Below are 56159 nucleotides of genomic sequence, written 5' to 3' on the forward strand. Positions count from 1 at the left end.
TCGGCACCTCGCTCACGCTCGGTGTGCCCGTAATCCGACAGTGATTTGGGGGGCCGCCGCCACGCGCCCTCCATGGCGCGGGGCGGCTAAACCGGCATCCCTGCCGGGTTACCCCCCAAATCCCTGTCGAATTTCGGCCAACGTGTTTGATGGGGCGCCTCAGATCAAAGGCAAGATCAAAAGCTCGATCAAGAGCTCGATCAAGAGCTCGATCAAGAGCGGCTCGCTTCGCATCGTGGTTGGCGTGGGTGGTTACACCGTTGTCTCGATATGTATGGCTATCGCCGGCAAGCCGGCCCCTTGCGGTGTTTTGCTGGATCAGCCCAACCGTGCAGCGGCGCGCGCGACGATCTCAGCGCGCACCCTGCGCGATTCGGCGGTGCGCTTGTTGGCTTCTTCCAGCACATGCGCGGGCGCGGAGTCCGGGCGGCCGGAATCGAAGGGGGGCGCGGGGGCGTATTCGATCTGCAATTGCACCAGCTGCGCCGCAGCCTCGCTGTACAACTCGGCCGCCAGGGTCAGGGCGAAGTCGATGCCGGCCGTGATACCGCCACCGGTGAGCAGGTTGCCGTCACGGACCACGCGCTCTTGCACAGGGATGGCGCCGAGCGGGGCGAGCAAGTCGTGGTAGGCCCAATGTGTCGTCGCCTTGCGGCCGCGCAGCAGGCCCGCTGCGCCCAGCACCAGCGAGCCGGTGCACACCGAGGTCACATAGCGCGCGGTCTGTGCCTGGGTCTTGAGGAAGTCCAGGGTCTGCGGGTCTTCCATCAACGCGCCCACGCCGGAACCGCCGGGCACGCAGATCACATCCAGGCGCGGGCAGTCGGTGTACGTCATGGTCGGGGTGAACACCAGCCCGGTGCCGGAACCGCCGGGCACGCAGATCACATCCAGGCGCGGGCAGTCGGTGTACGTCATGGTCGGGGTGAACACCAGCCCGGTGCTGGAAGTGACGGGTTCCAGATCTTTCCACACCAGGTGCAGTTTCACATCCGGCAGCGAACCCAGTACGTCGTAGGGACCCGTGAGGTCCAGTTGCTGGATGCCGGGGAACAACAGGAAGCCGATCTGCAAGGTCATGAATGTAGCTCCGTCAAAGGGGTGGACGGCTTCACTCTAGAGGCCTAGGCTTTGGCGGATACGCCATTGAGCCCACGAATCACGCCAATCATGCCTCGAATCGTCCATGTACTCGCTTTCGATAACGCCCAGGTGCTTGATGTCACCGGGCCGCTGCAGGTATTTGCCTCCACCAATGACCTGGCGCGCCAGCGCGGCGAACCTTTGCCTTATGCCGTCTCGGTGATCGCCGCGCAGGCGCAGCCGGTGATGACCTCGGCCGGCCTGGCGCTGGTAGCCGAGCCGCTGCCCGCTGTCGATGCGCCGTGCGACACCCTGGTGATCGCCGGCGGCTGGGGCGTGTACGGCGCCGCCGAAGACCCGGCGTTGGTGGATTGGGTGCGCGAGAAAGCCAGGCACACCCGGCGCATGACGTCAGTGTGTACCGGTGCGTTTTTGCTGGCCGCCAGCGGCATGCTCGACGGCTGCCGCGTGGCCACCCACTGGACGCGTTGCGAGGAGCTGGCGCGCAAGTTCCCCTCGCTGACGGTGGAGTCCAACCCGATTTTCATCCAGCAGGGCGCTGTATGGACGTCTGCCGGTGTCACCGCCGGCATCGATTTGTGCCTGGCGTTGGTGGAAGAAGACTTGGGCCGTGCCGTGGCCCTGGAAGTGGCGCGGCACCTGGTGGTGTTCCTCAAGCGTCCCGGCGGCCAGTCGCAATTCAGCGTGACCTTGTCGCTGCAAAAGGATGACAGCCGCTTTGCCGAACTCCACGCCTGGATGGCCGAAAACCTGACCCTGGATCTGAACATTTCCACCCTGGCCGCCCAAGCCGGCATGAGCGAGCGCAGCTTCGTGCGCCACTACCGGGCCGAAACCGGACAGACCCCGGCGCGTGCCGTCGAATTGATCCGCGTCGAAACTGCGCGCCGGCAATTGGCCGACAGCACCGCATCGATCAAGCGCATCGCCGTACAGTGCGGGTTTGGCAGTGAAGAGACCTTGCGGCGCAGTTTTCTGCGTGCGCTGGAGGTCACGCCCCAGGCCTACCGCGAGCGCTTTTCGCCAAGCAGCTCCAGTAGCGCGTCAAGCGTGGCCTGCGGCGCCTCCTGAGGAATGTTGTGGCCTACACCGTGCAACACCTGGCGCCGGTAAGACCCACTGAAATGCTCAATGTCATCATCCTCTTCGGGCGGCGGGCCCACGCCATCATCGGCGCCGCACAGCGAAATGCTCGGCACCGAAATCGCCGGTTGCAGGGCCAGTGCAGCTTCAATGGATTCCAGTGCCGGGTCGCCGGGCGCGTACATGAAACGATGGCGATACGAGTGAATCACCACCTCGACGAAATCCGCGTTATCGAACGACGGCGCCGTCTGGTCATACAGGCTTGGCCCCGCACCCCAGGACGGCGACCACAGGGACCACAACAGCTTGCAGAGTTCGCGACGGTTGGCGGTCAAACCGTCCACACCGCGCTGGGTGTGGAAGTAGAACTGGTACCACAAGCGATGCTCCGTCTCGGGCGCGCGTGGCTTGAGGGATTTGGCGATGTCCTGGATGTTGTAGCCATCCCCGGTCACCAACCCGCACACGCGCTCGGGCCACAGCGCCGCGACGATACACGCGGCACGCCCACCCCAGTCATAGCCGGCGAGGGTTGCCTGCGCGATACCCAGCGCGTCCATGAAATCCAGCAGGTCCTTGGCCAACGCCGCCTGCTGCCCGGAACGCATCACCTGCGCGTTGATGAACCGCGTAGGGCCATAACCGCGCAGATACGGCACCAACACCCGACACCCGCGCGCGGCAAGTACCGGCGCGATCTCGTCATAGCCGCGCGGGTCATAGGGGAAGCCATGCAGCAGGATCACAGGCGTACCGTCGGCAGGTCCGTGGGCTTCATAGGCCACGTCGAGCATCGAAGTGCGCACGTAATGCAGGGGGAGGGCGGTGGTCATGGTCGTCTCCTGTCAGGTGCTGTAACTCTAATGGAGGGGTGTGACGGGATGGCGCGCGATTAAAGGCCGTGGTGTGACTTGTCCAGGCCAAGATCAGCGCGGCTCAGGACATGCTTGAAGTGATGCCGCCACAGCTCCACCCCCAACTGCCCGGAACGATCCAATGACGAGCCCACCGTCAGATCGCTGATCAGCGTCGGCTGCAGCCCCGCATCAAACAATGCAAACCCCGCGGCCAGCACGCACGTATCGGTCTGGATGCCGCACACCAGTACACGTTCCGGCCCGAGGCTTTTGAGGTAGGCGACGGTTTCAGGTGTCGGCGCATAGCCGTGCTTGATGAAGATGCGATCCGCGGCAATCAGGCTCTGGTCGTCCGGCGCCGGTTGCCAGCCGAGTTGCCGGGCGAAGGGCGTGACGCTCTCGTCATGGCGCTCCACGGTGGCGACTGACGGCATGCGACCCAGCAGGGAAGCGATGCCGTCGACCAGCCACGCCGGCGGGTTGAAGGAGGGCTGCACATCGATGATCAGCAGTACCTGGCGCATGGCGTTCCTGTCCGTGGTCGAGTGGCTGCCCATTGTGCACAGGCCACTTCAGGGTTGCCAGGTGGTTTTCTCGCCGCTGAGCTTGCGGTCCAAGAACGTCGCCGCGCTGATCAACGCCAGGTGACTCAATGCCTGGGGCGTATTGCCGAGGTGGTGGGCCTGGCTGTCGAACTCTTCGGCGTACAAACCCAGGGGGTTGGCGTAGCGCAGCAGTTGTTCGAACTCCAGGTGGGCCTTTTCAACCTGGCCGGCGCGGGCCAGGCATTCGACGTACCAGAACGAGCAGGCCGCGAAGGCGCCTTCGGTGCCTTGCAGGCCGTCGATCTGGCTGTCGTCGTTGCGGTAGCGGTAGACCATGCCGTCGCGCACCAGGCTTTTCTGAATGGCTTCCAGGGTCGAGAGCCAGCGTGGATCGGTCGCCGCGACGAAGCGCACCAGTGGCATCAGCAGCATCGAGCCGTCGAGCGCCGTGCTGCCGGTATGCTGTACGAAATGCCCACGCTCTTCGTTCCAGAAATTGCTCCAGATGTCGGCGTAGATCGCTTGCCGAGTCTGGTCCCAGCGTGCGAACGGCGCTGGCAGCGAGCGCTTGGACGCAAGGCGGATGGCACGGTCCAGTGCCACCCAGCACATCAGCCGCGAATGCAGGAAATGATGCTGCTCGCCGCGCATTTCCCAAATGCCCACGTCCTGGGTATTCCAGATCTCGCAGACCTGGTCGGCCACGTCCACGGTGTGTTTCCAGCCTTCGTGGGAGATCGCTTCCCCGTACTTGTTGACCAGGTACACCGCGTCCATCAATTCGCCGTAGATGTCCAACTGGATCTGGTCGAAAGCCTCGTTGCCGATGCGCACCGGCTTGGCTCCGCCGTGGCCCTTGAAGTGGTCAAGCTCGGCTTCCGGCAACTCCTGGCGACCGTCGATGCCATACAGGATGTTGATCTTGGTCGACTGACTGCAGCAGTCGCTGACCCGGCCTTTGAGCCAGCGCATATAGGCATTGGCTTCCTCGACAAAGCCCAGGCGCATGAACGCGTAGACGGTGAACGAGGCATCGCGGATCCAGGTGTAGCGGTAGTCCCAGTTACGTTCGCCGCCGGGCGTTTCGGGCAGGCCGAAGGTCGCGGCAGCGATGATTGCGCCGTGTTTGCGCGAGGTCAGCAACTTGAGCGCCAGCGCCGAGCGGTTGACCATTTCGCGCCAACGCCCGCGGTAATTCGATTGCGCGATCCAGCCGCGCCAGAACTTCAAGGTATGGGCCAGCGCCAGGTCGGTGCAGCTGCTGTCCACGCGTGCATCCTCCTGCCCGCCGAGGACGAACTCGGCGCCTTCCTCTTGGTCCAGGGCAAAACTGGCCACGGCGGCGTCGTTCTCAAGCTGCAGCGGATGGCTGCCGGACAGGCGCAGGCCGGGTTGACCGCCGGCAGTGAAGACGACGGTGCCATTGTCCAAGGCTGCGTGGGTCGGCGTGCGCGCATAGTCGTGCCGCACCGCGCAGCGCAGGTGAATGTCAGCCTTGCCACTGACCACTCGAACCCGACGGATCAGCAGCGGCAAGTCATCGATTTCTTCGCTGATGACCAGCAGGTCAGTGATCTCCACCACAGCTTGGTCGCTGAGCCAACGGGTTTGCAGCACATTGGTGTCGGGCAGGTAGATTTGTTCGCGGCGCGCGTTGGGCAGGTCCGGGGTGAGTTGGAAAATGCCGGCGTCGGGGCTGTCCAGCAGCGAGCAGAAGATCGACGGGCTGTCGAATTCCGGCCAGCAGAAAAAGTCGATGCTGCCTTTGTCGTTCACCAAGGCGGCACTGCGCATATCGCCAATGATGCCGTGGGCATCGATGGCGCTCTGTTGTTCGTTCTTCAAATCAACCATTGCCACGGAACTCCGGATAAAGGCTCATGCCGCCGTCAATAAAAAGCGTGCTGCCTACCACATAGTCGGAGGCATCACTGGCCAGCCACACCACGGCGTTGGCCACGTCTTCCACATCGCCCACGCGACCGTAGGGAATCAGCTTGAGCAGTTCTTTTTCCGCCGCGCCTTCGGTGGCCGCACGGTTGATCGCCGTACGGATCGCACCTGGCGCAATGCCGTTGATGCGGATGCGCTGTTGGCTGACTTCCTGGGCGAGGGTGCGCATCAGCATCTCAACGCCGCCCTTGGACGCCGCGTAATTCACATGACCGGCCCAGGGGATCAATTGGTGCACTGAGCTCATGTGAATGATTTTGCCCGCCGCCCGCGACACGCCATCGCGCACGCCTTGCCGATTGAAGATACGCACGGCCGCGCGGGCACACAGGAACTGGCCGGTGAGGTTGACGCCGATCACCGCATTCCAGTCGTCGAGGCTCATGTCGACCAGGTTGGCGTCCTTTTGCATCCCGGAGTTGGCTACCAGGATGTCCAGGTGGCCGAAGGCATCCAGGGTCTTTGCAAACAGCGTTTCCACATCGGCCTCTTTGGAGACGTCGGCGCCGATGGCGATCGCGCGGCCACCCTCGGCGTTGATCTGCGCTGCCAAGGCTTCGGCCGGTGCGGCCTGGCTGTTGTAGTTCAGCACCACGGCCGCTCCGGCCTGCGCCAGGGCCTTGGCCGCGCCTGCGCCAATTCCCGAACTGGCGCCTGTCACCAGGGCCACTTGTTGCTCCAACGAAATACGCATTGCTCACCGACCTTAATTTCGTGAGTTCAAGTAGCTGACTGACGGCGCGCAAGGGAAGTTCAGACGTGTGAAATTAGCGACTACAACCATGGTGGAAAATGGAATAACAGAACTATAAAAAATAACCATAAGATACTAAAAAACCGCTCAAAAGCGTTTGACAGGCTTTTTCACCCCGTGTCTTATAGGCACACCTCAACCCGCTCCGTTGGTAGTTCGGAAGTCATCGCGGGGCCACCTATAAGAGATATCTATGTGCCGGTCGGCCGATATAGGGGAACTACCAGGTCAGGAAAAAGCCGCTGCCTTAGTTGGCGTGCCTCAGTTAGTTATCTTCGATTGCGACGGTGTACTCGTTGACAGTGAAGAAATAACCCTGTCTGTGTTGATCGCCATGCTTAATGCGCTTGCTCAGCGCGATACCGTTCTTGATGTCACCCGTTTTATTGAACACTTTCGCGGGCGCAAGATTGCTCATTGTCTGCGTGAAGCCGAACAGATATTAACGATCAGCCTGGATGCTGAGTTTGAACAACGCTTTCGCCAACAGGCATTGGAAGCGCTGACGCTCAACATGAAAGCCACGGAGGGAATAGTTGAAGTACTCGAAGAACTGAACGTTGCTTATTGCGTCGCCTCCAGTGCGCCACGCAATAAGATAGAACACTGCCTGCGTATTGCCGGGCTGTTGTCTTATTTCGAAGGGCGAATATTCAGTTGCTATGAAGTCGGGCGTTGGAAACCGGATCCCTTAGTGTTTCTGACGGCCTGTGACACGTACGGTGTTGATGTCAGTGATGCGCTGGTGGTTGAAGACAGCGTGACGGGTATTCAGGCGGCGGTCGCCGCCCATATAAGGGTGCTGGGTTTTGGCCCGACAGAGCGACATTCGCAATTGGCCGCTGCCGGGGCATTACCGATTGCGGATATGCGTGAATTACTGGCCCTTTTCAATTGATCTTATTACTCAGGGAGGAGGCATTGTGAACACACTAGGTTACCTGGAGCGGCTCAAGCGCAACGATCAATGTTCAGAAGTGTGGTGGGATTCATCGCCTGCCGTGTACCTGCCTTACAAACAGCACTTGCTGGAAAAGTACCCGGCGGCGGCGACTTATATAGAAGCATTGATGCCGGATGATTTCTCCCAGCCCTGGGGTTTGTGCAGCGCGACCACCAACCCGCGGCTGGTGACGGCCGTGATCCTCGAGAAACGCGAGTATTGGTCATCGCGCTTCAACCTGGCCAGCCTGTCGCCCAGTGAGTTGCGCAAGCAGCTGTACAACGAAGTGATTGCCGAAGGGGCTTCGATGCTCAAGCCGCTGTGGGTCCAGTCGGCGCAGGCCGAAGGCTGGATTTGCGCGCAGGTCGACCCGGTGGATGTGCGCTGCACCGAGCGCATGACCACCAGGGGCCTTGAACTGCAGCGCCTCGCACCGAACGTGATGGTCAAGGTACCCGGTAGCCTGGAGGGGCTGGCGACTGTCGAGCACCTGGTAGCCCAGGGCGCGTCGGTCAATATCACCTTCTGCTTCACGGTCGCCCAGTTCCAGGCCGGTATCCAGGCCATCGAGCGCGGCAGGGCAAGCGCGCGCAGCAATGGTATCGAGACGGGCCGCTGCAAGTACGTCATCACCTTCATGATCGGGCGCTTCGCCTGCCAGCCTGAACTCACGTTGCAGGCTGCGGAACGTGGCCTGGTGCTGAGCGCCGAGGAACTGCGCTGGGCCGAGTTGATGATCTACGAGCAGATCCAGGCGCTGGTAGCAGCGTCGGACGTGCCAGTCAAAACCTTGCTGTCCAGCATAAAAGTCGATGTGGACGAACGCGGCAACAAGCACTGCTGGCACTTGGAAAAGACCGGTCAGACCGCGACCTGCTACACGCTGACGCCGGATGTCGTGGAGTTTCTGATAGAGCGTGAAAGCCACGGCAAGCCGGTGATGCCGGCCACGGAGCCGCAGAAGCCGCCTGCCTCGACCTTTTCGAAGTTGGTCCGCATCCCGTATTTCTACGAAGCCTACTTTATCGACAGCATCGAACCGTACGATTTTGGCAACCATGAGGCATTCATCAACGCCTGCAATGAAGCCAACAGCGCGCACCGGCGCCTGGCGGATTACTGCGTTCGCCTCTGCCCGGTGACAAAGCCTTTCAAGCGCGCGCTCAACGCGCTGCTGGCGGCCGAATTCGGGGTGATCGCATGAACCGCATGATCGGGTTGTGGGCCCATCCACGTTCGCGTTCCACCGTACTGGAGCGCGTGTTTATCGAGCGGGGGGATTTCGAGGTCTTCCACGAGCCCTTTGCGCACATGGCGTTTTCAGAGAACTCGGCGATTCCTTCGGATGAGTGGGATCATCGTTTACCGACCACCTACCAGGGCATTAAGGAGCATTTGCTGAGTGCTCGCGAACGTACCCACGTGTTTCATAAAGACATGTGTTACCACTGCCTGGATGATTTGAAAGTTGACAGTGGGTTTCTCGCGCAACAGGACAATATCTTTCTTATTCGCGAACCGGCCAGCAGCATTATTTCCCATCACCGTATACACCCGGATATGCCCTTAGAGGCCATTGGGCATAAAGCGTTGTACGAGATATTTTGTGTGGTGACCAAACTCACCGGGAAAGTGCCCTATGTGATCAATGCGGACAGTCTTGCCGCCGACCCGGAACGAGTGATCCGCAAACTGTGTGATTACTTGGGTATTGAATTCCTGCCACACGCCATGACGTGGAAACGTGAATGTCCACAACAATGGAAAACCTGGCGTCGTTGGCACACGGCGGCGGAAAACAGTGAGCGCATTGTGTCGCCGGATATACAGCCTGTTGACTTGCAGGCATTCGACCACTACCCGAAGTTAAAGGCGATGTATGAATACCATCGAACCTTTTACGCGCGCATGAATGAATTTTGTCAATAAGGATTGTTGTATGAAGACGCTGATTGTGACCGGGGCGGCCAACGGAATTGGTCGGGCAACTGTTGAACTGGCCATACAACAGGGTTACTTCGTTATTGGTGCCGACAAGGACGCCGACGGTCTGAAAGTGCTGCAACGTATTTACAGCGACGCGGTATTTGAAGCACAGGTCGCCGACTTTTCCGATATGGCCGTTATCAAGACGTTTATTCCGAAACTGTATGAGCGCCATGCGACTATCTATGGCCTGGTCAATAACGCCGGTCTCTACCATGGCAAAAGTGTCTACGCCTACTCCGATGAGCAGATCGACGAGATCCTCAACGTCAACCTCAAGGCCCTGGTCTACCTCTCCAAGGACTTCGCGGAACGGGAGATGCGCCACGAAGCGCCGCGCAGCATCGTCAATATCGCCTCGGTGGCCGGTGAAGTGGGCAGCTGCGACGCGCTCTACGGTGCTACCAAGGCCGCGGTGATCGGCTTGACCAAGGCCAACGCCTGGAACTTCGCACCGTTTGTGCGGGTGAACGTGGTGTCCCCGGCACTGATCCATGAGACCGCGATCTACGACACCATCCCGCAATACCGACGCGCCGAGTACGCACGCCAGGAAATCCTCAAGGACCCGATCCTGCCCAGTGGGGTGGCCGAGGTCATCCTGCTGCTGGTTGGCGATGCCATGCGTCACATCACTGGCAGGGTGATTCCGGTCGACAACGGAGCCTACCCACGGTGAGCCAGTCGATGCGCAAGAAAAAACTGCTGCTGGTGGGCGCCGGCAACCTGTGCCTGCAGATCCTCAAGATCCTGGGGCCGAAAAACGCGTTCGAGTTCGTGGTGCTGGGCCGTAATGAAGACGCGACGGTTCGGTTGTGCAACCTGGTGACGCTGTCGTGCGCGCAACTGGGGCAATTCATTGCGATCAAGCCGGTGATTGCCGACCTGACGGATATCGGCCGGGTAGCGCAGTTGCTGCGTGAAGAGGCGCCGGACATGCTGGTCAATTGCGCGTCGCTGCAGTCATGGCGGGTCATTACCGGATTGCCCAGGCTGTCCTTCGAAAAGCTCGACCAGGCCCAGTTCGGCCCCTGGTTGCCCATGCACCTGACGTTGATGCATTGCCTGATGCAAGCGGTGAAAGCCTCTGGCATCAGCACCAAGACCGTCAACGCGGCGTTTCCCGATGCAGTCAACCCGATCCTGGAGCGTATCGGGCTGGCGCCGGACATCGGCGTGGGCAATGTGGCCAACCTGATTCCCGCCGTGCGGTTTTCCATCGCACGGTTGCTGGAGTGCGCGCCCGCCGATGTACAGGTGCAGCTCTATACCCAGCATTACTTCAGCCATTACGTGCCACGCGGTGGCCTGCCGCCGCGTGCCAGTTACCGCCTGCTGTACGAGGTGCGCGACCGGCCTGAGCTGGCACGCCTGCCGGACGAGGCGATTTTCTCGACGGTGAAGTCCGAGTTCCGCCGCCTGGGTGGGGTGGATGGGCAGTTCCTCACCGCGTGCTCCGCCGTCACGGTCATCGAGGGGCTGTTTTCACCCACGCCGGTGCTGGTGCATGCACCCGGCCCCCTGGGGCTTCCGGGCGGTTACCCGGTTTCGCTGCACGACGGTCAGATCACGGTGCAGTTTTCCGAGGCCTGCCCTCGGGATGAGGCGGTGCGCATCAACACTATTTGCCAGAGCCAGGATGGCATCGACGCAATCCACTGTGATGGCTCGGTCACTTACAACCCGCAGTGCATGGCGGTCATGCAGTCGATGCTGGGGTACGCCAAGAACACCATGGCCATCGAGCAATCCGCCGAGTTCGCCCACGAGTTGGCGAGCAAATACCTGTCCTTCAAGCATTCAACCTGGTAGGTGTGAGATGAATCAAATGTCCGGGCGCAAGCACCACGACGTCGCCAGTTATTCCACACAGTATTCGGCCGACTTTGTCGAACGTTGGGATGAATTGATCGATTGGGACAAACGCAAGGCGGGGGAGGACGGGTTCTTTGAAAACCTGCTGCGAAGCCGCGGCGTGCAGTCGGTGATCGACGTCTCGACGGGCAGTGGCTTCCATGCGGTGCAACTCAAGCAGGCGGGCTTCGATGTGGTCGCCACGGATGGCAGCAGCACCATGTTGACCAAGGCGCGAGCGAATTTTCGCAAGCATGGCCTGGACATCCAGTCCCATTATCGTGACTGGCACTCACTGGACCCCCAGGAGCTTGGCCAGTTCGATGCGGTGGTATGCCTGGGCAGTTCGCTGTGCCATGTGTTTGAAGCCCACGATCGATTGAGGGTGCTGGCGAAGTTCAGGGCATTGCTCAAGCCGGGCGGCCTGCTGATTGTGGATCAACGTAATTTCTTCGCTATTCGCGCGGGCAAGTACAAGGCCAGCGGGAATTATTATTACTGTGGCACGAATGCCTCAGTGAGTCTGGGGGAGGTCAATGAGCGCCTTTGCGAGTTCATCTACTCGTTTGATGACGCGGAGCAGTACAGGCTGAAGGTCTACCCGTTGCTACCGGGTGAGTTGGTCACTGAGATACTCGCGTCGGGGTTCAACGCGCCCGAGAGCTATGGTGATTTCCAGCGTGACTACGACATGATGCAGTGTGATTTCGTCATCCACACTGCGCGCGCCGTGTAAGGGGGGCTTGATGAGCACACTCGTACACAGCAATACCCGCCCGTTGGACAGCGTCGTGCTGGCGGTGGTCCTCACCGGGTTCGTGGCCAGCACCTATGGCTTCGGGGTCTACCTGTTCGCCAACCTGGTGGTGGACATGCGCCGCGACATCGGCTTTGACTACACCACGGTGGGGCTGATCACCGGTGGGGCGCAGATCGGCTTCCTGCTGTTTTCATCCGTGACGAGCTATATCAGCCGGTTTTTCGAGGGCTGGAAAATCAGCCTGGTGTCCACGGTGATGACCTCCCTGGCGCTGCTGGGCCTGAGTGTCAGTCACAGCATCTGGGTGTCGGGCGCGTTGTTGATCCTCCTCGGCGGCTGTTCCGCCTCGGTGTATATCCCATTGGCGGAGATCGTCGCCAAAGGCTTCAGCCCGGGCAACCGCTCGCGGGTCATGGGCTTGATCTCCAGCGGCACCAGCTATGGTGTGTTTATCAATGGCTTGTTGGTGTCGTTCCTGACCCTCAATGGTGGCTGGCGCTCGGTCTGGCTCACTGCGGGGGTGATATCGGTGGCCCTGTGCGGGGTGGCCTGGTTTCTGTTGCGCAACCTGTCGACCAACCGGGACACCGGGTTTGCCGGTGAGCGCGCCAGTGCGTCAGACACTCACCAACCCTGGCTCAGCCGTTCGTTGTACCTGACCTGGGCCATCGCTTTTCTCAACGGCATGGCGCTGCTGCCGTTCCAGACTTACCTGGCGCCTTTCCTTCGCGATGAACTCGGGGTGTCGATACGGGACGCCGGGTTTATCTGGACCACCCTCGGCGCCGTAGGCATGGCATCAGGCTTTCTGGTGGGGTGGATCGCCGACAAGGTCGGGGTGCGGGCGTCGTTGGCGATGTGTTTCCTGAGTGCGGGGCTGGCCGCCACCCTGGTGTTCAGTTTCAACAGCCTCCCGCTGTTTTACCTGGCGGCGTTTTTGTTTGCGCTGGCGTTCTACCCCATCTTCGGTCTGGTCCCCAGTTACATCGGGCAAATCGTGCCGGTCAGCCGGCTGACCCAGGCCTTCGGCATTGCCAACGTGTTGATCGGGTTGGGTGGGGTGTGCGGCAACTTCCTGGGCGGATTCTCCAAGGACCTGACCGGGTCGTTCTCGACAGTCTACTGGGTGGTTGCGCTGTTGCTGTTCGTGCAGTGCGCGATGGTGTTCATGTTGGGTAGACAGCCGGTTTCGGTGACGGAGGGTGAGCGGCCATGAGTCATTTTCCAGAGAGTCAAAACCAGCATCTGCACGCGTTTGCGTTCAGCCACGCGCGCTTCGAGCACTCGCGGCTCAAGCAAAAGCCCGCGGTGATCTGGATGACCGGAATCTCCGCGTCCGGCAAGTCGACCATTGCCGATGCGCTGGATATTGCCCTGCAGGAGCAGGGGCGCATCACTGCCATTATCGACGGTGACTCGGTGCGCGGCGGCCTGTGCCGGGACCTGGGGTTTACCGACAGCGACCGTGACGAGAACATCCGACGGGTCGCCGAGGTCGCGCGGTTGATGCTTGAAGCGGGGCTGATTGTGATCGTGGCGCTGATTTCACCTTCGTCAGCCAGCCGCCACTACGCGCGCTCGATCATCGGCAATGAGTTTTTTATCGAAGTGCATGTGGACGTGCCGTTGGAAACCGCCGAACACCGTGACCCGAAGGGCCTGTATAAAAAAGCCCGCGCGGGGTTGATCAAGCACTTCACCGGTATTGACTCCCACTATGATGTGCCGGTCTTTCCGGAAGTGCACTTGGATACCCAGGCGCTTTCGGTCGCGCAGTCTGTCGAGACGATCCTTGACTGGGTGACACGCCACGACGATCACACTTAGCCGTTGGTCTTTGCGCCGGGCCGTCAATGTCTGCAATTCGAGAAAACAAGGTAATCTGCGCCATCGCAGGGAGAACGCGTTTTTTCAGGAGCAGGCATGACACATTTTACGGGCACTGCAAAATCGATCCGTCTGATCAGTGGCGCCCGGGTATTGGACTTTATCAATACCACCAATGGCCGGCGTCCCGGCACTGCACTCAAGATCATTGAAGAGCGGCTCACCAGTTTTCAGTTCTTCTTCGAATGGGCCTTGCATGCGGCGTTGATCTCGGACCAGGAGTTCGAGGCCTGCAGGCCCATGGTGTTCGAGTCGTCGATGGCCTACCAACCTGACCTGGACACCATTATCGCGTTCAGGGAGTGCCTCTACGAGGTGTTCCATCCCTTGTCGCTGCAGCGCGCCGCTCCCGATGACGCCTTGCAGCAGATCAACCAGATGTTCCAGCAAGGCGTCGCCTGGCGAGTGCTGCAGTCTGTCGATGGCAAGCCTGCCTGGGCGTGGAAGCCTTGCACCACTGCGCAGGAGCTGACGGCCATGGTGCTGGGGCGCCTGGCTATCGACGCCACGCAGTTGCTGGTGTCCGGTGATCTTCACGCATTGCGCAGTTGCAGTTCCACTGACTGTGATTGGGTGTTCCTCGATATCTCCAAGAACAAACAGCGCAAATGGTGCCAGATGAGCGTGTGCGGCAGCCGGGAGAAACTCAGCCGTCTCAAGCAGGTGGCCAGTCCCCAGTAGGCTCGATGCCGTGCTGTGGACGACGGGTAGCAATTGCCCCGCTTAATAGGAAGCATTACTATTCACGCCCCGCCTCCCCAGTGCTCCCGCGATGATTCCTCCACCGCCCCGCAGAACAGGCTTTTTCGAACACTACGAAGAGTTGATCGGAACCTGGACGCGCCGCCTGAGGAACCGTCAGCAGGCCGAAGACCTGGCCCATGACACCTTTGTGCGCGTGCTGGAGTCAAAATCCTCCGAGGTTGAGCAACCGCGCGCCTACCTGCACCAAACGGCGCGCAATATCGCCGTGGACGCCTATCGACGCGAAGACCGCCGGGAAGCCTTCACGCTGGAAGCCTTTGATCAGCGTTCGCCCCACAGCGGCGACCCGGAGCAGTTCATGCACGCGATCCAGTTGGCGGACTCTATCGAGCGGGCCTTGGCCGAGCTGCCGCTCAACTGCCGCAAGATTTTCATCTGGCAGAAAATCGAAGGCCTGACCCAGCAGGAAATCGCCGAACGCCTGGGTCTGTCTAAAAACATGGTGGAAAAGTATATGATCCGCACCCTGCGGCATCTGCGCGACCGCCTGGACGCGATGGCGCCATGACCGCCCGCCATGAAACAGGATCTTCCATGATGGATAACCGTGCCCGAGACGAAGCTGCGCAATGGTTTGTGCGCCTGCAGGACGCCGACTTGAGCGTCGCCGAGCGCCAGCGCTTCGATGCATGGCGCAACGAACATGCCGACCACCAATATGAGTTCGACGTGCTGCAAGGCTTGTGGAGTGCCGCCGACTTGCTGCCCAAGGCGCGCCTGCAAGCGTTGGGCGAGGCGCCTGCAGAATGCCCCAGGCGCCGAACCGTTCTGCGTTACGCGGTGGCCGCCAGTGTGGTGGCCATTGCCCTGGGGTTGGGCCTGTTCAGTGGGCTCGATCATCCGAAGCCCTACAGTGCCGAGTTCAGTACCCGCTTGGGCGAGCATCGCCAAGTGGCATTGCCCGATGGTTCGGTGATGGACCTCAATAGCCGCAGTGTCGTCACGGTGCATTATGAAAAAGGCCGGCGCGGCGTGGAGCTCAAGCAGGGCGAAGCGATGTTCAGCGTCGAACATGACACCAGCAGGCCTTTTGTGGTGGTTGCCGGGGCAGGGCAGGTGACCGTGACCGGCACGCGCTTCGATGTGCGCCGCGATGAAGACCAGACCCGCGTGATGGTCGAAGCCGGTACGGTGCAGGTGCAAGGCCGTTCGCCAGACAAAGGGGTGACGCTGACTGCGGGCCTGGGTACGCACGTCGACACCCAGGGCCTGGTGGCGGCCGCCTACGGCGTGAACACCGAAGAGTTGACTGCCTGGCGGGCGGGCAAGCTGGTCTTCAACAACGCGTCGTTGAGCGAAGTGGCCCGGGAAGTCTCGCGTTACCGTGAACGACCGCTGCGGGTCAGTTCACCTGCCGTGGGCAATCTGCGCTTGACCAGCGTGTTCAAGGCCAGCGATACCGATGCCTTGCTCAAGGCCTTGCCGCACATCCTGCCGGTGGCCTTGCGCACCTTGCCGGACGGCAGCCAGGAAATTATTTCACGCTGACATTCAGGTTTTTTTCGAGTTCTTCGTCTTCTCCTGCAACTGCAACTGGTTTGCATTAACAGCCGCATACTCGTGCGATTACAGGACTGGGTTCGACGTGAAAAAACGTGCCGTGAACAACAATAAAATCTCCCGCTGGGCGCCGCTGGCCCTGGCGCTTGCGGTCAGTGCCGCGCTGCCTGCGGCCTACGCCGCCGATGCCATTCACATCCAGGCCCAGCCCCTGGGTTCGGCGCTGAGCCAATTGGGCCAGCAGACCTCCCTGCAGGTGTTTTTCAGCCCCGACCTGGTCGCGGGCAAGCAAGCGCCAGCGGTAGACGGCAACCTGTCGCCAGAACAAGCGCTGCGCCAGTTGCTGCAAGGCAGCGGCCTGGACTACCAGATCGATGCTGGCTCCGTCACCCTGCGCCCTCGGGACAGCGGCACCGGTGAAGCCGGTTCGCCCTTGGAGTTGGGCGCCACCGACATCAAGGTCGTCGGCGACTGGCTCGGCGATGCTAACGCCGAAGTGGTGCAGAACCACCCAGGGGCGCGCACGGTGATCCGCCGTGAAGCCATGGTGGAGCAGGGCGCAATGAACGTCGGTGATGTGCTGCGTCGTGTGCCGGGTGTGCAGGTACAGGAATCCAACGGTACTGGCGGCAGTGATATTTCCCTCAACGTTGGCGTACGTGGCCTGACGTCGCGCCTGTCGCCACGCTCCACCGTGTTGATCGATGGCGTGCCGGCTGCCTTCGCGCCTTACGGCCAGCCCCAGCTGTCGATGGCACCGATTTCCGCCGGCAACCTGGAGAGCATCGACGTCGTCCGTGGTGCCGGTTCCGTGCGTTATGGGCCGCAAAACGTCGGTGGCGTGATCAACTTCGTCACCCGTGCCATCCCCGAGCAATTCTCCGGTGAAGTTGGCACTACCCTGCAAACCTCCGCCCACGGTGGTTGGAAGCACGTCGATAACGCCTTTATTGGCGGCACCGCCGACAACGGCATCGGCGCCGCTTTGCTGTACTCCGGCGTCAATGGCAACGGGTACCGCAACAGCAACAATTCCAATGACATTGACGACGTGATCTTCAAGACCCACTGGGCGCCGACCGATCAAGACGACTTCTCGCTGAACTTCCACTATTACGACGCCAGTGCCGACATGCCGGGTGGCCTGACCCAGCAGCAGTTCGACGCCAACCCGTATCAATCGGTGAGGGATTGGGACAACTTCAGCGGGCGCCGCAAGGACGTATCGTTCAAGTACATCCGCCAGATCGATGACCGTACACAGGCCGAGGTGCTGACGTACTACTCCGACAGCTTTCGCGGCAGCAATATCGCCAACCGCGACCTGCGTACCCTCGGTTCTTACCCGCGCACCTACTACACCTTCGGGATCGAGCCACGGGTGTCCCATGTGTTCGATGTGGGCCCGAGCACCCAGGAAGTCAGCCTGGGCTATCGCTACCTCAAGGAAGGCATGCATGAGCAGGCCAGCAGCCTGAACCTGGTCAACAATGTACCGACGCCGGGCGGGCAGAATGACGGTCACGTTTACCAGGACCGTACCGGGGGCACCGAGGCCAACGCGTTCTATATCGATAACAAGGTCGATATCGGCAAGTGGACCATCACGCCAGGCATCCGTTTCGAAGATATCCGTACCGAATGGCACGACCGCCCTGTGATCGCGTTGAATGGCACCCGTACCCAGGAAAAACGCCGCGAAGTCCACAACAACGAACCGCTGCCCGCGTTGAGTGTGATGTACCACGTCTCGGACGCATGGAAACTGTTCGCCAACTACGAGACTTCGTTCGGCAGCCTGCAATACTTCCAATTGGGCCAGGGCGGCACCGGCGACCAGACGGCCAACGGCCTGAACCCGGAAAAGGCCAAGACCTATGAGGTCGGTACGCGCTACAACGACGCTGTCTGGGGCGGTGAGCTGACGTTCTTCTACATCGACTTCGCGGATGAACTGCAATACGTCAGCAATGACGTGGGCTGGACCAACCTGGGTGCAACCAAGCACACCGGTATCGAAGCCTCTGCCCATTACGATCTGTCGAACCTGGACCCGCGTCTGGACGGCCTGACCGCCAATGCCGGTTTCACCTACACCAAGGCCACCTCCGAGGGTGACGTGCCGTTCAAAGGCCGTGACCTGCCGCTGTACTCCCGTGAAGTGGCTACATTGGGCCTGCGTTACGACGTCAACCGCTGGACCCATAACCTGGACGTGTACGCCCAGTCTGGCCAGCGTGCGCCAGGTACAACGAGCACCTACATCACCCAGGGCACCGCCGATGGCCAATTTGGCGATATCCCCGGCTATGTATCGGTCAACGTGCGCAGCGGCTATGACTTCGGCGAGCAGTTGTCCAACCTGAAAGTGGGTGTGGGCGTGAAAAACGTCTTCGACCAACAGCACTACACCCGTTCCAGTGACAACAACTCCGGGCTTTACCTGGGTGAACCACGGACGTTCTTCGTACAGGCCAGCGTCGGTTTCTGATCCTGCCTTCACTCGAATAGTTACCGCTCTTCCTGACCCAGTCGGGCGGTAACTCCTGCCAAACCGATGGTTTTTGCTCGTTAATTCAGAAGTTCTTCCTACGTGGGCTCTGGACGTTTTCTGCTGTCTCAGGAACCGGTTCCCACCGTTCTGCCACACAGGGTATGCCTGCCTTCGCTGATGTCCTTGACGACCTGTTGGCCGTCGGGGTGGTTGGGACAGTGAGCTCAGGCGCCTGAATACACCGAACTGGAGAACTAAATGTCGGTATCAGCATTCAATCAGAGCGTCGCGCCTTCTCCCGAAAGTGCCGCGCTCGCTGGGGCGAAGTCCAACACTGAGCGGTCGAGGACCTCCTCAACGGCCCAGCCCACGGTAGGCGTCAGTTTCTCATCGCCACTCGGTCATTGCGGCCCGGTCTTCGGTGGCCCGCCGTCGCGCCCGCTGCCGATCACGGTGCGTCCAAACCCCGGTTCGCCGCCGCGTCCGCTGCCCATCGGTGTGAGTCCAAACCCTGGCCCGCCGCCGCGCCCGTTGCCGATCACGGTGTGTCCCAACCCCGGCCCGCCGCCGCGTCCGCTGCCCATCGGTGTGCGGCCAAACCCTGGGCCGCCACCGCGTCCTAACCCGACGGTGCCGGACCCCTATTACTCCAAGCAGAGTAACGAACAACTGGCCCAGGCGCTTTTGGATAATTATGCGGCGTTCAAGGGCCGCTGGCCTTCACGCAGTGTCACGCGCCAGAGCCTGCAAAAAATGGCCGATCAGCCGTTGACCGGTAATCCCGAGAAGGACGCGATGATCCGATTGGCGAAGGAAGTGTTGCGCCGTCCCGCTCTGGTGCAAGCGTTCGATCGAAATGGCGACGGTCTTTTTTCCAAAAAGGAGATCAGGAGCGTTGTTCGTTCCGATAACCCCTTGAAACTGTATGACGACAAGCAGCTCGTGCAAGAAATGCTGAATCACTTCGATGCGCTGAAGGGCAGCTACTTCAATCGCACGATCAAGCTGTCGGACCTCAGTACACGCGCGTCGCAACCGTTGACCGGCAACCTGTTCAATGACCACCTCATTCAGGTGTCGAGGGCCGTCCTGGCCCGCCCGGACCTGAAGGAGATGATGGACCATAAGTTCAGTTGGCTGCGCGACGGCAAGGTCTCTCGACAGGGGTTGCTCGCACTGCTGGGTTAAACCTGGGGCTGCCCTCTGCTGCGGATTGCGCGGCAGAGGCCGGCAAGCGCCTGGGGCAGGCGATTCAACTGCTGTCATGCGGGAACCGTTTGTGAAAATGCACCACATAGAAACTATCCACCGGTCATTGGCTGCCGATGGGGGCCTTCATCTACCGGATTAGGTCTGGACCATGAATTCGACATCAATTGAATCCCGTCACGCCCAGTACAATCTCTCGACCCTGTCTGCGCTTGCGCAGGAGGCAGGCGGCCCAGGGGCACTCCAGCCACAAGGGCTCAATCTTACGTCCTCGCCCAAGTCCAGCTTCAAGGCGCCGACGGCGGAAGATTTCGACAAAGGCTCCCGTCTGTTCATTGAAGAACCGGCGCCCACCCCCTTGCTTGCAGTGTTTGCCAGCCTTTGGACCAAGCTGTCTCGCCGGTAGGGCGCGCGTTGCTGACATGGATTGCCCGGCCCGCTGAGCTGGTTACAAACGCTCAAGATTCACCAGTGCGTATACGGCGTTTTGGCCGGCCTCCGTCGGAACCATTGTTATCGGGGCACCACTCAGTCGGTGCTTGTGCCATGTCGATTTCGAGGCATTTTCGAGGATCAGGCAGTCAAGGCCCAGGCTATGGAATCTAGAGAGGGTGGAGGTAAATCATGATTGGCAGAGTCGATAATCTGGGCGTCAAGCACGCGGCTGCAGCACATGCGCCGAACACAAACCCTGCGGGTAATGGTCAGTCGCGCTATGAGGTCGATGCCCGCGCACTGGGTAAGCCGCTGCCAGCGGCGCAACCCATCAACTCCCGTTTCGCGAACGGTGCCGACCGACACTTCGACGGTCAGAATCTCTACGGCGGCATGACAAAGGCGGGGAACCCGTTTGTCAGCTCGGATGACCACTTACTGGCGACCGACCTGAGGAACAACTTGTCATTGCTGGATGCCTTCAAGAAAGAGGGGCGACTCACCCAGGCTTCGTTGCAGGAGATAGCCAAGGAGGAGCCCAACAGCAGCAAGGTTTCTGAGCGCACCATCATGTTGATGCGAGAGATACTCAACCGCCCCCGACTGAATGAAGCGATAAAGGCAAAGGGCGGCGAGATCACCTATGAAAGCCTTGTCAGGGCCAGCGACTCGCAGATCGGCAATACCAACCCCAACACGCAGAGCGCGGATCCGTTCCACGCGAAAACCGATGCACAGGTTGTCCAAACATTCAGGGGCATGTTTGATGAGTTGCGGGATAAGTCGGAGGACCGTACGTTCTTTTTCGAGAAGCATCGCTACGTCAAGAAAGACACGCTTATCGAGATCAGCAAGGACCCCAACCAGACCGACAAGAACGGCGAGCCTTTGCGCGATGTGCGTACCGGTTTCCCTTTGAAAAAATACAGCGAACAACAGGTGTACCTGACCAAGAATCTTCTGGAGAGACCCGGGTTGATAGACTCTCTGGATAGTCACAAAGCCAACGGCTACAACATCTTCGGCAGCCATAACGATGATGGATGGTTAAAGAACTACAGCATTGACCGCTGGTTGGAGAACGACAAGGAAGAGAAAGGCTATTAACGCATGCAGTCGCCCATGAGCGGCTTGATAGTCTCACGCCGCTCATGCCGTTTCAGGTTCATACCCGCAGTATTTTTCCGCTGACCGCAACGGCTGCCAGCAAACCCGCGATCAGCAGGAAGGCAGTTGCCAGGCTGCTGCCATGGGCGATGAAGCCGATCAACGCCGGCCCGGCCAATATCCCCGCATAACCCAGGGTGGTAATGGCCGGCACGGCAATGTGCTCCGGCATGACGGTCTGCTTGCCGACAGCGGTGTACAGCACCGGGACGATATTGGAGCATCCGGCCCCTATGAGCGCATAACCCAGCAACGCCATTTCCCAGGCTGGGGACAACGTCGCGAGGAAAGTGCCCGCCGCAGCCAGCGCGCCACCGGCCACGATCACCCGCGTCGCACCCAGCCGGCGCACAATGGCGTCACCGGTCAGCCGTCCGGCCGTCATGGTCAAGGCAAATGCCGCGTAACCCAGGCCTGCATAGGCCTCGTCCAAGCCGCGCTCGGCGCTGAGGAACACGGCGCTCCAGTCGAGCACGGCGCCCTCGGCCAGAAACACAATAAAGCACAGGCAACCGATAAACAGCACCACGCCGTGTGGCACGGCAAACGCCGGGCCCGAACTCTCACTGCCGTAAGGCAGCAGGTGGGGCGCCGCCTTGAGCAGTGCCGCCAGCGTTATAACGATCACCACCAGGGTTGCCTGCAGCGGTGACAGGCCCAGCGCCAGCAACCCCGAGACCCCCGCCGCGCCGATAATCCCCCCCAGGCTGAAGAGCCCGTGGAAACCGGACATCATGGTCTTGCCACTGGCGCGCTCGACGATCACCGCCTGCAAGTTGACCGTGGAATCCACCGTGCCCAGGCCGGCGCCAAACAGGAACAACCCTGCCATCAGTAACGGAATCGAACTGACCGTTGCCAACATCGGCAAGGCGAGGCAGATCATGATGGTCCCTGCACTCAGTACTCGTCGGCAGCCATAGCGCGATGCCAACGCGCCGGCTGCCGGCATCGCGATGATCGAGCCGACGCCCAGGCACAACAGCAGCAGGCCCAGTGTGCCTTCGCTCAGGTCGGCGCGGGCCTTGGCATACGGCACCAGCGGCGCCCAGGCGGCGATGCCGAAACCGGCAATGAAGAAAGCGATACGGGTCGACATTTGCTCCAGCCGCCCGGGAACCACGGGCGCTGAGGTGGGGATGGCAGTCATGAAAAATCCTTGGTTTTGCGTTCAACGAACGATGTCCGGCGCGACATCCTTGCACATCAGGCCTTGGTGCGCGACCTGGGTTCCCCCGGTACCCGCCTGCTGTGAATTTTATTTTTACACACTTGGAACGCTAGGGCGGTTTGTCGCCACGTAAGCAGTATCGAGTTCGTAGGAGGCGGTCTTGAAGGTGCGTAATCCCCTCGAGGGCTTTTGAACCCCAGGGCGCTTGCGGTGATTACCACCTTCAAGGCCGCCTCCCATTTTCAGTAGGTTCTGTAATACGCTGTAGTCCCAATCTTTAGGCCCATGGGACGGACCCGTCGATGATGCATTTGCGGCAAGCAACGCCATGACCCTGTTCTACGACGCGCGCGGCAATATCTATGGCGTGGTCAGCCCGACCTCATTGAGGAACAAAGGCATTGCTGTCCCCGAGAACGCTGCCTTGGCCGCGTCTACTCGCAACCTCTGGGCGACATCGGCCATCGCCTCCGAATGCGATTGGGGCCCGACGCCACGCCCGGCCGGCGCCAAGGCCCACCGCTGTGACGGCTTGCTGGTCGGGCCGTTCCAGGCCGCGCCGCCGTATGACCTGCTCATCGTCAATACCGATGGCTCCCTGGCCGAGCGCAGCGGCAATGGCTTGACGATTTTTGCCCAGGCGCTCACTGAACAGGGCCTGATGAACGACGCCAGCGACTTGCGCGTTCATCACGACAAATCGGATGCCGTATCACCAGTTGCCACTCGGGTGGAGCCCGCCATTCGTGACCAGGTTACGGGGTTCTGGCTTGAACTGGGTTTGCCTGCATTCGGGCCTGCGGCGGTGGGCGCGCAGGGGGGTGGTCAGGCGTTTCTGGCAGGCACCGAACTGAGCCATGTCAGTGAGCTGGCCGCGGTCAACCCACAGTGGGCAACCAGTCAATTCGTGCGGGTGGGTAACCCCCACTGTGTAACGTTGGTCGAGCAGGTGTCGGCATTGCCAGGCAACGCACAGATGCAGCAGCCGGCTCTGTTCGACGCCTTGAAGGCAATTGCCTTCGCGCCCCCGGCGGGTAGAGGCCACCCCTGTATTGCCGGGGTCAACCTGCAATGGGCCGCGCGCCAGCCTGGCAACCGCGTCATCGCGCGCGTGTTCGAGCGCGGGGAAGGTCCCACGGCGTCTTCCGGAACCAGTGCCAGTGCCGTCGCCTGCGCGGCATGGCGTGCGGGTTGGGTGCAGAGCGGTGAAGTTGCCGTGGTGATGCCGGGTGGCATTGCGCCGGTACGCTTGCACACTGAGGGCGAGAGGCTGCTGAGCGTCAGTCTGTTCGGCACTGCGCGGCTGCAAGTGTGAGGTTTTTCAACGGCCGATGCGGTTAATCGATGTCGGCCGTTTCTCTGTTAGTTAGTTGTTGTTAGAAAAATTGATGTAGGGCATTTCTTATTATTAAGAAGTGGCACATTGGCTCGCTTTCTTGTTTTGTAAAAGATACTTCCAGTTTCGACGTACGAAACTTCTTTTTTATTTTTTAAAGGCCGATTTTTGCCCGTAATCGCTAAGCTTCGAGGCGTTCAGGCACTTTTTCTCGGCAACTTTTCCGTGCTTAACGAGAGGGAGTATTTCCAAGGGGATTCATTCATCAACGGCGGGTAACAACGGATGGTTAACGCGTTTGTTTCGTCACGTTTCAAACTGATTCTTCCACACATGCATATCGACTTCCAAGTGCTGGCATTCAAAGGCAGTGAAGTCTTGGATCAACCGTTTTTCATCCAGGTACAGGTCGTGAGTGACAACCCTTCCCTTGACCTGGAATCGTTGCTCCACCAACCCGCCTATCTGGATTTCGGTGACGCGCAAGAGGGCCTGCATGGGCAGGTCTATGCCATTGGTCGAGATGACCCCGGCCGGCGCATCACTCGCTATCACCTGACCCTCGTGCCCCGGCTGGCCTACCTTGCCCACCGGCGCAACCAGCGGATTTTCCAGCAACGCAGCGTGCCGCAGATCATCGCAGCGGTTCTTGAACAGCATGGCATCCTGGCGGATGCCTATGCGTTCGAGCTGGGTCCCGTGGTGTATCCGCCGCGCACGTTCTGCGTGCAGTACGCGGAAAGCGACCTGCACTTCATCCAGCGGCTGTGTGAAGAGGAGGGCATTCACTACCATTTCCGTCACAGCGCGGACGCCCATCTACTGGTGTTTGGTGATGACCAGACGGTGTTTCGCCGCTTGCCCGCGCAGCGCTATTGCGCTGCGGGCGGTCCGCAAGCCGATACCCGGGTTATCCAGCGTTTCGATGTGCGCCTGGCCACGCGCAGCCAGAAGACGGTACGCCGCGACCATGACTTCGAACGCCCTTCGTTGTGCCTGCAGGACACCGCCGGCTCTGCTCCGGCGCAACCTCTCGAGGACTATCACTACCCCGCGGGGTTCACCGATCATGCCCGGGGCAAGCGATTGGCACGGCGGGGGTTGGAGCGTCACCAGCGCGACCGTCTCCGGGCACTGGGCAAGAGTGATCAACCCGCGCTGCGCAGTGGGCACTTCCTCGAGTTACACGATCACCCCGATCCGTCCTGCAACGACTTGTGGCTTATCACGTCGGTGCGCCACGAGGGGTATCAGCCGCAGGTGCTGGAAGAGTCGCTGCCCACGACGGACGCATTCGTGGGGTATCGCAATCGCTTTACCGCGACCCCGTGGCAAGCGGTGCATCGACCACCGCTCAAGCATCCCAAGCCGACCATCCAGGGCAGCCAGACCGCCACCGTGACCGGTCCGCCTGGCGAGGACGTGCATTGCGACACCTATGGCCGGGTGAAGGTGCGCTTTCACTGGGACCGCCTGGACAAGTCGGATGACAAAAGCAGTTGCTGGGTGCGGGTGGCATCCGGATGGGCCGGCGACGGGTTCGGTGCAACGATGATCCCGCGTGTGGGCATGGAGGTGCTGGTGACCTTCCTGGAGGGGGATCCGGACCAGCCATTGATCAACGGTTGCCTGCCGAATGCGTCGCATAGGCCGGCGTATCCCTTGCCGCAGCACAAGACCCGCAGCGTCTTGCGCAGCTGCAGCTCCCTCGGCGGCGCAGGCGCCAACGAGCTGTACCTGGAAGACCGGCGTGGCGAGGAACTGATCTACCTGCGTGCGCAGCGGGACCTGGAGCAGCAGGTTGGCCATGACAGCCGGTTGGAGGTGGCGGGCGAACGGCGGGAGGTCATTCAGGGCATGAGCACCACTCACCTGGGCGGTGAGGAGCATCGCCACGTCACCGGTGATCGTCGTGTTGTGCTCAAGGCCAGCGACCACCTCGATGTCCAAGGCGACAGCCAGACCCGTGTTGGCCAGACCCTGTTCGTCGAGGCTGGGCAGCAGCTTCATCTCAAGTCCGGAGCCAGCCTCGTGATCGACGCCGGGGCGCAACTGAGCCTCAAGGCAGGTGGCGAGCACCTGGTCATCCAGGCGGGCGGCATCTTCAGCAGTCGTCCCATCACCCTTGGCGGCACACCGTCCGTCACCTGGGCGGCAAGTGCCCTGGCGGCGGCCGACCGGCCAAGGCTCTCCACGGTGCAAGGCACCCTGATGAAACTGGCCAGGCAACTGGGGGCCGATTACTGCCCGGTATGCGAGCGCTGCCGCGAAGGCCTATGTGATCTGTCGGGGAGGGCCGCTTGATGCAGAACATGCCAGGCCGATGGATGGATCAACAGCATCAGGCAGGACGCCGCCTGTGCTTGATCCTTGAGGGGCATGACGACGCCTGTCAGCCACTGCTGGCGACGCGCGATGTTTCAGGGTATCGCAGCCTCTACGCCGAGACCGACTTGGCGGAACTGGCGGGGGAGGGCCCCGTGGTTTTGCTGCTCGAGCAGATGAGCGAACCTGCATTGCTCGCCCTTGTGCAGCAGCCCGATAACAACTGGGGTTGGCTGGGCAGTCTCCCAGGCGAAGACTTGGCGGCCGTGACTCGACACTGGCGTGACAGGCTGCTGGTGGGGACAACCGGCGCGCCGTCGATGTACCGCTTTCACGACAACCGCACCCTGGGGCGTGCGCTGGCGTACCTGCAACCGGAACACTTACCGGCCTTCCTCGGCCCGTTGGTCAGCGTGTGCTACTGGCACGAAGAGCGCTGGCGCACGGCTGACAACCCGCAGCCCGGCGAGTATCCCGTGCCGGATCCCGCGCCCTGGTTGAACACGCCCAACCCGAACGCCGAAGCCATCCTGCACGCCAATATCCTGCGTTACCTGTTGGCCGAGCACAGTGAAGACCTGGTCGCGTTGGCGGAATTCCAAGACCCGAGAATCTGGCTGGAACAGCTGCTGAAACAGGCTCGTACCTGGCAGTGGCGAAGGCCGGAACAGCTGGAGTTCCTGGTGGTGCGACGGCTGGAAGAGGCCACGCGCAGCAGTGTCATTCGGTGGCAACCACTGGCTGGGGAAGCACCAGGGGACCATTTTGAACGGGTGGTAACGCAGTGGGCATTAACGGGGGGAAAGGATGAGTAGGCGAAGGTGGGGTGTGTTAATTGCGTTAGGGGTGGTTGGGCTGACGGGGTGCGTGGGGAAGCCGGTCGAGCGGTTTACGTTGGAGGTGGATTTGCCGGCGGAGTTTCGCTTCATCGGCGGCGCCAACTATGGGCCCGCGACTGGGGAAACTTGCACGTTGCCGAGGCGTCGAGGCAAGCGACCTGAGAGGAAAATCTTTATTGCGCGGTACAAACCGATGGCTGAGCGCGTGAGTGTTGAGCTACCGCTGACTGAGGTCATTGAAGGGTGCCCTACGGTTTTGCGCAGTGTGGATTTTAGAACGTATGCGAAGTGGGGACCTCGAGATTCAGACGTTGGAGGAGACAATTCAAGTTTCTCAATTCGAGATTATTCGGACTCTGATGGACCGGGGATGCCAGAGACGAGAGTTCAGGAACTACACCGGCGATGTCAGTGGAGGTTTCGGACTGCGGGGCCGCAGCACGCAATTATTAAGGCCCTTACATGCAGCGCTTTCGGGCTGGCGAGTCAGCCGCAAGAACAACGAGCAGGCGTTGCAGTGCAACGAGATCAGTTATCGGGAAAGACCCTCAGGGCGACGTTTGTATTGACTGGTGAGGAAGCTCCCTACTTTGACGATAGGTGGGTGGCCGTTCCCGGCGGATGGAAGCGTTGCAAAGGTAAAAGTTTTGAAGACCTGTATGCGTTTTGCGACGGTAATACCACCGACTTCAAGCCTATAACAATGCCGGATGGTCGCATCTGTGATGTCTATCCATCGTGTAATTAACAAGGAGCAAGCTCATGAAGCTGGACGCACGGAAGCAACCTTTTTTCAGTGATAACAAGCCGGCCTGTGCATTGCGCGGGCATTGGGTGAGTTTTTGCCTGGTGGATGAACTCGGCGTTGGGACGGCCTACGGTGGATTGCCTTACACCCTTCACGACAGTGCGGGACAACAATACAAAGGTCGGCTGAATGGAGACGGGTTCGCGGAGTTAAAAGATATGTATTGCGGGCCTGTAGTCCTTGTTTTCGACGACCTGTACTCAGGCACAGAGCCATTGTATCGTCAGTTGATGTCGCGCCCCACATACAAGCTGCCGATCACCGAGCTTCAAATTCGTGCCGAACAGACCCGATTTGCTCGCTCCGACGGTCGGCGTACCGAAGATGATCCGGTTCAACAAACAGCCTGTCGGTTTTATCAAGTTGAAGTTCGCGATCTGGTCCGTCATGTCGCCCACTTGCCACCGATTGCGCAGCGAACTCATCAACCCCAGCGGCATGCATTAAAGATGCTGGCGGACCTTGGCTTTGGACCATCCCAACCGACTTTGGCGGGGATCGTGTTGTTTCCCAACAACCACACCGTTCTTCAAGTTCGGCCACTGCGAGCTTTACGTCCGATGCTTTCGACCGAAGACCGTTTCTGTGCCTTGAACCTGTACCAGTTGGCGTTGATGTCCACCTTGAGTTATTGCGATTTCGGCCAGGAGCCACCTCAACAGCCTCAAGACGAAGTTCGATTTCCCCTCGATCCCAGCGTCAGTCATTTTTTTGCTGAAAAACTCTCGGGTTATCACGAGGCCTGGCGAGTCGATGCGGAGCAACAGCAATGTTTCTATCCCCTATACGAAGAAGTCCCGTACTCCAGGCGCTTCGAGATACTGCCATTCGATCCGGCGTTGTATCCGCAAAACCGACCGGAGTTGGGGGCTGAGCAGGAGCACCCGGCACGTTTGCACTTTTTCGATGATGAAGAGTTTGGTACCGATACTCAGGCATTTATCAGCCACCATGAGGAGGTAATCCTGATTGCAATACGTGGTACCGCCAGCGCAACGGATGGGTTAAGGGATGCCAATGCCCATCAGGTGGCTTTCGCCGAGGGCGTCGGTAAGGCACACGAAGGCTTTTATCAGGCTTACCGGGCGATACGTGATTTCGTGCTGCATTACCTCGCTCAGTTTCATATAGGGCAACGAATCGTCATCTGCGGCCATAGCCTGGGCGGCGCAATCGCGTTGCTGTTGGCAGAAGGCCTACGTCGTATTCCTAATCGTACCTACAACATCCTCCTCTACACCTACGGCGCCCCCCGCGCGGCCGACGCCGAATTTACCCTCGGCGCCTCAGCCCTGGTCCACCACCGCATCGTCAACCATAACGACCCCGTCCCCAGTGTGCCGGCCCCGTGGATGAACACCACCGCCAAACTCTGGGTCCCCGGCGCCGTCACACTGTTCAGCGCACCCGCGCCGGGTGGGCTGTTGTTCGCCGCAGGCCTGTTACGTTTCGGTGGCAATCCCTACCAGCACCATGGCGAACAGCAACACTTCATGCCGATCGTGCTCGCGGATGGCACGCATTCCTCGGTGTTGTGGAAGCCGGGTTGTGAATCCATCCAGGAAGCCGGCTGCAGCCGAGCGTTGCAACTGCATGGCGACATGCCCAATCGTGACAACCTGCTCCGGCAGCTGTTCCAGGCCCACCAGCACTTCATGACCGCCAGCTACATCCCGGCCGCCTGGGCGACACTACGGCGCTGGCAACAAACCCAGGAAAGCAACGGGCCCCTGGTAACGCCGAGAGAATTTGACCTGCTCGACCACGCACTCGAGACCATGCGCCAGCAACTGCGCAACAAGCGACGTGAACTGGCCCGCCTGAGGCCCGCCAATGACCGTGGCTATGAGCACAACGAAGCCTTGAACGCCGAGATCGACCGCTTGCATACCAGCCGCGAGCGCCTTGCAAGCCTGCGTTGGCGCCGTCTGGAAGCCCGGGATGTCTATGGCAGTCATGCCCACAATGCCAACTTGCAAGCGAGCCTCAAGCGCTGGTTCGGCCACCGTGAAAACCGTGAGCCGGCCCCGCTCGCGAGTATCCCTCCCGCCATCCATGAAGAATCGGGGAGGGCGCAAACACTGGATATCGACTCGATCGTCTGAACCAGGCGTTTAAACGAACTCGACGTGCGCTGGCTGGCGCTTCATCAACACCTTGCCGTTGCGGATCGAGTAAAGCGGCAGGCCCTGGCTCCGGATGACCTCGTAGTCGCTGTCCGCCGAGAGGATCAACAGGTTCGCGGGCCGTCCAGGCTCCAGGCCGTAGCGGTCACCCAGGGCCATGGCCTTGGCGCTGTTGTCGGTCACCAGGTCCAGGGCGCTTTGCAGGTTGCGGTAGCCAAGCATGTGGCAGATGTGCAAACCGGCTTCCAGCACCCGCAGGATGTTGCCGTTACCCAGGGGGTACCAGGGGTCGACGATGGAGTCCTGCCCGAAGCAGACGTTCATGCCGGCTTCCAGCAGTTCATTGACCCGGGTGACGCCGCGACGTTTCGGGAAGGCGTCGAAGCGGCCTTGCAGGTGAATGCTCTCGGTGGGGCAGGAGACGAAGCTGATACCGGAGTGCCCCAGCAGGCGGAAGAGTTTGGCACAGTAGGCATTGTCGTAGGAGCCCATGGCGGTGGTATGGCTGGCGGTGACACGGGCCCCCATGTCACGGCTGCGGGCCTCTTCGGCCAGTACTTCGAGGAAGCGCGAATGCGGGTCGTCGGTTTCGTCACAGTGCACGTCCACCAGGCAACCGGTGCGTTCGGCCAGGTCCATCAAGAACTTCACTGAGCTCACGCCCTGGTCGCGGGTGTATTCAAAGTGAGGGATGCCGCCGATCACGTCGGCGCCCAGGCGGATGGCTTCTTCCATCAGCTCACGGCCGTTACGGTACGACTCGATGCCTTCCTGGGGGAACGCGACGATCTGCAGGTCGATCAGGTGCGTGCTTTCCTGGCGCACTTCCAGCATGGCCTTGAGCGCGGTCAGATCCGGGTCGGTGACGTCGATATGGGTGCGCACATGCTGGATGCCGTGGGCGGCCAGGGCCTGGATAGTCTTCTTGGCGCGGGTCTTGGTGTCTTCCTGGGTGATGGTGGCCTTGCGTTCGCCCCAGCACTCGATGCCTTCGAACAGGGTGCCGCTCATGTTCCAGCGCGGTTCGCCAGCGGTCAGCGTGGCGTCGAGATGGATATGGGGCTCCACGAAAGGGGGGATCACCAGGTTGCCGGCGGCGTCCAGGTCGTCGGCCGTCGCAATCGTGGCACTCGATTGTGGGGTGATACTGGCGATCCGGCCGTGTTCCAGGTGCAGATCATGCAGGCCTTCACGGTTGCGCAGGCGGGCGTTGATGATGTGCATGGGCAAGTTCCTCTTGGCTAAAGACAATCAGGCAGACAGTCGCCAGATCATCAGTGCAATACCGATGTCCAGGCGATCATAAGCATTATCCAGCGTCAGGCCGCACAAGGCCTCGATGCGCTGGATGCGGTGCGTCAGGGTGTTGCGGTGCACAGCCAACCGCTGGGCGGCGGCCACAAGGTTACCATTCTCGTGAAACCAGGCTTCCAGGGTGGGCATCAGGCTGGGGCCATGGTGCATATCGTGGCGCAGTAATGGGCCGAGGCGTTCATTCAGGAACTGATCGAGCAGGGCCCGATCGCGTACCCCGCTGAGCAATTTGAGTACGCCCAGCTCATCGTATACGCACAGCCCGGCCCGCTCGCTGAAACGCCGCGCGGCCGCCAGTGCCTGGCGTGCCTCATCCTGCGCCTGGGCCAGGCGTGCCGGTGGGTGCGCAGCGGCGCTGAGGCCGATAAACAATTTGAGCGGCGCCAGGCGCAGGTTCAGCGGGTTGAGCCAACTGGCCAACTGCTGGCGGTTGGCCTGGGCAGCGACAGCGTCCGGGGCCGGCAGCAACAGTGTCCATTGCCCGGCCCGCCCGAGTACCGGCAGCCCCGCCGACACCTGGCGCAAACGCCGACTGATTCCGTCGTGTTGGCGAGCCAGTTGCGCTTCGACCTCCGCAGTATCGCCCTGGGCAAACAGCAGTTCACTGCCTTCCAGTTGCAGTTGCACAACCTGCCAATGCCCGGCCAGCGACAGGCCCAATTGCACGCCACGGTGCAGCAGCAAATCCAGGGACTGATAGTCGCCGGTCAGCAAGCGCTCCAGCACATCGTGCCGCGAGCGCCCCAATTGCTCGGACTGGATCAGCGCCGAGCCAATGGCCTGGGTCACCAGCACCATTTTCAACGAGTAAGGTTGCTCGATCAGCGGCATGCCGGCAGCTTCGGCAGCCTCCAGCAAGCGCCGGGGAATCGCCTGGATATACGCCGGCCCGGTCAGAATCACCAATCCAGCCACCTGACGCTCGCAGGCTTCTTCCAGCAGTTGCAGCAGGTTGGCTTCGTCGCGCGGGTGATTGATTCCGGTGACGAACACCAGTTCGCCACCGAGCACCCATTCGGCAATCCCGCTGTTTTCCGCCACGTAGAGCCAGCGCACGCCATTCTCCAGGCCTGCCTCACCGGCGCGCAGGCACATGGACTCCAGGCCCGGCAAGGCCAGCACATCGGCAATGGTCAGGCTCATGCCTGGGCATCAGCCAAGGGCGCGCGCACCCGGAGCACGGCGGTCAGCACGATGTAGGTCAGCGACGCGGCAACAATGCCCACCAACGGCGCGACCCAGGGTGAATTGAACGCCAGCACAGTGCCCACCGCATAGGCCACCAGCCCTGTCCAGTTGAACGCAGGTAGGCGTGCCTCGGCCAGGCGCGGATAGTGGCCGCGATACCGGTAGAAGAAGTCCGCCATGATCACCCCGCCAATCGGTGGGATCACCGTACCCAGCAGAATCAGGTACGGCACCAACATGTCGTACATGCCGAGCAATGCCAGCAGGGTGCCGATCACCGCGCCGGCCAGGGTCACAGTCTTGCGCCGCTTGGTGCGCAGCAGGTTGCAGCCAGCCACTGCGAAGTTGTAGATAGTGTTGTCCTGAGTGCTCCAGATATTGAGCAGCAACATGGCCATCGCCGCCATCGCAAAGCCTTGCAGCAGCAACACTTCGACGACGTCCGGTTGTTGATAGACGATGGCGCCGTAGGCACCGATCAGCACCATCAAGCCGTTGCCGATAAAGAAACCGATCAGGCTGGCCAGCACCGCCACCTTGGCCGAGCGCGAAAAGCGCGTCCAGTTGGTGGCTTGGGTCGCGCCGCTGACAAAGGTGCCGAATACCAGGGTAATCGCCGTGGACAAGTCCAGTTCAGCGGTCGGCACCACCGCCAGTAGCCCCTCCAGCCCGCCGACTTTTACCGTGGCTACCCACATCGACAGAAACAGCAGGATGCCCATTGCCGGCACCGCGATGTAGGACAGAATCTCCAGCCCGCGATAGCCGATATAGGCCGTGGCGCAGAACACCAGGCCAAACAGCACCATCAGCGCCAGCACGCTGTCCTGGCCCAGCTCGAAATATTTGCCCAACACCACGGCGGCCGTGGCGGTGCCCCAGGCGTACCAGCCGATCTGGGTAAAGCCGAGGATCAAGTCGCTGAGCTTGCTGCCCACTTCACCGAAGCAGAAGCGCCCCATCAGCACCGAATTCAGCCCGCTCTTGAACGCGATGTACCCCAGGCCTGCGGCGTAGATACCCAGCAGCAGGTTACCCAGGGCCACGACGCCGAGCATGTCGGTGAAACTGAACGCCACGCCCAGCTTGCCGCCGGCAAACATGGTCGCGGTAAAGAACGTAAAGCCCAGCAGCACCATGGCGGTCGACGCCAGGCCTTTGCGCGCATGCATCGGGACTTCGCTGAGGGGGTAATCATTGCCCGGTTCTTGCTGCGTCATGTGGCGTGCTCCTGAATGAGTGACGCAGGCGTATTGCACCGTGCGTGCCAAACCGGCAGCAGTGACAGGCGCACGGTTGTGGCTGTGCACCGTGCACAGTATTTATAGCCAAACAGGGCGGGAACGCAGCGAGGGTTGTTCGCAGTGCCCAGTTGGGCACGAAAGCAGTGCAGCGGTGATACAAAATGGATCAGTCGAACAGCGTGTAGGTCGTCTCACCCCGGTGGAAGGCGAATGCAGCTTCCAGGTCACTTTCGATGGTGCGTCCGCGCGACAGTGGCGGCAGCTCATCAAGGCGGAAAAAGCCCACATCGGTGGTCTCCAAGCCCGCCATCGGTGCCGACCGATCCAGCGGTTCACACAGGAAGTAAAGCTTGTAGAAGTCCCGTATGTCCGGCCGATACAACCCCTTGGCCTTGTGCGTCACGCTATACAGTGCCCGTGCGGTCACCGTCAGCCCGGCTTCCTCGCGGATCTCCTTGACGATGTTTTCCGCCGCTGACAAGCCGATGTCGGCATAACCTCCCGGCAACGCCCAGCAGCCATCGGTCAACTCGCGCACCAGTAGAATCCGGTCGCCCTCGATGACCGCACCGCGTACGTCGACCATTGGCGTCGAGTAGCGCTGGGCGAAGTCGGTGACCAACCCGGTGATACGTTCCAAGGGCACATTGCCCAATTGTGCGAGCATCCTGTGGGCAATCTCGGCAATCTCTTCCAGGCGCTCGCGCTCGAAATCATCGGTGCAAAAGTGCAGTCCCGTGGAGGCCAGTGCCTGCAGGCGTTTGGCTTGGGCCAGCCAGGTGTTTTCCATGGGTGACTCCCGCAGTCGCTTGGTCATGTATACGCGACGCAGGCCGTGTTCTTCAGCGCGATGGGTTTCGACATAACCACGTCGCGTGTACAGCCCGATGTTCTCGGTCATGGTTTCGTTGGTGTACAGGCGGATGGCGGTGAAGCCTGCGTCGAGGGCCTGCTGTTCGGCAAAATCCATCAGCAACCGCCCGAAGCCCAGGCCCTGGGCGTGCGGGGCGACGGCCAGGTTATCCAGCAACAGCGCGCCGTCGGTATCCCGCAGGATAATAAAGCCCTGAAGCTGCCCGGCTTGCTCCAGCACATGCACGCCACCGATGTTCACCTGCTGGTGATAGTCCTCCAGCATCGGCCCCGGCTTGCGGCCAATCCGCTCGATATACGGCGAGTAGGCCGCCTGGACAATGGCCTCGATAGCAGCGACATCATGACTCGTAGCGGGGCGCATCATTGCCGCGTGCTCCTTGTGGGCAGGAAGCCACGACTGTAAGGGAGACGGGCACAAAAAAACCACCGCATGGGTGGTTTTTTCATATCGCGGGCTTATTCGCCGCGATAGATGCAGCCGCTGGTGCAGGTCTCGTGGATACGAATCGCGCTGAGCTCCGGCAGCAGGGGTTTGAGCTCATTCCAGATCCACTTGGCCAGCACTTCGCTGGTCGGGTTTTCCAGGCCTGGAATGTCATTGAGGTAGTTGTGATCAAGGCGTTCATAGAGCGGCTTGAAAATCGTCTTGATCTCCGAGAAGTCGCGAATCCAGCCGGTATGGGGATCCAGGTCGCCGCTCAGGTGGATCGCCACTTTGAACGAGTGCCCATGCAGGCGCCCGCATTTGTGGCCTTCCGGTACATGAGGCAGGCGGTGGGCGGATTCGAAGGTAAACTCTTTGAAGATTTCCACGGTGTTTTCAGCTCGGTCGATGTCTGGCAGGCGGCGAGTTTAACAGCTTGAACCCTTGCCGCGCATACCGTCCCTCTGTAGGCGCCGGCTTGCAGGTGAAAAATAGATAGGCGCCGCATTTATCCACGCCTCCCGCGATCCAAACATGGGGCAGCGGGCTTGCCCGCGAAAGCGGCCTAGCAACTGACCTGGGTGATGGATCAGACCGGGTACCTGTCCATTTCTGCGGTAACGGCTGCCATGGGTTCCGCTCTTGCAGCGGGTCACTTATGGAAAAGAGCCCGGAACGCCGGCCCAGCCTAAGGCGTTGTGCAGGTGCTTATTGCCATCGCAGGCAAGCCAGCGACTAAAGGACGCTTAGTCTTTCGCCCAATTGGCCGTTATCCGCCAGCGCCAGAAACTCATCCCCCAGCCGCCGGCTCTCGCTCATCGCGGTCTGCCAGTACTTGTTGCGGCTCGTGTCGTCGCCCAAGAAGCGCTTGAAGTCGCTGCGGTCGGGCAGCTTGCCGTGGGGCAGGCGGGCCAGGTAGTCCTTGGAGGGCGCCAGCAGCAACACGTCTTGCAGGCCTTGCTGGTTGCTGCGCCGCCACGGTAGGCCCTTGTCGAACCAGCCGGGGATGACCCGATCAGTGAAGTGCGGGTACAGCACGATGTCATCGCCGTGATAGGGCAGGTCAAGGTGGTAGTCCAGCAGGCCGCCATCGCGGTAGGTACCGGCGCCGGCGCCCGGCAGGTCGCGCACGCCTTGCATCACCATGGGGATCGAGCCCGACGCCAGCAGTGCCTGGCGCAGGTTGCCCAGCTCCAGGGCCAGGAAGCGCGAGGGGAAATCCGTCAACGGATGCACCGGCGGGGCCTGGCGCGGATCGTGGATAATCAGGCGTTCGAAGTGCCGCGACAGCCGCGCGCGGCCGCGCAGGTTATCGGCAATCACCGACGACAGGCCCAGCCCCAGGCGACCGCGGTGGTCATCGGCAAGTAGGCCGTGGCTCTTGACCACCATGATGTTGAGGCGATAGTCCGGGTTGTCCAGCACCCGTGCATCGCGCCCGGACAGCAGGTCGTCGAGCATGCGCTGGCAGCTTTGGCTGACTTCGGCCATGGTCACGCCTTTGGCAAAACGCTGTTCGTTGTACAGGCGGCCGAGGTCCAGCAGGCCTTGCACCGGGTCGGGCAGGCAGGCGCTGGCAAACCGCCAGGAACCGATGGACGCGCCGATCAGCGCGCGCTCCCGTGGCGCGCGGGGCAGCCAGTCGCCGAACAGCGCCAGGTCCAGGCCCTGGATGCCCAGTGCCTTGGGGCCGCCAGCCGCGCCGGGCAGGATGCCGACGTCCGCAGGCTTGAGACCTTGCTCACGAATGCGCGCAAAGGCGCGTTTGCCGGCCTTGAGCGTCAGGGCGGGAAACTTGATGTGGATGGCTGTCATACCGGTCTCTGGTCGAGCGAGCGGAGCATTATAGAAAATCTCGCGGGATGTGGGGGAAAAGGCCTTGGCGGGAATTGCCATGGTGGCAATTCAGTTTCAGTTAAGTTGCAGCGCGTACGGTGGCTGGCGTAGGAAAACATCCTGTAACGGAGACATATCATGAAGCGCCTCACCGCTCTGGTCGCCGCCGGTATTATTGCCTTCACGGCGACCCAGGCCCGAGCCGTGGACCCCGACAAGCCACTGAAAGTGCCTGCCACTGTTACTATCGTCGCCTTTGACCAACTGGAAGCTGCGGCCCTGGCCCTGCATCCCGGATCGACACTGTTGGATACCGACCTCGACGAGGCCTATGGCAAGTACGTCTATGAGGTTGAATTGGAAGATGCCCACGGCATCGAATGGGATGTTGAATTGGACGCGCTCACCGGGCAGGTTCTCAAGAATCATCAGGATACGTAATGAAGGTAAATTTACGCGCCTGCAGTCGCGTGGCGCTGGTGCTCATGGCATTTTGCTCCAGCCTGGCAGCCCGCGACCTCAACCAGGATGAAGCCTTGGCGCTGCGCCAGCAGGGGGTGATCCTGCCGCTGGAGCAACTGTTGCAGCAGGCCATGTCGCGCTATCCCGGCTCACGCCTGCTGGAAGCCGAGCTGGAAAAGAAGCACGGGCAATATGCCTATGAAGTGGAACTGGTGACTACCGAAGGTGTGGTGCGCGAGATCAAGCTGGACGCGAGCACCGGTGTGCTGATCAAAGACGAGGAAGACTGATGCGCCTGCTGCTGGTGGAAGACAACGTACCCTTGGCGGATGAACTGTTAGCGGGTCTCCAGCGCCAGGGCTATGCCGTCGATTGGTTGGCCGACGGGCGTGATGCCGCCTACCAGGGGCAAAGCGAGCCCTACGACCTGATCATTCTCGACCTTGGGCTGCCCGGTCTGCCTGGTCTGGAGGTCCTGGCGCAATGGCGTGCCGCCGCATTGGCGACGCCTGTGCTGATCCTCACCGCCCGCGATTCCTGGGCCGAGCGTATCGAAGGGCTCAAGGCCGGCGCCGACGATTACCTGGCCAAGCCCTTTCACCCGGAAGAACTGCACCTGCGCATCCAGGCACTGTTGCGTCGTTCCCATGGCCAGGCCAACCAGCCCACCCTGCAAGCTGCCGGCCTGCACTTGGATGAGGGCCGCCAGTGCGTGCTGCGCGACGGCGCCGAGATCCAGCTGACCGCCGCCGAATTCCGCCTGTTGCGCTATTTCATGCTGCACCCCGAACAGATTCTGTCTAAAAGCCACTTGGCCGAGCACCTGTACGACGGCGAGACCGAGCGCGATTCCAACGTGCTCGAAGTCCATGTCAACCACCTTCGCCGCAAACTGGGCCGCAGCGTGATCGAGACCCGCCGCGGCCAGGGTTATCGGTTCGGCGCCAGCCCTGCATGAAGTCGATCCAGCGGCGCCTGAGCCTGGGCCTGATCAGCGTGATGGTGATCGTCGGCGTGGTGCTGGCACAAACCAGCTTGTGGTTGTTCGAAGCCGGGTTGCAGCGGTACCTGGAAGCTGGATTGCGCAATGACGCCGAAAACCTGCTGGTGGCGCTGGTGCGCGGGCCCAATGGCGTGCAACTGGATGAGCAACGCCTGTCGCCGGCCTATCAGCGACCGTTCTCCGGGCATTACTTTCGCATCGATTTTGCCGATACCCACTGGCGCTCCCGCTCGCTATGGGACCAGGAACTGCCGCGCCTGCCCGAGGCCGGCCTGAAGGGCAACCTGCAACTGGGGCCGGAAGGCCAGCAATTGCTGGTGTTGCGTTCGGACTACAAGCGCTTTGGCCAATCGATTTCCATCAGCGTGGCCCAGGACTACACCCCGGTGCGCGAAAGCTTTCGCCTGATGCGCCAGATCGGCCTGGTGCTGGGGCTGGCGGCGCTGCTGCTGGTGCTGATCCTGCAACGGGTCACCGTGCGCCGCGCCTTGCGCCCGCTGGAGACCGCGCGCAACCAGATTGCCCAGCTGCAACAGGGGCAACGCTCGCAACTGGATAACCAGGTGCCGCTGGAGCTGGAGCCGCTGGTGGCGCAGATCAACCACCTACTCGCCCACACCGAAGACAGCCTCAAGCGTTCGCGCAACGCCCTGGGCAACCTCGGGCACGCGCTCAAAACCCCACTGGCGGTGCTGTTGAGCGCGGCCTCGAGCGAGGCGCTCAGGGATCACCCGGCGCTGAGCAAACTGCTGCGTGACCAATTGGAGCAAGTACAGCAACGCCTCAACCGCGAACTCAACCGCGCTCGCCTGGCCGGGGAAACGCTGCCGGGCGCTTTGTTCGACTGCGAGAAAGAACTGCCCGGTTTGCTCGCCACCCTGAGCATGATCCACGGTGAGCACCTGGACCTGAGCTACCACGCCGCGCCCGGCCTGCAACTGCCCTGGGACCGTGAAGACCTGTTGGAGCTGCTCGGCAACCTATTGGATAACGCCTGCAAGTGGGCGGATGCCGATGTGCGCCTGACCGTCACCGAGGCGGCGCACAGCTATCGGTTGGTGGTGGAAGATGACGGCCCTGGCATCCCCGAAACCCAGCGTGACCAGGTGTTCAGTCGGGGCGCGCGCCTGGATGAACAGATTGACGGGCATGGCCTGGGACTGGGAATCGTGCGGGATATTGTCGAGGTGTGGGGTGGGGTGTTGCAGTTGCAGGAGAGTGGGTTGGGTGGGCTGAAAGTGCTGATCGAATTGCCCAAGCGTTAACGCACACCCTGCAGGAACCGGCAAGCCGGTTCCTGCAGGTCTGTGTTTTTAGACGCGGAACTGATCCATCAACCCCTGCTGCTGATTCGCCAGGCTGTTCAATGCCTGGCTCACGCGCGCCGACTCATTCGCCTGTTCCGACAGCGACTCAGTCACATCGCGGATCGTCGCGACGTTGCTGTTGATCTCCTCGGCCACCGCGCTTTGCTCTTCGGCGGCACTGGCGATTTGCAGGTTCATGTCGCTGATCACTGTGACGGCATCGCCAATCTGGCGCAGGGCGGTCACGGCCTGTCCGACTTGTTCGACGCTGCCCTGGGCCTGGCGATAACTATTGCCCATCGAGCCGACGACCTCTTCGGTGCCGTTTTGCAATTGCTCGATCACCAAGCGGGTTTCTTCCACCGATTCCTGGGTACGCCGCGCCAGATTGCGCACTTCATCGGCCACCACCGCAAAGCCACGGCCGGCCTCACCAGCGCGGGCGGCCTCGATGGCAGCGTTAAGCGCCAGCAGGTTGGTCTGCTCGGCGATGCCGCGAATCACTTCCAGCACCGAACCGATTTTCTCGCTGTTGGCGGCCAGGCCTTCGACTTGGGCCATGGCTGTGCTCATATCTGCCGCCAACTCCCCGATGTTGCGGGTGGTGCGATCGATCACCGTGAGGCCGTCGCGGGTGGCCTGGTCGGCATCGCGTGCCGCTTGCGCAGCCTGTGCGGCACTGCGCGCGACGTCCTGTGCGGTGGCGCTCATTTCATGGGAGGCGGTGGCCACCTGATCGACCTGGCGGTACTGCTGCTCCATGCCAGCGCTGGTTTCAGTTGCAATGGCGGCGGACTGGTCGGCGGTGCCACGGGCGTCCTGCACCGAGCGTTTCACCTCGGCGATGATCGGTTGCAGCTTGTCGAGGAAGCGGTTGAACCAGCCGGCCAATTGGCCCAATTCGTCCTGTTTGTCGTAGGCCAGGCGGCGGGTCAGGTCGCCTTCGCCGCTGGCAATGTCTTCGAGCATGTGCGCCACGCCGAGGATCGGCCGTGTCACGCTGCGTGCCATCAACCAGACCAGAATCAAGCCGACCACGGCGGCAATCAAGCCCAGGCCCAGTTCCAGCAGGGTGCCGTTGGCATTGTCGGTATCCAGTTGCGCCTTCAGTGCTTCGGCGGGGGCGATCAGGACTTTCTCTGGCACATCCAGCAACACGCCCCACGGCTTGCCGCCCGGGATCGGTGTGAATGGCGCCAGTACCTTGAGCTGATGGTCGGTACGCAGGCTGCGAATCTGGGTACTGCCGGCCAGGGCGCTGATCACCTGTGCGCCGTTGGCGGTGTCGACTTGGTCCAGGCGCTGGCTGAGCTTGCTGGCGTCCGCGCTGTAGCCGGCGAGCAAACCCGTGGGGCTGAGGATGCTGACCTGGGTCTGGCCGTCGTACAGTTTTTGGCTAGCCTGTTGGCTCACCGCCTGCAGGCTGTTGAGGTTGATGTCCACCGACAGCGAGGCGATGACTTTGCCATTGACCATCAGCGGGAAGACGATGCTGGTCATCAGCACGTTTTGCCCGTCGATCTTGTAAAAGTACGGTTCGATCACACATGGCTTGAGCGTGCTGCGTGGGCAGGTGAACCACGCGTTGGCCTTTTCACCGCTGGGGCTGATGCTGGTATCGGACATGTCGCTTTCTGGCAATGCCATCGAGGTCAGCGTGCCCGGTGTCGGTTGCGACCAGTACAGGGCGAAGCGGCCTTTGTCGTTACTGCCCAGCTCCGCCTGGCCTGTGAACAGTTCATCCTTGCCATCCAGGGCATTGGCTTCGAACACCAGGGACAGACCGAGCAAATCCGGGTTGGCCTGCAGCGCGGCCTTGACCTGGCGGGTCAGGTCTTCACGGGTGTCGAAGGCGTCGAGAAAGCGCTTCTCGGCTTGCTCGCGCAGGAACAGCACTTGGCGGGAGAAACCATGGCCGTACTGGTAGGCGTCCATGAACTGTTGACGAATGCCCAGTGCCTGCACTTCACCCTGGGCCTCGATGCGCGCCTGGGCGGCTTCATCCAGCATCTGCATGCTGGAAGCCTTGACCTGCTGCGAGCTCTGCTCCATGCGATACAGCGACAGACCCACCAGCAGGGTCACGATTCCCAGCAGGCACAGGCCGGCGAGCAGGGTGATTTTCCATTGAATGGAGAGCTGCCTAAGCGACATCGGTACATCCTTACCTGAAAACACATAGAGCCAAGGTATCGGCCGTTGCCGATCTTTCTTTATTCAAACGATCAATTTAAACCTGCTTTTTTGGTGAGCGAGCACACTCGCTGACCACGGGTTTTTTGACATGAGCGCCCACCTGCTGCAAAGTGCGCGCCCTCTAATAAGACCTCCTTCAAGCCTGCACGCTGGCTGCCACCCGATGGCTGCCTGGGCGCGGGCATGCCTGTTTTTTATGTTTCTGCTTGAGGTAACCATGATTAACGCAGTCATTGCCGCGGTCGGCACCATGCTGGTGCTCAGCCTGTCCCGCGTGCATGTGGTCATCGCCATCATCGTCGGGGCCCTGGTGGGCGGCCTTACCGGCGGCCTGGGTATCGACGCCACGCTCAAGGCTTTCAATGGCGGTTTGGGAGGGGGGGCTACTGTGGCGCTGTCCTACGCCTTGCTCGGTGCTTTCGCCGTGGCGATTGCCAAATCCGGCCTGGCTCACGCCCTGGCCGACAAGGCGCTACTGCTGGTAGACCGCCAGGAAGCCACCGGCGGCAGCCATGTCAAATGGCTGCTGATCGGCCTGCTGTGGGTGGTGGCGATTGCTTCGCAGAACATCCTGCCGATCCATATCGCGTTCATTCCGTTGCTGGTGCCGCCGCTGCTCTACGTGCTGACCAAGCTGCAGCTGGACCGTCGCCTGATCGCCTGCGTGATGACCTTCGGCTTGATCACGCCCTATATGTTCCTGCCGGTGGGCTTCGGCAATATCTTCCTCAACCAGATCCTGCTGGCCAACGTGGCCAAGAGCGGTGTGGACGTCAGCCAGGTCAACGTCACCCACGCCATGAGCCTGCCGGCGTTGGGCATGGTGGTGGGCCTGCTGGTGGCGGTGTTTGTCAGCTACCGCAAGAAACGCGTGTACGACCTGGAGAAAATCGAACGGGTCGAACAGGTGGCGGTGCAGTACAACCCACTGACCCTGCTGGTGGCCGGCCTGGCGATTGCCTCGGCGTTCATCATCCAGCTGTGGCTGGACTCGATGATCATTGGCGCCCTGGCCGGGTTCCTGATTTTCTCGGTGTCGGGCATCGTGCGCTGGCGCGACACTGACGACCTGTTCACCGAAGGCATGAAGATGATGGCCATGATCGGCTTCATCATGATCGCCTCCTCGGGCTTCGCCGAAGTGCTCAAGGCCACCGGCGATGTGCGCTCGCTGGTGGAAACCTCGGCGGCCTTCATCGGCCATAGCCGTGGGGTAGGGGCGTTGCTGATGTTGCTGGTCGGTTTGCTGGTGACCATGGGCATCGGTTCGTCGTTTTCCACGGTGCCGATCCTGGCCGCGATCTTTGTGCCGCTGTGTGTGCAACTGGGCTTCAGCCCGCTGGCGATCGTGTGCATTGTCGGCACGGCCGGTGCCTTGGGTGACGCCGGTTCGCCCGCCTCGGACTCAACCCTCGGCCCCACCTCGGGCCTGAATATCGACGGCCAGCACCACCACATTTGGGACACGGTGGTGCCAACCTTCCTGCACTACAACCTTCCACTGCTGGCTTTCGGCTGGCTGGCAGCCATGACCCTCTGACACCTCCCCAGCTGTAGGCGTTGACGTCCCCGGCGCCTACAGATCCCGGGCAAATGGCCGATAACCTCTCAAGTCGCCACTAATAAGAGAGAGAAAAGCCATGCGTCTGAGCCTCAAGGCCAAAGTCCTGTCCCTCGCCGTAGTGCCGGTGCTGCTGTTTGCCGTGGTCATCAGCCTGACCACCGTCTGGATCCTGCAGGGTCAGGCGCGCAACGAAGTCGACGAAACCCGCCAGCGCCTGCTCAATGACGCCAAGGCCACCCTGCAAAGTTATGTCGAGGTGGCCATGACCACCATCAAGCCACTCTACGATGCGGCAGCCCCCGGTGATACCGCTGCGCGCGCCCAGGTCGTCAAGCTGCTCTCCAACACCGGCTACGGCAAGGACGGCTACTTCTTCGGCTACGACTCCGAGACCATCCGCCTGTTCAAGGGCAACAGCCCCGACGGTGTGGGCAAGAGCTTCAAGGACAACCGCGACCCCAACGGCGTGTACGTCAACCGTGACCTGGTCAAGGTCGGCAAGGACGGCACCCACTACCTCCAATACAGTTCGACCCAGCCGGGCCAGACGGAGCTGGTGCCCAAGATGGGCTACACCGAATACCTGCCGAAGTGGGACATGGTCATCGGTACCTCGGTGAACCTGGATGGCATCGAAGCCCAGGTGGCGGTGGTCGAGGCCAAGGTGCAAAAACGCATGGAAGGCGTGCTGCTGAGCATTCTCGGCGTGGCCGTAGTGGTGCTGTTGGTGATTGCCGCCGTGGGGATCGTCCTGGCCAATACCATGCTGCGTCCGCTGCACCTGATGAAAGCCAACCTCGACGACATCGCTGCCGGCGAAGGTGACTTGACCCGCCGCCTGGCCATCACCAGCCAGGATGAGCTGGGCGACCTGGCAGGCGCGTTCAACCGTTTTGTCGACAAGATCCATGGGTTGGTACGCCAGATCACCGAGATGACCACCCAACTCACTGGCCTGGTCAGTCAGGTCTCCGACCAGGCCCAGCGCTCCGAACAGGCCATGGAGCGCCAGCGCCACGAGACCGACCAGGTCGCCACCGCGATCAACCAGATGTCGTCGGCCGCCCAGGAAGTGGCGCGCAGTGCCCAGGGTGCCTCAGTGGCGGCCCAGCAAACCGACGCCGAAGGCCAGGCCGCCAAGCGCGTGGTGGACGGCAGCATCGCGCAGATCCATGCGCTGGTGAACGACATCCGCAGCAGCGGCGTGTCCCTCGACAGCTTGCAGCAGGACGTCTCTTCCATCGTCAGTGTGCTCAGCGTGATCCGCTCCATCGCCGAGCAGACCAACCTGCTGGCGCTCAACGCCGCGATCGAGGCTGCACGGGCAGGGGAGGCCGGGCGTGGTTTCGCGGTAGTGGCCGATGAAGTGCGCGCCCTGGCCAGTCGCACGCAGACCAGCACCCAGGAAATCCAGGGCATGATCGATCGCCTGCAAAAAGGCACCGAAGCCGCCGTGGATGCCATGCGCCGCTCCAGCGATGCCGGTGACGGCACCTCGGCCCAGGCCAATGAGGCCGGTGCGTCCCTCGACACCATGGCCCAACTGATCGGCACCATCAATTCGATGAACGCCCAGATCGCCAGCGCTGCCGAAGAGCAGACGGCCGTGGCCGAAGAGATCAACCGCAGCGTGCATCAGATTGCCGTGGCGGTGGACAGCGTTGCCGACGAAACCCAATTGGGCGCCCAGACCTCCCGTAGCCTGGCGGATCTGGGTCAGCGCCTGGGGCAGTTGGTCGGCCAGTTCCGGATCTGATCAACGTAAGCTTCGGCGTCTGGTTGAACGCGACAGCGCTAGAGGTCGCGCATCAGCAAGCCGAAGCGCAAGTCCAGCTCGGCCGGGAGCGGCACATACACCGTGTGCCCGTCCCCTGGCGCGACGTCGACGGCCTCGCCCTTGGCGTTGTGCAGCGAGGCCAGGTCAAAGTGGAAGTTGCCAGCGGGCGTCATCAACTCCAGGTGATTGCCCACGGCAAAACGGTTCTTCACCTTGACCTCGGCCAGTTCGCCGCGACGTTCTCCGGTCAGCTCGCCGACGAATTGCTGGCGTTCCGACACCGAACTGCCGTTCTGGTAGTTCTGATATTCATCGTGCACGTGCCGGCGCAGGAAACCTTCGGTATAGCCACGCTGGGCCAGGGACTCGAGGTCGGTCATCAGGTTGCGGTCGAAGGCGCGGCCGGCCACCGCATCGTCGATGGCCTGGCGATACACCTGGGCAGTGCGCGCGCAATAGAAGTGCGATTTGGTGCGGCCTTCGATCTTCAGCGAATGCACGCCCATGTGAGTCAGGCGCTCCACATGCTGCACGGCGCGCAGGTCCTTGGCGTTCATGATGTAGGTGCCGTGCTCGTCCTCGAAGGCGGGCATCTGCTCATCGGGACGGTTGGCTTCCTGCAACAGGAACACCTGGTCGGTCGGTGCGCCGATTCCCAGGGCAGGTTCCGGCTGAAACAGCTGGACGATGTCGCCCGTGGCGTCTTCCATCGCCGGGGTCGCCTGGTATTTCCAGCGGCAGGCATTGGTGCAGGAGCCCTGGTTGGCATCGCGCTTGTTCATATAGCCCGAGAGCAGGCACCGTCCGGAATAGGCCATGCACAAGGCACCGTGCACAAACACTTCCAGTTCCATGGTCGGCACTTGCTGGCGAATCTCACCGATTTCTTCCAGGGACAATTCCCGTGACAGGATGACCCGGCAGATCCCTTGCTGTTGCCAGAACTCGACGCTGGCCCAGTTCACCGTGTTGGCCTGCACCGACAAGTGAATCGGCATCTGCGGGAAGTGCCGGCGCACCAGCATGATCAGCCCGGGATCGGACATGATCAGCGCGTCCGGGCCCATGGCGATCACCGGGGCCAGGTCCTTGAGGAAGGTCTTCAACTTGGCGTTGTGCGGGGCGATGTTGACGACCACGTAGAAACGCTCGCCCAGCACATGGGCTTCCTGAATGCCCAAGGCCAGGTTGGCGTGGTCGAACGCGTTGTTACGCACCCGCAGGCTATAGCGCGGCTGGCCGGCGTAGACCGCATCGGCACCGTAGGCGAAGGCGTAGCGCATGTTTTTCAGGGTGCCAGCGGGGGCGAGCAGTTCGGGAGCGAGCAGGGAAGGCATGGGTAGGGATCGCAAAAGGTCACGACGTTAGCCGAGCTGCAATGGCGGTTTATTGATCCACGTCGTTCTTTGGGCTTTTTGTATCGCTGTGTATCGGCAGGCAGCCTGGATACGTGTGGATTTACACGCGCGGGTTTTCGACACAGGCGCGATACCCCGGGGGCTTCTAATGGATGGCAACGAGGCACATCGCCTCCAACCTTGAAGCCTGGAGCTAAACACCATGAACACGAAAGCCGTCTACGCCGCCTGCCTGTTTGCCGCGCTGAACATCTGCACGCTGTCGGCCCGCGCCGAAGCCAGCGTCACAGCGCACGCCTACGACTACGGCACTCACCTGGATATCAAGCGTGTCGTGTCGATGAGCCAGGATTCCGTGCCTGCCTGCGGCGTGGTCAATGCGCGGATGACCTACCTGGACTCCCACGATACGCCCCAGGTGCTGGACTACCTCAAGTTTGGCGACGGTTGCATTGGCGATAACTGAGTCTTCGCGGCCATAAGGTGAACAGCATGTTATTGATCGCATTCCTGGGCGGCATCCTGACCGTCCTCAGCCCTTGTATCCTGCCGGTGGTGCCGTTTCTGTTCGCCGCCGCTGACCGAACCCGCCGCTCGATCCTGCTGGCCCTTGGCGGCCTGGCCCTGACCTTCGCGCTGGTGTCCAGCCTGGCGGTGGTCAGCAGTGAGTGGGTGGTCCAGGCCAGTAACACCGGCCGCCACGTGGCACTGATCGTGATGGTGCTGTTTGCGCTGTCGTTGATCTCTGCGCGGGTCGGCGGCTGGCTGGCCCGCCCGTTCGTGGTGCTGGGCAACCGCATCGATCCGGACCGCCGCACGCTGTCCGGGCCACTCAGGGCGCTGTTGATCGGCGTCGCCACCGGCCTGTTGTGGGCCCCGTGCGCCGGGCCGATCCTGGGAGTGATCCTCACCGGCGCGATGTTGCAAGGTGCCAATGCGCACACCAGCCTGTTGCTGGTGGCCTATGGGCTGGGCAGTGCATTGTCCCTGGGCACCTTGATGTTTGCCGGGCGCGGCCTGGTCAATCGACTCAAGGCGTCAATCCCGGTCACCGGTTGGCTGCGCCGTGGGGCAGGGGTGGCGGTGTTGGCGGCGGCGGTGGTGATTTCCAGCGGCGCCGACAAAACCCTGCTGGCCGGTACGTCGTCCGAAGGCCTCAGTAGCCTGGAGAAAGGCGTGCTCGAAACGGTCCCCAAAGTGGTGGACTACGTGGTAAGCAAGGTCAAGGCCGATCCCGAACGGGCCAACACGCAGGGTGCCATGCCGCCACTGGCGGGTGCAGTCGAGTGGCTCAATTCACCCGAACTCACCCGCGAATCCTTGAAAGGCAAAGTGGTCTTGGTCGACTTCTGGACCTACGACTGCATTAATTGCCAGCACACTTTGCCATACGTCAAAGCGTGGGCGAAAAAGTACGAAAAGGACGGGCTGGTAGTGATCGGCGTGCATACCCCGGAATACGGCTACGAGCGCATCATTGGCAACGTCAAGGACCAGGTGCGCAAGCTGGGCATCACCTACCCTGTGGCCATCGACAACAACTACGCGATCTGGCGCAGCTTCGACAACCAGTACTGGCCTGCCCATTACCTGATCGACGCCAGCGGGCAAGTGCGTTACACGCATTTTGGCGAAGGTCGTTATGAGGCTCAGGAGCAAATGATCCAGACCTTGCTGGATGAGGCCAAAGCCCCCAAGTGAAGCGGTCTATGCTTGTTCGATAAACGAGGGCACTCCCAGGTTTCGCTGCGGACTAAGCAACAGGGCCTACAAGGGCCCGATGCTTTTCTGACATGGACCGGACATGAATCAAACCAACCTGCAATTCAAAACCCTGCTGTTACTGCTGGGCCTGGTAACCGTCGCTTTCATTTGGATACTGCTGCCGTTCTACGGCGCAGTGTTCTGGGCGGTCATCCTCGGCATCATCTTTGCCCCGATGCAGCGTCGCCTGCAGCAACGCTTTGGCTGGAACCGCAATTTCACTTCCCTGGCGACCTTGTCGGCTTGCCTGATCATCGCGATCTTGCCGGTGATTATCACCAGCGCCTTGCTGGTCCAAGAGGGTGCGACGCTCTACAAGAACATCGAGAGCGGCAAGCTGGATGTGGCCGGTTATATCGAGCAGTTCAAGAACGTGCTGCCGCCCTACTTCCAGCACCTGCTGGACCGCTTTGGCATGGGCAACCTGGAAGGCTTGCGGGAGAACATCGTCAAGAGTGCGATGCAGGGCAGCCAGTTCTTCGCGACCCAGGCGTTCAGCTTCGGGCAGGGCACGTTTGATTTCCTGGTGAGCTTTTTCATCATGCTGTATTTGCTGTTTTTCCTGCTGCGCGACGGCCCGGAGCTGGTGCGCAAGGTGCGCACGGCAGTGCCCTTGGCCGAGCCGCAGAAGCGCCGGTTGCAACTCAAGTTCAATCGGGTGGTGCGTGCCACGGTCAAGGGCAACGTACTGGTGGCCGTGACCCAGGGTGCGCTGGGTGGGTTGATCTTCTGGTTCCTGGATATCCCCAGTGCGTTGCTCTGGGCGGTGCTGATGGCGTTTCTGTCGTTGCTGCCAGCGGTGGGCGCGGGGATCGTATGGGGGCCGGTGGCCGCGTACTTCCTGTTGAGCGGCTCGATCTGGCAGGGCGTGGTGCTGGCGCTGTTCGGCGTGTTTGTGATCGGCCTGGTGGACAACGTGCTGCGCCCGATTCTGGTGGGCAAGGACACCAAAATGCCGGACTACCTGATCCTGATCTCGACCCTGGGCGGTCTGTCAGTGTTTGGCCTGAACGGCTTTGTGATCGGGCCGCTGGTGGCGGCGTTGTTCATGTCGAGTTGGGCGTTGTTCGTGGAGAGCAAGCCGCGAGTCAAGTTGCCATTACCTTAGAAGCCGCTTCACGCTTCAAGCTTCAGGCTTGCAGCGGCTTCACGGCTGCTTTTAAAAGGGCCGCTGATGGCTTCGCCATCGCGAACCAGGTACCAGCAGGCGAGTAATCCCGACGCTCGAAGAGCGGCGGGGACGGCGCTGCCAATGACGGACATGATCTGAACAGTGGGCATAAGGACCTCCAATCGCTATGGAGGTCACCTTACGGGTCTGGACGGCTAAGGAAAAATCACCTGGCTCGATAGTCGACATCGACGCGAGACGTCAGTCCACGACCTGATCGAGCATGTTCACCACTTCCTGCTCGCTGAGCAGGCCTTTGCGCACCAGGTTTTCTGCCAGCAACGCAAGGAATTTGGCGCTGCGGTGTCCCTCCAGGTGCTTGAGCTCCGTGAGGGCACTGTAGACCTTGCTGGACGTACAGAGGCCAGCGGTGCGGTGCGGGTTTTGCGTGGGCATGGTCAGTCGTCCTTGTTGTTATTGGGTGGACAGGCTCGATAGTGGGAGTGTGTCGTGACACAAACATGACAGCGTAAGGCCAGGTCGAGCAAGTAGACATTGGTGTCGATGATGTGCGATTTGGCCTCGAACATTGTCCTCAGAGCGACCTTGGCAGCCTGAATCCGGACTTTTCACGCAAAAAAAGGCCCCGCTGTCGGGCGAGGCCTGTTTTCGAGGTGACGATTGCCGGTTACCAGCCGCGGCGATAATAGCCGTGGGGAGGGCCATAGTAGCCACGGGGTGCGCCGTAATAGACCGGCGCCGGGCGGTAGTAAACCTGTTCTTGCACATACACCGGAGGTGGCGGTGCGTAGTAGACCGGTGGCGGCGCTGCATAGACCGGCTGCGGTTGCACATACACCGGCTGCTGCACGTAGACCTCGCGCGGTTGGCTGGCAACGACGGAGCCTACGACTGCTGCGCCGACTAAAGCACCCAATACAGCCGGGCCACCCCAACCACCACCGTGGGCGGAGGCTTGGCCTGCCATAGCGAGTGCGCCAACAAGCAAGGCGATCTTGGGGATTGTACGAATCATGGTCATTCCTCGGTTAGCCCCAGCGCTTGTGGTCTGCAATCAATAGACTCAAGTAATGTCGCGGGGATACTTTTAAGACAACGTATTTCTGAAAAACAGCACAGCCGCTAGGTAAAGGTTGTGTAAGGTCTGTACCGATTTGCTTACTCAAAGGAGTTACCCATGCAGATGCACCCCAACAAGGACACCCGGCTGTGCATGTCATTGTCGGCGCGCCCCGGGAATTTTGGCTTGCGTTTTCATAACCACCTGTACGAACAGCTGGGTCTGAACTTCTACTATAAAGCCTTCAGTAGCCAGGATTTGCCCGGCGCGATCGGCGGTATCCGGGCGCTGGGCGTGCGGGGGTGCGGGGTTTCCATGCCGTTCAAGGAGGCCGCTATTGCCTTGGTGGATGAGCTCGACGATTCGGTTCAAGCCATCGACTCCCTGAACACCATCGTTAACACCGACGGGCACCTCAAGGCCTACAACACCGACTACATCGCGATCGAGCAGTTACTGAAAAAGCATGCCGTGCCGAAAGCATCGACCTTTGCCCTACGAGGCAGCGGTGGCATGGCGAAGGCCGTGGCCAGTGCCTTGCGCGATGGCGGTTACGCCAATGGCGTGATCGTGGCGCGCAACGAGACGGCGGGCCGGGCGTTGGCGCGAAACCTGGGCTATCAGTGGCAGGCCGAGTTGGGCGACTTGCGCCCGCAGATGCTGATCAACGTAACACCCATCGGCATGACCGGCGGCGCCGAGGCGGATGCACTGGCATTTGACGCCGAAGCCGTGGATGCTGCAGAGACCGTGTTCGATGTAGTGGCGATCCCCGCCGAAACGCCATTGATCGTGCGCGGGCGGGCCAAGGGCAAGCGGGTGATTACCGGGCTGGAAGTGATCGCGATCCAGGCGCTGGAGCAGTTTGTGCTCTATACCGGTGTGCGACCGACGCAGGAGCAGTTCGAAAAAGCCGTGGCATTTGCACGCCACTGAAGAATACGAAACATCCGATGTGGGAGCAGGCAAGCCCGCGCCCACATTTTTGGATCGCGTCAGGCCTGTTCCAGCTGTGCCAGCCGCTCTTCCAGCGCCGCAATCCGTGCTTCCAGCTCTTCGATGCGTTCTACAGACACGCCACTGACAGCCCCACGCTCCACCGGGCTCCCTCGCGCCGCGATAATTGCCTCGATCTCTGCCGGATCTCCCAGTGCGTGGGTGTAGCGATCTTCCCGCTGTCCCGCCTGACGCGGCACCAACAGTGCCAGCCCGCGGGCAATCAGGCGCTCGAGCTGGTGCACCACCTGCTCGGCATCTTCGAAGTCATGCATGCGCCCGCTGCGGGTGAGCAACTCATTGACGGTCTGCGGCCCGCGTAAAAACAGTAGCCCGGTCAGGATCACCTGGGCCGGCACCAGTTCCAGCGCCTTGTCCACACGATGCTCCCAGCGGTCGGCACGGCTGCCCATTACCAGGCGGGTGAAACCCTGGCCCTCGAGCACACGCAGGCTCTGGCCGACCTGGCCCTGGCTGAGGTTCATCACCGGTTCGCGGCTGGTTTTCTGGTTGCAGGCCAGGACCAGGGCGTTGAGCGTCAGGGGGTAGGTTTCCGGGTTGGTCGCCTGTTTTTCGATCAGGCAGCCCAGGATGCGGATTTCCGTGCTGTTCAGGCGCGGCTCAGGGGTGTCGGTGTCGTGCTCGGCGGTCATCGCGCTTTCCCTATGCATTGAAGGTCCTTAGCGTAATCCCGAAAAAATAAAAGACAAGCGCCCGGCATGCCTATAATCGTCGCTGGTTCAAACCGTGCCATTACCCATGAGACTGCCATGACTATTTCCCTGTACGCCGCTTCCATCCCGGTCTTCAAGCAAATGCTCACCGCCCTGAGCGGCGTGTTGACCAAGGCCGAAGCCCACGCAACCGCCAAGAACATCGAGCCGAACGCCTTGCTGCAAGCGCGCCTGTTCCCGGACATGTTCCCACTGGTGCGCCAGGTGCAGATCGCCGTCGATTTCGCCAAGGGCGTTTCCGCGCGCCTGGCCGAGATCGAAGTGCCGAAATATGAAGACACCGAAGTCACCTTCGCTGACCTGCAAGCGCTGATCGCCAAGGTGCTGGCGTTTATCGACACCCTCCAGCCTGAACAAATCGACGGCAAGGAAGGCATCGAGATCGTCACCCGTCCTGGCACGCCGAAAGAGAAGCGCTTCAGCGGCCAGTCCTATCTGCTGACCTACGGTCTGCCGCAGTTCTTCTTCCACGTCACCACGGCTTACGCTTTGCTGCGCCACAACGGCGTGGAAGTGGGCAAGCGTGACTACATGGGCGCTTTCTAAGCACGCATAAAAAAACCGGGGCGGTTCATACACGAGCCGCCCCGGTTTTTTTGTGCGCGACTGTTAAGCCGGCTGCTGTTCCTTGCCCAGGCACGCGGCCGCGGTGAACAGCACATCGGTGGACGAATTGAGCGCGGTTTCGGCCGAGTCCTGCAGCACGCCGATGATGAAACCGACAGCCACCACCTGCATCGCAATGTCGCTGGGGATGCCAAACAGGCTGCACGCCAGGGGAATGAGCAGCAGCGAACCACCCGCCACGCCAGAGGCGCCACAGGCACAGATGGCGGCGACCACACTGAGCAGCACCGCAGTCGGCAGGTCGACGGCGATACCCACGGTGTGCACGGCGGCCAGGGTCAGGACTGTGATGGTAATCGCGGCACCCGCCATGTTGATGGTGGCACCGAGGGGGATCGACACCGAGTAGGTGTCTTCATGCAGGCCCAGGCGTTTGCTAAGCGCCAGGTTGACCGGAATGTTCGCGGCCGAGCTGCGGGTGAAAAACGCGGTGATCCCGCTCTCACGCAGGCACATCAGCACCAGTGGGTACGGATTGCGGCGCAGTTTCCAGAACACGATGGCCGGGTTGATCACCAGCGCCACGAACAGCATGCAGCCGATCAGCACCACCAACAGGTGGGCGTAGCCGAGCAGGGCGCCGAAGCCGGAGGTGGCCAGGGTCGAGGCCACCAGGCCGAAGATGCCCAGCGGGGCGAAGCGGATCACCACGCGCACGATCAACGTGACGCCATTGGACAGATCGTCGAGCACGGTGCGGGTGGTTTCCCCAGCATGACGGATGGCAATCCCCATGCCGATGGCCCAGGCCAGGATGCCAATGAAGTTGGCATTCATCAGCGCGCTGACGGGGTTGTCCACCACGCTCAGCAACAGGCTTTGCAACACCTCGCCAATGCCGCCCGGCGCGCTGACCGTTGCGTCATGGGTCGCCAGTACCAGTGAGGAGGGGAACCACATGCTGGCAATCACCGCGACCACGGCTGCAGCAAAGGTGCCCAGCAGATACAGGAACAAAATCGGCTTGATGTGGGTTTCCTGGCCATGCTTATGGTTGGCGATCGACGCCATCACCAGCACAAACACCAGGATCGGTGCCACGGCCTTGAGTGCCGTGACAAAGACCTTGCCGATAAAACCGGTGGCCTTGGCCGCCTCGGGCAGCAGCAGGGCCAGCAGAATGCCGGCGATCAAACCGATGACGATTTGTGTGACCAGGCTGACGCGCGCTAGTCGATGCAGGAGGGAAGGGGCAGCAGTCATAAACACTTGTCTCTAGTTTTTGGAGGCACAGCGGCACAGGCGGAAAGGGCTGTAGGACGCGGATCGCGAAGTCTAGCATGCTGAAGGGCACCTCCCTGGCGGTGCGGCATTGCGTCGCCACGTACCCAAGCTTTCGCAAAATCCTGTTAAGATTCTGTCCTCTCATTTTTCCTATCCTTCAGCGAGCCCCCAGGGCAGTCGTTGATGTCGTCGTTTCTGGAGTTTTCATGTTGTTTCCCATCCTGCTGCTGTCGGCCGCCGGCTTTACCGTGCTGACCACAGAATTCGTCATCGTCGGCCTGCTGCCGTCCATTGCCCGTGATTTACACGTCAGCGTGTCCCAGGCCGGGCTGTTGGTGACATTGTTCGCGTTTACCGTGGCGGCTTTTGGCCCATTTCTCACGGCCTACTGCGCGCGTTTCCCACGCAAGCGGCTGTTTATCAGCATCTTGATCATGTTCGGCGTGGCCAATACTGTGGCGGCACTGGCACCGAACATTTGGGTGATGGCGTTGGCTCGGTTGATCCCGGCCCTTGGCCTGCCGGTGTTCTGGGCCTTGGCCAGTGAAACGGCGGTGGACATCGTCGGCCCCGAATACGCCGGGCGCGCTATTGAAAAGATCGGCTTCGGTATCGTCTGCGCCACGGTGTTCGGCATTCCGGTGGGCACGCTGATTTCCGATATGTTCGGCTGGCGTACCGCGTTTGCCATCCTCGCGGTCGTGGCGGTGGCCAAGGCCTTGCTGCTGTTTATCTACTTGCCGGTGACAAAACCGAAGAACAATGAAGTGACGTTGCGCGCGCAGTTCAAGATCCTGCGCAACCCGCTGATGCAGGGCCATATTTTGCTGTCGATCCTGGTGTTCAGTGGCATGTTCACGGCGTACACCTACCTGGCGGACATCCTTGAGCGCCTCGCCGGTTTCGACGGCACGCTGGTGGGCTGGTGCCTGATGGGCTTCGGCGCGGTCGGGTTGATTGGCAATTCGCTGGGTGGGCGTGCGGTGGATCGCCACCCGTTGATCGCCTCCATGGTGTTCTGCGGCTTCATGATCGCCGGCATGGTCGCGCTGGTGCCGGCGATTCACTCCACCGTGGGCCTGGCGGCGGCGATGGCCGTGTGGGGCGTGACCCAGGCAGCGATGTTTCTGGTCAGCCATGTGCGCTTGATGAAGGCCGCGCCCCACGCGCCTGCGTTTGCCGCGTCGCTGAATATCGCCGGGGCCAACCTGGGGATCGGCCTGGGCGCCATGGTAGGTGGCCATGTGATCGATACCCTCGGCCTGGGCAGCCTGGGCTTTGCGGCTTCCGGGTTTATCCTGGTGTCGATCCTGCTGGCGTTGTGGCTGATGACCGCCAAGCAACCAGTCGCCTCCAACGCCTGAATAGTCAGGGCAGGGTGGTGAACAGCTCCCGCCGGGCACCTTCGGTAATCGCCACGATGCCGGGGTGCTTGACCTTGCGTTCCACCGAAATCGCGTAGAACGACTCAGTCACGGCCACGGTCTGGCCAATCAGCGCCACGCCGTACTGGCGCACCACCTCATCGGCGATCACGCTGGGGGCGATAAAGATCCCGCTACCGGATTGACCAAACGCCTGCATCAAGGCGCTGTCATCGAATTCGCCGATGATCTTCGGCTGAATCTGCTGCTCGGCAAACCAGCGCTGCAGGCGACTGCGCACAACGGTTTCCGCCCCCGGAATCAACAGTGGCGCGCCGTGCAGGCAGTGCGGGAAATCACCACCGTATGCGTCAGCCAGGGCCTGGGTGGCGAAAAAGCTGATGCCACATTCGCCCAGTTTCTGGCTGTAGCCCTTGATGTCCAGGTGCGTGGGCATCGGGCTGTCGGAAATCACCAAGTCCAGTCGCTGGATCGCCAGGTCGGCGAGCAGGCGTTCGAGTTTGTCTTCGCGGCAGGTAATGCGGATGGGCTCACTCAACTCCATGGTCGGCGCGATCAGCCGGTAGACGATGGACTTGGGCACCACGTCCGCCACCCCGACACGGAACAGGATCTGCTGCTCATCAGGCTGCGCGCGCAGCATGGCCTCCAATTCATTACCGGTCTGGAACATTTGTTCGGCGTAGGGCAGGGCCTGGCGCCCGGCTTCGGTCAGTTCAAGCTGGCGCCCGACGCGCTGAAACAGGGCGATGCCATAGGTCTCCTCCAGCAGGCTGATCTGCCC

At 61.2% G+C, this 56159-nt stretch carries 53 protein-coding genes and 2 pseudogenes (1 of these 55 running past the window's edge); 34 read left to right on the forward strand and 21 right to left on the reverse strand.

The annotated features are described in order from the left end of the window. Positions 1-318: 318 nt before the first annotated feature. Positions 319-1080 carry a DJ-1/PfpI family protein gene (locus ATH90_RS10230; protein ID WP_098466188.1) on the reverse strand — a complete coding sequence of 254 codons (762 nt, stop codon included), beginning with the start codon at positions 1078-1080 and terminating at the stop codon, positions 319-321. A 90-nt stretch (positions 1081-1170) separates the two neighbouring features. Here ATH90_RS10230 and ATH90_RS10235 point away from each other — a divergent pair, with 90 nt between their 5' ends. Next, positions 1171-2175: a GlxA family transcriptional regulator gene (locus tag ATH90_RS10235; RefSeq protein ID WP_098466189.1), complete on the forward strand. Its 1005-nt coding sequence runs from the start codon at positions 1171-1173 to the stop codon at positions 2173-2175. Here the strand turns inward: ATH90_RS10235 and ATH90_RS10240 are convergent. Genes ATH90_RS10240 through ATH90_RS10255 form a run of 4 tightly spaced genes read right to left on the reverse strand, consistent with a single transcriptional unit; the run spans position 2109 to position 6239 of the window. Next, entirely contained in the window at positions 2109-3023 is a 915-nt protein-coding gene (locus tag ATH90_RS10240) for an alpha/beta fold hydrolase (RefSeq protein WP_034103567.1), read from the reverse strand. The genes ATH90_RS10235 and ATH90_RS10240 overlap by 67 nt on opposite strands. Positions 3024-3082: 59 nt before the next feature. Next, positions 3083-3571 carry an isochorismatase family protein gene (locus tag ATH90_RS10245; protein ID WP_069022736.1) on the reverse strand — a complete coding sequence of 163 codons (489 nt, stop codon included), beginning with the start codon at positions 3569-3571 and terminating at the stop codon, positions 3083-3085. Between the two features lie 48 nt (positions 3572-3619). Continuing rightward, positions 3620-5446: a glycoside hydrolase family 15 protein gene (locus ATH90_RS10250; RefSeq protein WP_098466190.1), complete on the reverse strand. Its 1827-nt coding sequence runs from the start codon at positions 5444-5446 to the stop codon at positions 3620-3622. Beyond that, positions 5439-6239, reverse strand: coding sequence for a glucose 1-dehydrogenase (locus tag ATH90_RS10255; RefSeq protein ID WP_034103572.1), 801 nt, complete (start codon positions 6237-6239; stop codon positions 5439-5441). Before ATH90_RS10255 ends, ATH90_RS10250 begins: the two co-directional genes overlap by 8 nt. Before the next feature lie 253 nt (positions 6240-6492). On the opposite strand from ATH90_RS10255, the gene ATH90_RS10260 reads away from it, so the two are divergent. The 15 genes from ATH90_RS10260 (at position 6493) to ATH90_RS10335 (ending at position 21239) form a co-directional block, all read left to right on the forward strand. Beyond that, a complete protein-coding gene (locus ATH90_RS10260; RefSeq protein WP_098466191.1) occupies positions 6493-7197 on the forward strand; it encodes an HAD family hydrolase in 705 nt (234 codons plus the stop codon). A gap of 25 nt (positions 7198-7222) precedes the next feature. Continuing rightward, a complete protein-coding gene (locus ATH90_RS10265; RefSeq protein ID WP_069022742.1) occupies positions 7223-8446 on the forward strand; it encodes a transaldolase family protein in 1224 nt (407 codons plus the stop codon). Next, entirely contained in the window at positions 8443-9171 is a 729-nt protein-coding gene (locus ATH90_RS10270) for a sulfotransferase-like domain-containing protein (RefSeq protein WP_098466192.1), read from the forward strand. The genes ATH90_RS10265 and ATH90_RS10270 overlap by 4 nt, the downstream gene beginning before the upstream one ends. 10 nt (positions 9172-9181) lie before the next feature. Next, positions 9182-9907 (forward strand): SDR family NAD(P)-dependent oxidoreductase, encoded by a 726-nt coding sequence (locus ATH90_RS10275; protein ID WP_069022746.1) that lies wholly within the window; start codon positions 9182-9184, stop codon positions 9905-9907. Next, entirely contained in the window at positions 9904-11040 is a 1137-nt protein-coding gene (locus ATH90_RS10280) for a Rossmann-fold NAD(P)-binding domain-containing protein (protein ID WP_069022748.1), read from the forward strand. The genes ATH90_RS10275 and ATH90_RS10280 overlap by 4 nt, the downstream gene beginning before the upstream one ends. 7 nt (positions 11041-11047) lie before the next feature. Beyond that, positions 11048-11818 (forward strand): class I SAM-dependent methyltransferase, encoded by a 771-nt coding sequence (locus ATH90_RS10285; RefSeq protein ID WP_034103584.1) that lies wholly within the window; start codon positions 11048-11050, stop codon positions 11816-11818. A gap of 10 nt (positions 11819-11828) precedes the next feature. Beyond that, a complete protein-coding gene (locus tag ATH90_RS10290; protein WP_034103586.1) occupies positions 11829-13058 on the forward strand; it encodes an MFS transporter in 1230 nt (409 codons plus the stop codon). Next, positions 13055-13669: an adenylyl-sulfate kinase gene (gene cysC, locus ATH90_RS10295; RefSeq protein WP_034103588.1), complete on the forward strand. Its 615-nt coding sequence runs from the start codon at positions 13055-13057 to the stop codon at positions 13667-13669. The genes ATH90_RS10290 and cysC overlap by 4 nt, the downstream gene beginning before the upstream one ends. Before the next feature lie 96 nt (positions 13670-13765). After that, on the forward strand, positions 13766-14410 hold the full coding sequence (locus ATH90_RS10300) for a CGNR zinc finger domain-containing protein (protein WP_098466193.1): 645 nt from the start codon (positions 13766-13768) through the stop codon (positions 14408-14410). 91 nt (positions 14411-14501) lie between these two features. After that, on the forward strand, positions 14502-15002 hold the full coding sequence (locus ATH90_RS10305; RefSeq protein WP_069022752.1) for a sigma-70 family RNA polymerase sigma factor: 501 nt from the start codon (positions 14502-14504) through the stop codon (positions 15000-15002). A 29-nt stretch (positions 15003-15031) separates the two neighbouring features. Continuing rightward, positions 15032-15982 (forward strand): FecR family protein, encoded by a 951-nt coding sequence (locus tag ATH90_RS10310; protein ID WP_170041154.1) that lies wholly within the window; start codon positions 15032-15034, stop codon positions 15980-15982. Positions 15983-16079: 97 nt separating this feature from the next. Continuing rightward, complete coding sequence (locus ATH90_RS10315) at positions 16080-18485, forward strand: TonB-dependent siderophore receptor (protein WP_034103596.1); 2406 nt, start codon at positions 16080-16082, stop codon at positions 18483-18485. Positions 18486-18746: 261 nt separating this feature from the next. Beyond that, positions 18747-19676 (forward strand): EF-hand domain-containing protein, encoded by a 930-nt coding sequence (locus tag ATH90_RS29535; RefSeq protein ID WP_244905983.1) that lies wholly within the window; start codon positions 18747-18749, stop codon positions 19674-19676. 172 nt (positions 19677-19848) lie between these two features. Then, on the forward strand, positions 19849-20103 hold the full coding sequence (locus tag ATH90_RS10330) for a hypothetical protein (RefSeq protein WP_080758249.1): 255 nt from the start codon (positions 19849-19851) through the stop codon (positions 20101-20103). A gap of 218 nt (positions 20104-20321) precedes the next feature. Further along, positions 20322-21239, forward strand: coding sequence for a hypothetical protein (locus tag ATH90_RS10335; protein ID WP_034103598.1), 918 nt, complete (start codon positions 20322-20324; stop codon positions 21237-21239). Positions 21240-21297: 58 nt separating this feature from the next. On the opposite strand, the gene ATH90_RS10340 is transcribed toward ATH90_RS10335, so the two are convergent. Further along, positions 21298-22449 (reverse strand): MFS transporter, encoded by a 1152-nt coding sequence (locus ATH90_RS10340; protein WP_034103600.1) that lies wholly within the window; start codon positions 22447-22449, stop codon positions 21298-21300. Positions 22450-22798: 349 nt separating this feature from the next. Between ATH90_RS10340 and ATH90_RS10345 the strand changes: the two genes are divergently transcribed. The 5 genes from ATH90_RS10345 (at position 22799) to ATH90_RS10365 (ending at position 29883) form a co-directional block, all read left to right on the forward strand. Next, a complete protein-coding gene (locus tag ATH90_RS10345; protein ID WP_098466195.1) occupies positions 22799-23785 on the forward strand; it encodes a diaminopimelate epimerase in 987 nt (328 codons plus the stop codon). 306 nt (positions 23786-24091) lie between these two features. After that, positions 24092-26110 carry a type VI secretion system Vgr family protein gene (locus ATH90_RS10350; protein ID WP_098466196.1) on the forward strand — a complete coding sequence of 673 codons (2019 nt, stop codon included), beginning with the start codon at positions 24092-24094 and terminating at the stop codon, positions 26108-26110. After that, entirely contained in the window at positions 26110-26946 is an 837-nt protein-coding gene (locus tag ATH90_RS10355) for a DUF4123 domain-containing protein (RefSeq protein ID WP_098466197.1), read from the forward strand. Before ATH90_RS10350 ends, ATH90_RS10355 begins: the two co-directional genes overlap by 1 nt. Further along, positions 26939-27718: a hypothetical protein gene (locus tag ATH90_RS29540; RefSeq protein ID WP_080758250.1), complete on the forward strand. Its 780-nt coding sequence runs from the start codon at positions 26939-26941 to the stop codon at positions 27716-27718. The genes ATH90_RS10355 and ATH90_RS29540 overlap by 8 nt, the downstream gene beginning before the upstream one ends. Positions 27719-27732: 14 nt before the next feature. Continuing rightward, the gene (locus ATH90_RS10365; protein ID WP_098466198.1) at positions 27733-29883 is read left to right on the forward strand and encodes a lipase family protein; all 2151 of its coding nucleotides are present in this window, start codon (positions 27733-27735) and stop codon (positions 29881-29883) included. Between the two features lie 9 nt (positions 29884-29892). Here the strand turns inward: ATH90_RS10365 and codA are convergent, their stop codons facing one another. The 7 genes and pseudogenes from codA to ATH90_RS10400 form a co-directional block, all read right to left on the reverse strand. Continuing rightward, positions 29893-31128: a cytosine deaminase gene (gene codA, locus ATH90_RS10370; protein WP_034103610.1), complete on the reverse strand. Its 1236-nt coding sequence runs from the start codon at positions 31126-31128 to the stop codon at positions 29893-29895. A 27-nt stretch (positions 31129-31155) separates the two neighbouring features. Beyond that, positions 31156-32361, reverse strand: a complete 1206-nt coding sequence (locus ATH90_RS10375) for a PucR family transcriptional regulator (RefSeq protein ID WP_098466199.1) — start codon at positions 32359-32361, stop codon at positions 31156-31158. Continuing rightward, entirely contained in the window at positions 32358-33626 is a 1269-nt protein-coding gene (gene codB / locus ATH90_RS10380) for a cytosine permease (protein ID WP_098466200.1), read from the reverse strand. The genes ATH90_RS10375 and codB overlap by 4 nt, the downstream gene beginning before the upstream one ends. A gap of 190 nt (positions 33627-33816) precedes the next feature. Then, positions 33817-34440: an NUDIX hydrolase gene (locus tag ATH90_RS10385; RefSeq protein WP_034104235.1), complete on the reverse strand. Its 624-nt coding sequence runs from the start codon at positions 34438-34440 to the stop codon at positions 33817-33819. Between the two features lie 12 nt (positions 34441-34452). Then, a pseudogene (locus ATH90_RS10390) lies at positions 34453-34890 on the reverse strand (GNAT family N-acetyltransferase); the annotation flags it as partial. A gap of 92 nt (positions 34891-34982) precedes the next feature. Beyond that, positions 34983-35339: a 6-carboxytetrahydropterin synthase QueD gene (gene queD, locus ATH90_RS10395; RefSeq protein ID WP_034103617.1), complete on the reverse strand. Its 357-nt coding sequence runs from the start codon at positions 35337-35339 to the stop codon at positions 34983-34985. Positions 35340-35685: 346 nt separating this feature from the next. Beyond that, positions 35686-36765: a patatin-like phospholipase domain-containing protein gene (locus tag ATH90_RS10400; protein WP_098466201.1), complete on the reverse strand. Its 1080-nt coding sequence runs from the start codon at positions 36763-36765 to the stop codon at positions 35686-35688. A gap of 159 nt (positions 36766-36924) precedes the next feature. On the opposite strand from ATH90_RS10400, the gene ATH90_RS10405 reads away from it, so the two are divergent. Genes ATH90_RS10405 through ATH90_RS10420 form a run of 4 tightly spaced genes read left to right on the forward strand, consistent with a single transcriptional unit; the run spans position 36925 to position 39516 of the window. Next, a complete protein-coding gene (locus ATH90_RS10405; RefSeq protein ID WP_098466202.1) occupies positions 36925-37227 on the forward strand; it encodes a PepSY domain-containing protein in 303 nt (100 codons plus the stop codon). Further along, on the forward strand, positions 37227-37538 hold the full coding sequence (locus ATH90_RS10410) for a PepSY domain-containing protein (protein WP_034103622.1): 312 nt from the start codon (positions 37227-37229) through the stop codon (positions 37536-37538). Before ATH90_RS10405 ends, ATH90_RS10410 begins: the two co-directional genes overlap by 1 nt. Continuing rightward, positions 37538-38206: a response regulator transcription factor gene (locus ATH90_RS10415; RefSeq protein WP_034103624.1), complete on the forward strand. Its 669-nt coding sequence runs from the start codon at positions 37538-37540 to the stop codon at positions 38204-38206. Before ATH90_RS10410 ends, ATH90_RS10415 begins: the two co-directional genes overlap by 1 nt. After that, entirely contained in the window at positions 38203-39516 is a 1314-nt protein-coding gene (locus ATH90_RS10420) for a sensor histidine kinase (protein ID WP_098466203.1), read from the forward strand. The genes ATH90_RS10415 and ATH90_RS10420 overlap by 4 nt, the downstream gene beginning before the upstream one ends. A 48-nt stretch (positions 39517-39564) precedes the next feature. On the opposite strand, the gene ATH90_RS10425 is transcribed toward ATH90_RS10420, so the two are convergent. After that, on the reverse strand, positions 39565-41712 hold the full coding sequence (locus ATH90_RS10425) for a methyl-accepting chemotaxis protein (protein WP_034103629.1): 2148 nt from the start codon (positions 41710-41712) through the stop codon (positions 39565-39567). 262 nt (positions 41713-41974) lie between these two features. On the opposite strand from ATH90_RS10425, the gene ATH90_RS10430 reads away from it, so the two are divergent. The 3 genes and pseudogenes from ATH90_RS10430 (at position 41975) to ATH90_RS29905 (ending at position 45074) form a co-directional block, all read left to right on the forward strand. Continuing rightward, complete coding sequence (locus ATH90_RS10430; protein ID WP_164651222.1) at positions 41975-43294, forward strand: Na+/H+ antiporter family protein; 1320 nt, start codon at positions 41975-41977, stop codon at positions 43292-43294. 100 nt (positions 43295-43394) lie between these two features. Beyond that, positions 43395-44216, forward strand: a pseudogene (locus tag ATH90_RS29900) (cache domain-containing protein); the annotation flags it as partial. Positions 44217-44318: 102 nt separating this feature from the next. After that, entirely contained in the window at positions 44319-45074 is a 756-nt protein-coding gene (locus ATH90_RS29905; protein ID WP_371919457.1) for a methyl-accepting chemotaxis protein, read from the forward strand. Between the two features lie 38 nt (positions 45075-45112). Here the strand turns inward: ATH90_RS29905 and trhP are convergent, their stop codons facing one another. Continuing rightward, positions 45113-46432 carry a prephenate-dependent tRNA uridine(34) hydroxylase TrhP gene (gene trhP, locus ATH90_RS10440; protein ID WP_098466204.1) on the reverse strand — a complete coding sequence of 440 codons (1320 nt, stop codon included), beginning with the start codon at positions 46430-46432 and terminating at the stop codon, positions 45113-45115. A gap of 223 nt (positions 46433-46655) precedes the next feature. Between trhP and ATH90_RS10445 the strand changes: the two genes are divergently transcribed. The 3 genes from ATH90_RS10445 to ATH90_RS10455 all read left to right on the forward strand — a co-directional run bounded on the left by ATH90_RS10445 (position 46656) and on the right by ATH90_RS10455 (position 49325). Beyond that, entirely contained in the window at positions 46656-46919 is a 264-nt protein-coding gene (locus ATH90_RS10445) for a DUF2790 domain-containing protein (RefSeq protein WP_034103637.1), read from the forward strand. A gap of 26 nt (positions 46920-46945) precedes the next feature. Further along, positions 46946-48154 carry a cytochrome c biogenesis protein DipZ gene (locus ATH90_RS10450; protein ID WP_098466205.1) on the forward strand — a complete coding sequence of 403 codons (1209 nt, stop codon included), beginning with the start codon at positions 46946-46948 and terminating at the stop codon, positions 48152-48154. Positions 48155-48257: 103 nt separating this feature from the next. Next, positions 48258-49325: an AI-2E family transporter gene (locus tag ATH90_RS10455; protein ID WP_034103641.1), complete on the forward strand. Its 1068-nt coding sequence runs from the start codon at positions 48258-48260 to the stop codon at positions 49323-49325. An 8-nt stretch (positions 49326-49333) separates the two neighbouring features. On the opposite strand, the gene ATH90_RS29350 is transcribed toward ATH90_RS10455, so the two are convergent. From ATH90_RS29350 to ATH90_RS10465, 3 genes are all read right to left on the reverse strand, one after another. Then, positions 49334-49498 (reverse strand): hypothetical protein, encoded by a 165-nt coding sequence (locus ATH90_RS29350; protein WP_164403646.1) that lies wholly within the window; start codon positions 49496-49498, stop codon positions 49334-49336. 91 nt (positions 49499-49589) lie between these two features. Beyond that, positions 49590-49784: a hypothetical protein gene (locus ATH90_RS10460; protein ID WP_010211349.1), complete on the reverse strand. Its 195-nt coding sequence runs from the start codon at positions 49782-49784 to the stop codon at positions 49590-49592. Positions 49785-50016: 232 nt separating this feature from the next. After that, positions 50017-50370: a hypothetical protein gene (locus ATH90_RS10465; protein WP_098466206.1), complete on the reverse strand. Its 354-nt coding sequence runs from the start codon at positions 50368-50370 to the stop codon at positions 50017-50019. A 156-nt stretch (positions 50371-50526) separates the two neighbouring features. Between ATH90_RS10465 and ATH90_RS10470 the strand changes: the two genes are divergently transcribed. After that, a complete protein-coding gene (locus ATH90_RS10470) occupies positions 50527-51345 on the forward strand; it encodes a shikimate 5-dehydrogenase (RefSeq protein WP_069022931.1) in 819 nt (272 codons plus the stop codon). A gap of 59 nt (positions 51346-51404) precedes the next feature. Here ATH90_RS10470 and ATH90_RS10475 read toward each other — a convergent pair whose 3' ends face one another. Then, positions 51405-52058: a YceH family protein gene (locus ATH90_RS10475; RefSeq protein WP_034103649.1), complete on the reverse strand. Its 654-nt coding sequence runs from the start codon at positions 52056-52058 to the stop codon at positions 51405-51407. 117 nt (positions 52059-52175) lie between these two features. On the opposite strand from ATH90_RS10475, the gene ATH90_RS10480 reads away from it, so the two are divergent. After that, positions 52176-52685, forward strand: coding sequence for a DUF1993 domain-containing protein (locus ATH90_RS10480; protein WP_034103651.1), 510 nt, complete (start codon positions 52176-52178; stop codon positions 52683-52685). 63 nt (positions 52686-52748) lie between these two features. Here the strand turns inward: ATH90_RS10480 and sstT are convergent, their stop codons facing one another. After that, positions 52749-53969: a serine/threonine transporter SstT gene (gene sstT, locus ATH90_RS10485; RefSeq protein WP_098466207.1), complete on the reverse strand. Its 1221-nt coding sequence runs from the start codon at positions 53967-53969 to the stop codon at positions 52749-52751. Between the two features lie 227 nt (positions 53970-54196). Between sstT and ATH90_RS10490 the strand changes: the two genes are divergently transcribed. After that, positions 54197-55354: an MFS transporter gene (locus tag ATH90_RS10490; RefSeq protein ID WP_034103655.1), complete on the forward strand. Its 1158-nt coding sequence runs from the start codon at positions 54197-54199 to the stop codon at positions 55352-55354. A 4-nt stretch (positions 55355-55358) separates the two neighbouring features. Here the strand turns inward: ATH90_RS10490 and nhaR are convergent, their stop codons facing one another. Then, positions 55359-56159 carry the 3' portion of a transcriptional activator NhaR gene (nhaR, locus tag ATH90_RS10495; RefSeq protein ID WP_069022939.1) on the reverse strand. It continues 102 nt past the right edge of the window, so only the last 801 of its 903 coding nucleotides appear in the window; the start codon falls outside the window, past its right edge; the stop codon is at positions 55359-55361.

This window comes from Pseudomonas lurida (assembly GCF_002563895.1).
In the GTDB taxonomy this organism is placed as follows: domain Bacteria; phylum Pseudomonadota; class Gammaproteobacteria; order Pseudomonadales; family Pseudomonadaceae; genus Aquipseudomonas; species Aquipseudomonas lurida.

Coding starts and splice junctions, on each gene's coding strand:
- cysC (WP_034103588.1), top strand. CDS start 13,055: ATGAGTCATTTTCCAGAGAGTCAAAACCAGCATCTGCACGCGTTTGCG.
- ATH90_RS10300 (WP_098466193.1), top strand. CDS start 13,766: ATGACACATTTTACGGGCACTGCAAAATCGATCCGTCTGATCAGTGGC.
- ATH90_RS10230 (WP_098466188.1), bottom strand. CDS start 1,080: ATGACCTTGCAGATCGGCTTCCTGTTGTTCCCCGGCATCCAGCAACTG.
- codB (WP_098466200.1), bottom strand. CDS start 33,626: ATGACGCAGCAAGAACCGGGCAATGATTACCCCCTCAGCGAAGTCCCG.
- ATH90_RS10475 (WP_034103649.1), bottom strand. CDS start 52,058: ATGACCGCCGAGCACGACACCGACACCCCTGAGCCGCGCCTGAACAGC.
- ATH90_RS10340 (WP_034103600.1), bottom strand. CDS start 22,449: ATGACTGCCATCCCCACCTCAGCGCCCGTGGTTCCCGGGCGGCTGGAG.
- ATH90_RS10410 (WP_034103622.1), top strand. CDS start 37,227: ATGAAGGTAAATTTACGCGCCTGCAGTCGCGTGGCGCTGGTGCTCATG.
- ATH90_RS10255 (WP_034103572.1), bottom strand. CDS start 6,239: ATGCGTATTTCGTTGGAGCAACAAGTGGCCCTGGTGACAGGCGCCAGT.
- ATH90_RS10480 (WP_034103651.1), top strand. CDS start 52,176: ATGACTATTTCCCTGTACGCCGCTTCCATCCCGGTCTTCAAGCAAATG.
- ATH90_RS10290 (WP_034103586.1), top strand. CDS start 11,829: ATGAGCACACTCGTACACAGCAATACCCGCCCGTTGGACAGCGTCGTG.
- ATH90_RS10400 (WP_098466201.1), bottom strand. CDS start 36,765: ATGACAGCCATCCACATCAAGTTTCCCGCCCTGACGCTCAAGGCCGGC.
- ATH90_RS10330 (WP_080758249.1), top strand. CDS start 19,849: ATGAATTCGACATCAATTGAATCCCGTCACGCCCAGTACAATCTCTCG.
- ATH90_RS10385 (WP_034104235.1), bottom strand. CDS start 34,440: ATGGAAAACACCTGGCTGGCCCAAGCCAAACGCCTGCAGGCACTGGCC.
- ATH90_RS10455 (WP_034103641.1), top strand. CDS start 48,258: ATGAATCAAACCAACCTGCAATTCAAAACCCTGCTGTTACTGCTGGGC.
- ATH90_RS10420 (WP_098466203.1), top strand. CDS start 38,203: ATGAAGTCGATCCAGCGGCGCCTGAGCCTGGGCCTGATCAGCGTGATG.
- ATH90_RS10465 (WP_098466206.1), bottom strand. CDS start 50,370: ATGACCATGATTCGTACAATCCCCAAGATCGCCTTGCTTGTTGGCGCA.
- ATH90_RS10350 (WP_098466196.1), top strand. CDS start 24,092: ATGGTTAACGCGTTTGTTTCGTCACGTTTCAAACTGATTCTTCCACAC.
- ATH90_RS10470 (WP_069022931.1), top strand. CDS start 50,527: ATGCAGATGCACCCCAACAAGGACACCCGGCTGTGCATGTCATTGTCG.
- sstT (WP_098466207.1), bottom strand. CDS start 53,969: ATGACTGCTGCCCCTTCCCTCCTGCATCGACTAGCGCGCGTCAGCCTG.
- ATH90_RS10245 (WP_069022736.1), bottom strand. CDS start 3,571: ATGCGCCAGGTACTGCTGATCATCGATGTGCAGCCCTCCTTCAACCCG.
- ATH90_RS10235 (WP_098466189.1), top strand. CDS start 1,171: ATGCCTCGAATCGTCCATGTACTCGCTTTCGATAACGCCCAGGTGCTT.
- ATH90_RS10415 (WP_034103624.1), top strand. CDS start 37,538: ATGCGCCTGCTGCTGGTGGAAGACAACGTACCCTTGGCGGATGAACTG.
- ATH90_RS10365 (WP_098466198.1), top strand. CDS start 27,733: ATGAAGCTGGACGCACGGAAGCAACCTTTTTTCAGTGATAACAAGCCG.
- codA (WP_034103610.1), bottom strand. CDS start 31,128: ATGCACATCATCAACGCCCGCCTGCGCAACCGTGAAGGCCTGCATGAT.
- ATH90_RS10405 (WP_098466202.1), top strand. CDS start 36,925: ATGAAGCGCCTCACCGCTCTGGTCGCCGCCGGTATTATTGCCTTCACG.
- ATH90_RS29540 (WP_080758250.1), top strand. CDS start 26,939: ATGAGTAGGCGAAGGTGGGGTGTGTTAATTGCGTTAGGGGTGGTTGGG.
- ATH90_RS10285 (WP_034103584.1), top strand. CDS start 11,048: ATGAATCAAATGTCCGGGCGCAAGCACCACGACGTCGCCAGTTATTCC.
- ATH90_RS10490 (WP_034103655.1), top strand. CDS start 54,197: ATGTTGTTTCCCATCCTGCTGCTGTCGGCCGCCGGCTTTACCGTGCTG.
- ATH90_RS10275 (WP_069022746.1), top strand. CDS start 9,182: ATGAAGACGCTGATTGTGACCGGGGCGGCCAACGGAATTGGTCGGGCA.
- ATH90_RS10355 (WP_098466197.1), top strand. CDS start 26,110: ATGCAGAACATGCCAGGCCGATGGATGGATCAACAGCATCAGGCAGGA.
- ATH90_RS10425 (WP_034103629.1), bottom strand. CDS start 41,712: ATGTCGCTTAGGCAGCTCTCCATTCAATGGAAAATCACCCTGCTCGCC.
- ATH90_RS10345 (WP_098466195.1), top strand. CDS start 22,799: ATGACCCTGTTCTACGACGCGCGCGGCAATATCTATGGCGTGGTCAGC.
- ATH90_RS10250 (WP_098466190.1), bottom strand. CDS start 5,446: ATGGTTGATTTGAAGAACGAACAACAGAGCGCCATCGATGCCCACGGC.
- ATH90_RS10450 (WP_098466205.1), top strand. CDS start 46,946: ATGTTATTGATCGCATTCCTGGGCGGCATCCTGACCGTCCTCAGCCCT.
- ATH90_RS29535 (WP_244905983.1), top strand. CDS start 18,747: ATGTCGGTATCAGCATTCAATCAGAGCGTCGCGCCTTCTCCCGAAAGT.
- ATH90_RS10310 (WP_170041154.1), top strand. CDS start 15,032: ATGGATAACCGTGCCCGAGACGAAGCTGCGCAATGGTTTGTGCGCCTG.
- ATH90_RS10270 (WP_098466192.1), top strand. CDS start 8,443: ATGAACCGCATGATCGGGTTGTGGGCCCATCCACGTTCGCGTTCCACC.
- ATH90_RS29905 (WP_371919457.1), top strand. CDS start 44,319: ATGGAGCGCCAGCGCCACGAGACCGACCAGGTCGCCACCGCGATCAAC.
- ATH90_RS10335 (WP_034103598.1), top strand. CDS start 20,322: ATGATTGGCAGAGTCGATAATCTGGGCGTCAAGCACGCGGCTGCAGCA.
- ATH90_RS10445 (WP_034103637.1), top strand. CDS start 46,656: ATGAACACGAAAGCCGTCTACGCCGCCTGCCTGTTTGCCGCGCTGAAC.
- trhP (WP_098466204.1), bottom strand. CDS start 46,432: ATGCCTTCCCTGCTCGCTCCCGAACTGCTCGCCCCCGCTGGCACCCTG.
- ATH90_RS29350 (WP_164403646.1), bottom strand. CDS start 49,498: ATGCCCACTGTTCAGATCATGTCCGTCATTGGCAGCGCCGTCCCCGCC.
- ATH90_RS10240 (WP_034103567.1), bottom strand. CDS start 3,023: ATGACCACCGCCCTCCCCCTGCATTACGTGCGCACTTCGATGCTCGAC.
- ATH90_RS10260 (WP_098466191.1), top strand. CDS start 6,493: ATGTGCCGGTCGGCCGATATAGGGGAACTACCAGGTCAGGAAAAAGCC.
- ATH90_RS10460 (WP_010211349.1), bottom strand. CDS start 49,784: ATGCCCACGCAAAACCCGCACCGCACCGCTGGCCTCTGTACGTCCAGC.
- ATH90_RS10375 (WP_098466199.1), bottom strand. CDS start 32,361: ATGAGCCTGACCATTGCCGATGTGCTGGCCTTGCCGGGCCTGGAGTCC.
- ATH90_RS10305 (WP_069022752.1), top strand. CDS start 14,502: ATGATTCCTCCACCGCCCCGCAGAACAGGCTTTTTCGAACACTACGAA.